This window comes from uncultured Nisaea sp. (assembly GCF_963974195.1).
GTDB lineage: Bacteria > Pseudomonadota > Alphaproteobacteria > Thalassobaculales > Thalassobaculaceae > Nisaea.
This window is the reverse complement of record NZ_CAXBDC010000005.1, coordinates 1-56,596: the sequence shown is the minus strand read 5'-3', so window position 1 is coordinate 56,596 and position 56,596 is coordinate 1. Positions and strand designations below refer to the sequence as shown.

The window sequence follows — 56,596 nt, the reverse complement described above, 5'->3', positions numbered from 1 at the left end:
CGTGTTTCTTCTGCGGCGGCGGGATGGCGGCGGCGTCAATGAGGCACCGGTGCCTTTGACCGACGATGAGCGTAAACGGATAGACGCATTGTTATCCGAGCAGGATCGGAAAGCCTGATGATCTTCTGGGTTTTTGCCGGGGTTCTGACATTCGGCGTTGTCTTGCTGCTGCTCTGGCCGGTTCTCTCTGCCGGAACGGACGGCGATGACGAGGAGGAAGGCCGCGAGGAAGCGCTGGCGGTTTACCGCGATCAGCTGCAGGAACTGGAGCGTGACCTGGATGCCGGGCGTCTGGGAGCCGAGGATTTCGGCGCGGCAAAACTTGAGGTCGAGCGCCGCATGCTGGCTGCCGCGGCAGAGCAGGAGACAGGCAAGGCCAGCTCTCCAAAACAGGTCCGTAAGCGCCGTCTCGCGGCGTCCGTGCTGGTGATCTTCGCGATCCCGGCGGGCGCTCTCATGACCTATGTCTCCGTTGGCAGTCCCGGCATGCGCGATCTGCCACTGGCCGCGCGCAATGACGGGGCGGGAACCCGTGCGCTTGCCGGTAATTCGGGGGCGAGCCAGGGCACTGCACCGCAACAGTCCCAGCCGGGTGTTTCCGAGATGGTTGCGGGACTGGAAGCCAAGCTGGCGAAAAATCCGGACGATGCCGACGGATGGGCCTTGCTGGGCCGGTCCTACATGGTCACGGAGCGCTACCGGGATGCGGCGGAAGCCTATGCCAAGGCGCTCGCGCTGGTGCCGGACAATATCCAGCTTGTTGCCGCGCGGGGCGAGGCCCTGGTGCTCGCGGCCGACGGTATGGTGCCGCCCGCCGCCGTGGAGGATTTCCGCGCTGTAAATCTGCGTGAGCCTATGGAGCCGCGCGCCCGCTACTATCTCGGTCTGGCGCGCAGTCAGGCGGCGGACGCGGAGGGGGCGCTGAATTGGTGGATTTCGCTGGAAGCGGATACGCCGCCCGGCGCCCCATGGGAGGCACTGGTAAGCCAGCGGATAGACGAGATCGGGACGGAAACCGGTATCGATGTGGCCGCGCTTCGGGACGCCGCGAGCAAGAGCCGTCCGGAAAATTCGGTTCCGGCTCCCGGGCCGACTGCCGATGATGTGGCCGCCGCGCAGGACATGAGTGCCGAAGACCGCTCGGCAATGATCCAGTCGATGGTCGAGCGTCTGGCGGACCGTCTTGCAGAAGACCCGGGCAATCTCGACGGCTGGCTGCGCCTTGCCCGTGCCTATGGTGTTCTCGGCAAGACCGAGGAAGCCAGGAATGCGCAGGCCAATGCCGCCCGTCTGGCGCCGGATGATCTGAATATCCAGCTTGCCTATGCCCGTGCCCTGTTCCCGCCGGGCACGCCGGAGACGGGTATGACGGAAGAGTTCGTCTCGCTGATTGCACATATCCGCGAACTGGCCCCGGATAATCCGGACAGCCTGTTCTATGGCGGGCTTGTTGCCTACCGGAATGGCGATGCTGCGACAGCGAAGGATCTCTGGAGCGCGCTATTGGCTCTGATGGGGCCCGACGCACCAGCTCGCGGAATGCTCGAAGCCCGGATCGAGGCTCTCGGCGGATAGATGAAAACTGCACTGCCTGGTGCAATTTTCATGGCGTTTTCGTGACATTAATCTTGCCGGTTCCGCAATGGCCATTATGCTGCCCTGTCCGTCACGATTGGGATTGCGTCAATATGGCAGTAGCGCATGCGCTGGACTCCGCGTCCGAGGCGCTGGTCGTTCAGGACCTGCACAAGAGCTTCGCCGGCCTGGAAGTTCTTAAAGGGGTTTCCCTGGAAGCCCGGCAGGGGGATGTGATCTCGATGATCGGCTCTTCCGGTTCCGGCAAGAGCACCTTTTTGCGCTGCATCAATCTGCTCGAGATTCCGGACCGGGGCATCGTTTCCGTCAATGGCGAGACCATCGCCATGAAGCCCGGATCGAACGGTACCCAGGTCCCGGCGGACAACCGTCAGGTCGACCGTATCCGTTCCCGCCTTTCCATGGTTTTCCAGAGTTTCAATCTCTGGACTCACATGACCGTGCTCGAAAATGTTATCGAGGCGCCGGTGCATGTGCTGAAGGTGCCGCGCGAAGAGGCCATTGCCCGCGCCGAAGGGCTGCTGCGCAAGGTCGGTATTGCGGACAAGCGGGACGCCTATCCGAGCCATCTGTCCGGCGGCCAGCAGCAACGCTGCGCAATTGCGCGCGCGCTGGCGATGGAGCCGCAGGTCATGCTGTTCGACGAGCCGACCTCCGCGCTCGACCCGGAACTGGTCGGCGAGGTGCTGCTGGTGATGCGCCAGCTTGCCGAGGAAGGCCGGACCATGATTATCGTTACCCATGAAATCGATTTCGCTCGCGAGGTCTCGAACGAGGTGGTCTTTCTGCACCAGGGGCGTGTGGAAGAACAGGGACCGCCTGAACAGGTGCTCGACGATCCGCGATCGGAGCGCTGCCGTCAGTTCGTCAAACGGAGCTGACCGGACAGTGACAATAACCGCAGGGAATCAAACCGGAACCAAACTGGGAGCCAAAATAATGAAACGTTTTCTGACAGCTCTGGCCCTCGCGTCCATCGCTTTTAGCGGTGCCGCGGTTGCCAAGGACTTCAAGGCGGGCAGCAAGGTCCGCATCGCCACCGAAGGCGCCTATGCACCGTGGAACTTCACGGACAGTTCCGGCAAGCTGGACGGCTATGAAGTCGATCTCTATGCCGATCTGTGCGAGCGCATGGATGTTCAGTGCGATCTGGTACAGGCCGCCTGGGAAGGCATCATTCCGGCCCTTCAGGCCGGCAAGTTCGATGCGATCATGGCCGGCATGTCGATCACCGACAAGCGCAAGGAAGTCATCACCTTCTCGCGTTCCTACATGGGCTCCCCGGCGTCCTTCGTCGTCGCCAAGTCAAGCCCGCTGACCAGCCTGAGTGCGGGTATGGACACCATCTCCCTCGCCGATGTCGATGCGAAGGAAAAGGCTGGTCTGGACGCGATGAAGGCAGCCCTCAAGGGGAAGACCGTCGGCGTGCAGATCTCCACCACGCACGAAAACTTCCTGAACGAGTATATGGGCGACACGGTCACCGTGAAGACCTATGACACCCAGGAAAACCTTGACCTCGACCTCACCGCCGGCCGGATCGATGCGGCGCTGGCGTCGCTCTCCTACTGGGTGCCGCTGCTCGCGGGTGAGAAGGGCGAGACCATGGCGATGGTCGGCCCGAAGATGGACGGTGGCCCGTTCGGTAACGGTGTTGGCGCCGGTATCCGCAAGGACGACCAGGAACTGGCCGATATGTTCACCAAAGCCATCGACGCGGCGATTGCCGACGGCACGATCTCGAAGCTCTCCACCAAGTGGTTCGGCTTCGACGGTGCGCCGAAGGACTGATCGTCCTCTGATTTGAAAAACGAAACGATGCGGCCGCCCCAGGGCGGCCGCGTCTGTACTGAACAGAGCCGGAGACAGCCCAGGTGACCTTGCCGGATTGGATGCTACTGCTGCAGTGGGGGGATGCCGGCTGGGGCGACGAAATGGTGCGCGGCATGTTGATGACGCTCGCGGTGGCCATGGCGGCATTTCTGCTTGGTATTGTCATCGGCACCATGGGCGCGGCGCTCAAACTTTCCCGCTACATGCTCTTGCGCTTCATCGGTGAGGCCTACACGACGCTGATCCGGGGGGTGCCCGATCTGCTGGTCATCTATCTGCTGTTCTTCGGCGGCAGCATGGCGGCCATGGCCGTGGCCCGGGTGTTCGGCTACGAGGAATATATCGAGATCGATGCCTTCGCCATCGGTACCATTGCGCTCGGCACCATCTCCGGCGCTTATGCGACCGAGGTGATCCGGGGGGCTGTCCTGGCTGTGCCGAAAGGTCAGATCGAGGCGGCGAAAGCCTGCGGCATGAGCCGGTTTCTGCTGTTTCGCCGGATCATGGTGCCGCAGGTGGCACGGTTCGCGCTGCCGGGGCTCGGCAATGTCTGGCAGCTCACGCTGAAGGACACCTCGCTGATTTCCATCGTCGGTCTGGTCGAAATCATGCGGCAGGCATCGGTCGCCAGCGGATCGACCCAGAAACCCTTCACCTTCTATCTGACAGCGGGCGTGCTTTATCTCGTCCTGACGGCCTTTTCGAACAAGGGCTTCGGCCTTGCGGAACTGTGGGCCAATCGCGGCGTCAGGAGGGCCTGAGCCATGGATTTCAAGCTCATGGCGGAAGCCTTCCCGAAAATTCTCGACGGCTTGCCTGTCACCATGGGGCTGGCCGCGTCTTCGCTTTTCATCGGCTTCTTCCTGGCCATCGTGATCGCGTTGCTGCGAGGCTCCCGGTTCCGGCCACTGGCAACCGCCGCCTATGCTTTTGTCTATGTGTTCCGGGGCACGCCGCTGCTGGTGCAGATTTTCCTGATCTATTACGGCTCCGGCCAGTTCGAAATTATCCGGGAAAGCTTTCTCTGGCCGTTTCTGCGGGAAGCCTGGTGGTGCGCGATCCTGGCGCTGACGCTGAATACCGGCGCCTATACCAGCGAGATCATTCGTGGCGGCATTGAAGCTGTTCCGTTCGGCCAGATCGAGGCAGCCAAGGCCTGCGGCATGAATGCTGTGATGCGGTTCCGGCGGGTCGTCTTTCCCCAGGCTATTCGCCAGGCCCTGCCGGCCTATGGCAACGAGATCATCCTGATGATCAAGTCGACCTCGCTCGCCAGCACGATCACGCTGCTGGAGATGACGGGGATCGCCCGCAAGATGATCTCGCAGACCTACAAGCCGCTGGAGATTTTCCTGATCGCGGCCGTCTTCTATCTGGCGCTTGTTTTCATCGTGACGCGCGCCGTTGCCTTCATTGAATACAGACTGAACCCGGAACGGCGCGATGCGGCCCGCGTGCCCGTGGCCAAGGACCTGCAAACGGCGCCAATTGGCGATATCGATGCCGGATTCCGGTGACACGGGAGATTTTCTTTTTCGCGAGGCAGTGCTTTCCGACGGAGAAATCATCCACAGATGGCTTTCAGCGCCTCATGTGACGCGCTGGACGCACCGGATATTCTCGACGATCTCCGGTGCATGTGACGGGGCATCGCCAAGCGCGGAATCCATGCTCTATATCGTGGAATTTGCCGGCGGAGAGATTGGCTGCGCGCATGTCTACAGCGCGCATGGCGATCCGAACTGGACTGCCATTCCGGATGTCACCGGGCAAACCCGCGCCATTGATTTTCTGATCGGCGAGGCTGATTTCCTGAACCGGAAGATCGGGCAAGCCATGCTTCGGGCCCTGGCCGGAAAGATATTCCGGGAAACAGAGACGGACCGCATCGTCGCCTGCCCGCACCCCGACAACTGGCCGGCTGTCATTGCTCTCAAGCGGGTCGGGTTCCGCGAGAAGGGCCGCCATCCAATCCCGACCATGAACGCGATGTACCTGACCGTGACGCGGCAAACCTTCAAGGGTTAGGTCTCAAGCCCTCGCTTCCGGGCATGACGACGCCTCATTCATTCTGGGTTGGAATTTGTTTTGCCGGTGGCGCAAAAGTAAGCTGCGTAAATGGCAACAGACGCACCGGATGCTGCGGCATCTCCTTCCAGCACACTGACGAACTCATACGGGACGGCTGTTCTCTTCATGCTCGGCGCGATCACGGTACTGCCCTGCATGAATGTGCTGGCGCGCTATCTTTCCGCTGACTATTCGACGACCCAGATTGTCTGGGCGCGCTATACAGGCCACCTGCTGTTCGCGCTTGTTCTTTTCATGCCGAAGTACGGGATAGGGTTGCTGCGGGCGCAGAAGCCGGGCGTGCACATCATCCGTTCCGTGCTGATGTTCTGCTGCACCTGCATGTTCTTTCTGGCGGTGCGCTATATCGAGGTGCCGACGGCGAGTGCGATCAACTTCACTTCGCCGATCATCGTGACGGCCCTTGCCGTGCCCTTTCTTGGCGAGAAGGTCGGGATACGGCGCTGGATTGCCGTGCTCATCGGCTTTTGCGGCGCCTTGATCATCATCCGGCCGGGCGGGGCGGAGAGTCATTGGGCGATGTTCCTCGTCATTGGCACCGCGTTCTTCTATGCGGTCTATCAGGTTCTGACGCGCAAATATGCCAGCAGCGATTCCGCCGAGACCTCGATCACCTATATTGCCCTGATCGGTGCCCTGATAACGAGTGTGGCCCTGCCATTCGATTACCGGATACCGGATAATGCAACCGATTGCGGCCTGTTCGTCCTGACCGGTTTTCTCGGTGGCCTCGGGCATTTCTTTGTCATCAAAGCCTTCCGGCTCGGCGAGGCCTCGCTGTTGTCGCCGATTAATTACGGCCAGCTGCTGATGGCGACATTGCTGACCTTCCTGATTTTCGGAACCTTGCCGGACGCCATGACCTGGCTCGGCGCGGGTATCATCGTGGGCAGCGGTCTCTATATCACCTACCGGGAAACGCAGAAGGCACGGTCAAGAAAGCTTGCGGCCGGAGCCGTCGCTGCCGATCACTGAGGCTGCTTCAGAGGGAGAGATCTGCCCGGAGCTGTCCGGCAAGGCGCTGCATCACCGGTTGCCAGTCCAGCCCTTCATTCCCGCGTCTGATGTCGACGGTGATTGACGGGAAAAAGGGCATGCGGCCGCTGCCGAGAGAAACCCAGTTCAGCACATGCGGCATCGAGTAGCCCGTCTTTCCGAGGGCGCCGGTAAGACTGAGCACCAGGTTTTGGGGCGAGACAACGGCATCAAGCGCGGCAATCAGCGCGCTGACCCCATCCAGATCATTTGTCAGATCCAGACCCGGCGGGCGCAGGATGCGGACAGTGTTCTCTGTTTCTATCCGGGTCAGCTCCGCCGGATCATCGTCATATTGCAAGGTCACGAAACGGGCGCCGGGAATCGTGAGAACGGGGGCAAGATTTTGGGGCCCCGGATAATAAACAGCTCCGAGATCACGATTGGCGCGTGACCGCCAGGACAGTCCGATCCAGGGGCCTGTCCCCTGCTCCGAGAGCCAGTGTTTCCAGTGCGCGACCTTGTCCGGATCCGGTATCAGTATGGTGGCGCTGTCCAGGAAACGCGTGTGATCCGGCCGGAAGAATTTTGGCAGACTGCCGGTTGCGATTTCGTGGGTGCATCCCCGCTCGCTGACAATCGCCGCGTAATCGGCCGGGTGCAGGCGTTGCTCCTGCTTCCGGATGCGATCGAAAAAGCGGAATTCGGGGAAAGACCGCTCAAACAGTGCGCGGAGCCGGTCGGTGCATTCGATCGTGACGCTTCCCAGAGCGCCCTGCGCCAGCCGCTCCTGCAACTCGGGAAAGCATGTCGCGAACATGACTTCGTCACCGAGACCCTGCTCGGTATAGACAAGCAGATGGATGTCCGGCCCGGAGACGTCCGGGGTCCAGCGCTGGGGCGGAAGATTGCGGGTCATTTTCCGGAGCGGAATCAGGCGGGCTTCATAGAGTGACCAGCCGCGGGCCAGGTCGCCGTTTGTCAGAAGATAGATCGCGAGATTGAGGGCGGCGGTCGGGTTTTGCGGATCGAACCGCATGGCTTGCGCGCCGTTCGAGATTGCCGCGTCAATCCGGCCAGAGCGATAAAACGCCTGGGCGAGATTTCCGAAAGCCTCGCTATCCGCCGGCGCGGCAATCGTCGCCATGCGTCCGTATTGTATTGCCGCCGCAACAGTATCCATTTCCAGAAGCGTGGCTGACAGCGAGGACAAGAGGCGCCCGGCTCCGGGATTGATGAGCAGCCCGTCCCGGACACAGCGCTCCGCATCGGCCCGGCGGGTCATCCGGCGTAGCAGGGTGCCCAGATGTTCCCAATGGGCGGGATCCGCCGGGGCACGCAGGCATGCCTGCTTCAGGCAGGTAAGCGCTTCGGCGTTCTGGCCAAGACGGATCGCGCAACTTGCCTGGCGCGCCCAGTAATCGGCGCGCAGGGCCTCTGTTTTCGACGCGCGGCGAAACCACAGCAACGCCCTGGGGTCGTCCGTGGCGTGAACATAAAGCGTTGCCAGGTTGCTCAAGACGCTGCCGCGTCCGGGTTCGAGCAACAGAGAGCGCCGGAAGGCGTGTACGGCTTCCGGACCGCGCCCGGGCAGGCCGGTACAGGCAACGCCGAGATAATCATAGACGGCACTCTGGCTGGCGTCGGCAGCAAGGCAATCCCTGTAATAACCGATGGCGGCCTCAAGATTACCCGCCCGGTGGGAGGCGAATGCGGCCTGAAGCAATGTCGCGCTCATGCCGGTGCCTTTGCGCTGAGTGCGGCGGTAATTTCGGAGATTGTCTGCTCCCAGCTTTCCTCAAACGGTTTGCCGAAGCTCCGGATGCTCGGGAAGCCGGGGAAGCCGTCCGTGCCGTACTGCACGAAAAGGGGCCGGGGATGAAACAGCCATGTCTCTTGTCCAAGGGCGCCGCCGATCCAGCCGAGCGTGCTGCTCGGGCAGATCAGCACGTCCACGGAGGATACGAGTGCGAGGATGTCATCGAAATTATCGGTCAGGTTTAGGTCCGGCAGGATGGTTGGGCCATGACCTGTCTCGCGCTTGAGGGTTTCGATCTCCGTGTCCCAATCCTCGCCATATTGGATCGAGAAGGTCTGGATCCCGGGCAAGGCGAATAGCGGCAGCCAGTCTTTCAGGGCGGTATAGTGCGTGTCCCTGAACGCCGTACTTTTACGTGATCTCCAGGCGAGGGCGATCTTCAGGCCACCGCCGTTTTTGCCAAGCATGTTTTGAACTTGAAATATCCGTTCCGGATCGGGCTTCAGGTAAGGCCGGGTTTTTGCGAAATCGGGAAGCGACCGGCGGAAATAAAGGGCGAGACTGCCGGCATCGATGGCGTAATCGACCGGCTTGTCCTGCGGTAGCCAGTCGTATTTCTGCACCGGCCGGAAGCCATCTCCGGCACGGGCATAAGCGTGCACCAGCGCATCAGGGAAAGAGCGCCGGAGGACCGGGAGCAGCCGTTCGTCGCACTCGATCACCAGCTCGGCGCCCAGCGCTGCGACTTCGGGGAAGATGGAGGCGTAGAGGATCTCGTCCCCGACGCCTTCCTCGGCACAAACCAACAACCGTTTGCCAGCCAGCGGTTCCCCTTTCCAGACCGGCGGCAGGCCGAGCCTGCGTACCCGGTCCGGCGCCTTGTGCCGCCATTCGCGCTCCTGCCAGCCTTCTTCCAGCCGTCCAGCCGCGAGCAGCCGGATGGCGTGGCGCAGATGGATTTGCGGCGCGTCCGGCGCGAGGCGGAGCGCGTTTTCGGAATGACGAAGGGATTGTTCCAGGTCGCCGGAGAAATAGGCCAGCTCGGCGAGACCGGTCTCGGGCGCGGCATAGCCGGGGGCCAGCAGGATCGAGCGGCGGAACCATATTCCCGACTGCCCGTAGTGACGCTGGTTGAACAGGAGAAACCCGAAACTGTTCGCCGCCTCGGCCAGGGCCGGTTTCAGGAGCAGGGCGCGCCTCACGGCGTGGTCCGCTTCCTCCAGCTTGTCCCGGTCCATCAGGGTGGTTGCCAGATTGGCGTGGCTTTCCTCGCTCAGGGGGGAAAGCGACACGGCTTGCCGGTGGGCGGTCTCGGCTTCGTCGACCCGGCCGTCCTGCCGGAAGGCATTGCCGAGATTCATATGCGCGTTGGCATGCCCGGGCGCTTTCCGGACGGCCTGCTGCAGGAAGCCGATGGCGTCGGACACCGCCCCGCGCTCCTGCAGCAACGCCCCCAAATTGGCGAGGGCATCGACAAAATCGGGCGATTTGTCGAGGGCGTTTCGGTAGGCGGTTTCCGCGTCTTCGGGCTTCCCCAGTGCTTTCAGGATCTGGCCGAGATTGCTCAGGTAATCCGGCCGTTCTGGCGCGATCTGCACGGCGGCTTCAACAAGCCGGCGCCCGGTTTCGTGCTGTCCACTCTGGTGCATCAGCACGCCGAACAGATGCAGTGCATCCGGCTCGCGCGGCGTCTGTTGCAGTACTTTCTGATAGAGCGCGGCCGCTTCCGGCAGGCGGCCCTGCTGGTGGTGTGCGAGTGCCTGTTGCAGCAGGTGCTGGGGGCCGGGAGTAGGCATTATTGCTTCGTAGACCATCCGTGCTGACGTTTCATCCGGATGCTCATAGGGCCCGGATGGATGCAGTGATCGAGTCTGTTACATGGCTCCATTGCTCTGTCGCCAGTTTGAGAAAACATTTGAGTGTCGGAAAACCCGGGCAAACTTCCGCGCCTAACTTAGGGAAATATGGCCTGAGTGAGAACTGGTAGACTGGTTTGTCGAGGCTCGCCCCGACCCAGACCAATGTGCTGCTCGGGCAAATCAGGCAATCGACCGAAACGGCAAGGGCAAAAATATCTTCGAAATCATTCGTCATATCGACGCCGTCGAGCACGTGCAGACGGGCGCCGAATGCTTGTCGTGCTTCCGCGATTTCCTGCTCCCAGCCGGTGCCGTATTGCATGGAGACGATTTGCAGATTTGGATCCGTCAGCAGATCCCGCCACTCGTTGAGCCGCGTGTTGAAGAGGTTGCGAAAGGGATCGCCCACCCTTGACCGCCAGGCAAAGCCGATCCTTGGCCCTGGCGGCAATGCGGCCAGTTTCGATTTCATCCGTGCGATCCGCTCCGGTGAAGCGGTGAGATAGGGGCGCTGGTGGTCGTAAGACGCACGATCCGGGCGCAGGCGCGCGGGCAGACTGCCGCCGTCGATGGCATAGTCGACGGGCGAGTCCTGCGGCAGCCAGCTGTAATCGTGGGTCGGCCTGAACCGGTCGCCGCTCCGTCTGTAGGCATGCACAAGACAGTCCGGGAAAGAGCGCTGAAACACGCTGACCAGACGTGGAGCGCATTCTATCACGACGGACGCGCCAGCCGTCAGCAGGTCGGGGATCAGCGACGCGTAGAGGATCTCGTCGCCGACACCTTCTTCCGCGCAAACCAGGATGCGTTTGCCTGCCAAAGGCTCGCCCTGCCAGCGGCGCGGGAGACCGATCCGCTGCACGGCGTCCGGCCGCTTCAGGCGCCATTCGAAGTTTTGCCAGCCCTCCTTGATCTGTCCGGCGGTGAGCTGGCGCATGCCATGCCGGACCCGGATTTGCGGATCGTCCGGGGTCAGGGCGAGGGCCTGTTCCGAAAAACCGAGGCTGCCCTCCACATCGCCTTCGAAGTAACAGACTTCCGCCAGACCGGAATAGGGGGCGGCATAGCGCGGTTGTGCTGCGATGGTCCGTTGGAACCACCGGCGCGCGTCGGTGAAGGTGAGGGTGGTGATGCCGAGAAACCCGTAGCTGTTTGTGGCCTCGATCAGAGCGGGTGCAACCAGCAGGCATTTTCGCAACAGATGCCGTGCGACGTCATGCTGGCCAAGGTCAATCCGGCTTTTTGCTTCGGCAAACAGGACAGCAGGATCGGCGGGACTCAAGCTGAGCAGGTAGCGGAAAAGCGGCGCTGCCGCGACGACCTGACCGCATGCGCGCCGGGCTTCGGCGAGTTCGCGCAAGGCATCGGCGTCGGAAGGATCCAGCAGCAGCGCGGACCGGAAGGCGGTGTCGGCCTCGGCGTGGTGCTCCAGACGCTGCAGAATACGGGCTTTGCTCGCGCGAAAGCTGGCTTGCCGCGGGGCAAAGGCGATGGCCGCGCCGACAAGATGAAGGCCCTCTGTGGATTTCCCCGCCTGATGCAACAGACAACCCAGAAGATGCAAGGCATCGGGATGCCGTGGCACGGCCTTGAGCACCTGCTGATAGAGTGCCGCCGCCCCGGTGAGATCGCCCGCCTGATGCTTTTGCAGGGCCTGGTGCAGCAGGCCCTGCGGGCTGTCGTCCGTCATCTTAACCCGTAAAACCCTGGATCATGTCCGATGCCAGAGGCTCGCCGCGTTTCAGGGCACGGGTTGCCGTCTTTCCGAGCACCCCCTTCAGATGGCGCGGCATCATGCCGTTGGCGGGGCGGATGGAGCGGATGTTTGCGCGGGTGAAGGTCTCTCCCTCCGCGACATCAGCGACGACATAGAGCGAGCGGCGCATCGGCAGGGTGATCAGCTCGGCTGCGGTCGGCCGGTAGTTGGGCTGGCCGATTGCGGCATGCACCGAGCGCAGATCCCTGACCAGTTGTTCCAGCTCCGCCGGCTCCAGCGAGAAGGTACTGTCCACCCCGCCATCGGCCCGGCTCAGGGTGAAGTGCTTCTCGACCAGCACGGCACCAACCGCAACGGCGGCTGCGGCAACGATATTGTCCAGCGTGTGGTCGGACAGGCCGATGGCGACATCGAGGCGTTTTGTCAGATCGGTGATGGTCGAGAGATTGGCCTGCTCGACGGGTGTCGGATAACCGCTGGTGCAGTGCAGGACGAGGATCTCCGTCGCCCCGGCGGCGCGCGCCGTGGCGACGGCTTCCTCGATTTCCTCGAAACTGGCCATGCCGGTGGAGATGATCAGCGGTTTTCCGGTCCGGGCGCACAGCTCGATCAGGTCGAGATAGACAATCTCCGGCGAGGCGATCTTGTAAGCCGGCGCGTGCAGCCGTTCCAGCAGCTCGACAGCCGTCGGATCGAACGGGGCGGAGAACATCGTGATGCCGAGATTACGGGCATGGGTAAACAGCTCCGCATGCCAGTCCCAGGGGGTATGGGCCTCCTCATAAAGCTCGTAGAGCTTGCGGCCCTTCCAGAGCCCGTCCCTGATCAGGAATTCCGGGCCATCATGATCGATGGTGATGGTGTCCGCGCGATAGGTCTGGATCTTCACCGCATCGGCGCCCGCCGCCTTGGCGGCTTCGATCAGGGCGAGGGCGCGGCCGACATCGCCATTATGGTTGCCGGACAGCTCCGCCACGACATAGGGCGGGTGATCCGGGCCGACCGGGCGTCCGTTGATCTTGAAGGTGCTGGCCATGGTTCCCGTGACTTGGCGATGTGAAGTCGCCAGAATAGCTTTTTTTACCGGGGGATAGAAGGGATGGCCGAAAGGTGAGTCCGGGGATGCTGGCAATTCGGGCCGACGCCGACGGGCGGATCGGCCTCGGCCATGCCATGCGCTGCTTTGCGCTGGCCGAAACCTGGTGCGCACAGGGCGGTGAAGCGGTGTTTTTTTCCGGTGCGGCGTTGCCTGACCCGGTGCTGGCGAGGCTCGACGGTGCAGGTATCGAGCATCGGGTGCTTTCCGCGCCGGATAACGGCCCTGACTTTGCCGGAGCGGCGGCCGGGATCGGCGCGCGCTGGCTGATCATTGACGGTTCCTTCGCGACGTCCGGCTATCTCGATCTTGTTGGCAAAGCAGGCCTGCCGATCCTGTTGCTCGACGATGCGGCATCGGCGGAGCACTATCCCTGCGATCTGTTGCTGAACCAGAATGTGCAGGCATCGCCCGATAAATATACCGGGCGCACCGGAGCAAGGGTCCTGGCCGGACCCGGATATGCCCTGATCCGTGCCGATATGCGCCAGGCTGTGCCGCCCCGGACGATCCCGGAGCGGCCGCAGCGCATTCTTGTGCTGGTGGGAGGCGCGGACCCCGGCGGGCATCTTGAAATGCTGGCGCAGGCAGCGGCGCAGGCGCTGCTGAAAGCTGGTTTGGGAGACGGCCATGTCGATGCGGTGATCGGCCCGGCGAGCACCTGGCAACCGCCGGCGGATGCAGGTCCGATGATCGCCTATCATCGCGGCGTGAAGGATATGGGCGCCTTGATCGGCAAGGCGGATCTGGCGATTTCCTCTGCCGGCTCCACTGTGTGGGAGCTGTCCTTGCAGGGCACGCCGATGATCCTCGGCGCCAGTGTTCCTGTGGAAGAGCCGGTGGGCGCGGGAATGGCGGCCCGGGGAGCGGCGCTTTATCTCGGACGCTTTTCTGACTGCTTGCCAGAGCAACTGGTGGCGGAAATTGTCAGGCTGTTGCAAGATTCAGCCATGCGTCGAAAGCTCTCCGCCACCGCATCGGCTCTTGTCGACGGGCGCGGGGCGGAACGGGTGATCGACGCCATGCTGGGAATTGAGGCGGGGACGGGAATTCCGTGAAAACTGTTGTGATCATCCAGGCGCGCATGACCTCGACGCGCCTGCCCGGCAAGGTGCTGAAGGAAGTCCTCGGGAAACCGCTTCTCGGCTATCAGCTCGAACGTGTCGGTCGTTGCCGGACGGTGGATGAGATCGTCGTCGCCACCACGGTGAACGCGACGGACGATCCGGTGGCGGAGTTTGTCGAGGGCGAAGGACTGCGCGTCTGGCGCGGCTCGGAAGCGGACGTGCTGTCACGCTATGCCGAAGCGGCGGAAATGGCGGGCGCCGATCTCGTCGTGCGCCTGACCGCCGATTGCCCGCTGATCGACCCAGCACTGGTGGATCAGGTTGTCGAAACACTGCGGGACAGCAATCCGCCGCTCGATTACGTCTCCAACACCACCCCGCGCACGCTGCCCATGGGGCTCGACGCCGAGGGTATCCGGGGCACCGCCCTGATGGCGGCGCATCGCGAGGCCGAGGCCCGGCAGGAGAGGGAGCATGTCACGCCCTTCCTCTACAACAACAAGGACCGGTTCGCCTGCCATTACCTGCTGCACGAGCCGCCGATCACAGGGCATCGCTGGACGGTGGATCACCCGGAGGATTTCGAACTGGTCCGGCGCATTCTCGAAGCGCTTTATCCGGTGAACTCGGCCTTCACCTATCAGGATGTGCTGGCGCTGCTGGAGCAGTATCCGGACTGGCCGCTGATCAATCGCGGGGTTTATGAACGTCCCCAGCCTGTGAAAAATGACAGCGGCGCCTATCCCGATCAGGCCTGAGCCGCCGCCAAACCGGAGTAACCCGATGACGGACACCTACCGCACCGAGCAGGAAGCCTTCTGGGCCGGATCGTTCGGCAATGCCTATATCGACCGGAACCGGGACGCCGCCATCCTGGCCTCCCGCACGGCGATGTTCACCCGCATCCTGTCACGGGCGGGAAAAGTGGGCTCGGTGGTCGAGTTCGGCGCCAATATCGGCCTCAACATGCTGGCCCTCCGCACCCTGCTGCCGGAAGCGAAACTGTCGGCCATCGAGATCAACCCGGAAGCGGTGAAGATCCTTGAGACGCAGGAGCGGCTGAACGTCCATCACGGCTCGATCCTGGAGCCGCAGGTGGATGCGCCGCACGACCTCTCCTTCACGTCCGGTGTGCTCATCCATATCAATCCCGACGCACTGCCGAGCGTCTATGACAATCTCTACGCGGCCAGCGGGCGCTACATCGCGCTGTCGGAATATTACAACCCGGCCCCCGTCGCGATCCCCTATCGGGGGCATGACGACCGGCTGTTCAAACGGGATTTCGCCGGCGACCTGCTGGACCGGTTCCCGGACCTCAAACTGGTCGATTACGGGTTTTGCTATCACCGGGACCCGAATTTCCCGGCGGACGACATGACCTGGTTTTTGCTGGAGAAGAGGGTTTCTTGAAATGTAGTGCAATTTGCACTACATTTGGTGCAAAGGAGACAGCCATGCTGGACTTTGAAAGCAGCGATTCCGATAGCGAAAAACAGACCCGGACGACGCAGGTTCGTCACGGCGACAATCTCGGTGACTTGATCGCACGGGCCGCGTCGGCTCTTGCCGTGGATAAATCGGTTTTCCTGCGCGCGGCGATTGCCAAGGAAGCGAAGCGTGTTCTGGAGGCGGGCTCCCGCCACACTCTCACACCGGAAGACGCGGCTTTGTTCGCGGCTGCTCTCGATGCGCCGCCCGCGCCGACTCCCCGCGCTCTTGCCGCAGCCAAGGCCTACAAGCGCCGCGTCGTGCATGCCGACTGAAATCGGTGATCTCCGTATTGAGCTTTTCGATCCGGCACGGCACGACCGTGCCGGTTTTTCATGCGGGGTGGAGCGTCTCGACAATTTTCTGAAGCTCACGGCGAAGAAGCAGCAGAAGGACGATATGACGCGGGTCTATGTCGCGGTCGAGGATGGCGAGACGCGTGTGTTCGGATATCACGCGATCAATCTGGGTATGATGAATGCGGACCAACTCGCCAAGCGGCCACGCGGCGCGCCGGAACATGGCGAGCTGCCGATCCTGTTCCTCGGACAGGTCGCCGTAAGCGAGGCGGCGCAAGGTCAGGGGATCGGCTCGATCCTCATGCATCATGTTTTCCAGAAAGCTTGCGGAGTGGCTGAACAGGCTGGCTGCTACGCTGTGGTACTAGACGTGATGTCCGATGGCGGTGAGGAGGCATTCCGGCGCCGGTGTCACTGGTACGGGGAGTTCGGCTTTCAGCCTTTTGCAATCAATCCAGCACGGATGTTCATGACCATGAAGCAGGTCCGTACTCTGGTGGCTTGAAATATGCTCCTTCAAAGAGGGAAACCTTACGCAATCCCAGTATCCGCAGTTAGGCTGTCCGCTACCTCAAAAGAGATCAAAGAATGACGATCACAAATCAGGATGAACTGGACGGGCTGAAGGAGATCGGCCGGATTGTCGCCAATACCATGCGGGACATGGCAAAGGCGATGGAGCCCGGCATGACGACGCGGGAGCTGGATGAGATCGGCCGTGCCTTGCTGGAGCGCGAAGGGGCCGTTTCAGCGCCGCAATCCAGTTATGATTTTCCGGGGGCGACCTGCATCAGTGTGAATGAGGAAATCGCCCATGGCATCCCGGGCGGCAGGGTGATTGGGGCAGGCGATCTGGTTAATATCGATGTCTCGGCTTCGAAGAACGGCTATTTCGCCGATACGGGCGCGACATATCGCGTTGCTCCTGTTCTTCCTTCGCTGGATCGCCTTTGCCGTGATGGAAAGCGTGCCACGCAGATCGGGATTGCCCAAGTTTCTAGCAACAAGCCTCTGGCGGGTATCGGAAATGCAATTGGGCGTTTTGCCGAGAAGCGGGGGTATACGTTGATCCGGAATCTTGCCAGCCATGGCGTCGGCCGGTCGTTGCATGAATATCCCGGTGAAATCGCGACATGGCCCACGCGTCACGATAAGCGCCGCATCAACAAAGGGCTCGTGCTGACTGTTGAGCCGTTCTTGTCTACCGGCGGCCACTGGGCCGCCGATGGAGATGACGGCTGGACGCTTTATAGCGATCCGCGCGCACCTGTTGTTCAGTATGAACACACCGTCGTTGCGACGGACCGGGGGGCACTTGTTGTCACCTTACCTGGATAAGGCGAAATGAAAACGGCCCCTCGAAAGGGGCCGTTTCTCGCATGTTATGATGCGAAATTATTCCGCCGCCTCAATCCGAACCTCGGAACTCGGTGCTGACGCCTGACCGTTGATGATCAGCTTGCCGTCTTCCGCTGTCACCTTCACATGGCTGCCATCGAGGATGGAGCCTTCCAGGATCTGGTTGGCCAGCGGATTCTGCAGCGAGCGCTGGATTACTCTTTTCAGCGGCCGGGCGCCATAGACCGGGTCGTAACCCGTGTCGGCGAGCCAGCGCAGGGCTGCCTCGTCAAGGTCGATGGTGATCTTGCGGTCTTCCAGCAGCTTGCGCAGCCGCTCCAGCTGGATATCGACGATATGCGTCATGTTCGCGCGGTCGAGCCGTGAGAACAGCAGCGTTTCGTCCAGCCGGTTCAGGAATTCCGGCCGGAACGCCCGGCGCACGACTTCCATCACCTGCTCCCGCACCGCGTCGACCGTCTCGCCCTCTCCCTGGGCCGAAAGGAACTCGGAGCCGAGGTTCGAGGTCAGGATGATCAGCGTGTTGCGGAAATCGACCGTGCGGCCCTGACCGTCCGTCAGGCGGCCATCGTCGAGTACCTGAAGCAGCACGTTGAAGACATCCGGGTGCGCTTTCTCGATCTCGTCGAACAGCACGACCTGATAGGGCCGGCGCCGCACGGCTTCGGTCAGCACACCGCCTTCGTCATAGCCGACATAGCCCGGAGGCGCCCCGATCAGACGGCTGACCGAGTGTTTCTCCATGAATTCGGACATGTCGAGCCGGACCATGGCCTGCTCGTCATCGAACAGGAATTCCGCAAGCGCCTTGGTCAGTTCCGTCTTGCCGACACCGGTCGGGCCGAGGAACAGGAAGGAGCCGATCGGACGGTTCGGGTCCTGCAATCCGGCACGTGCCCGGCGCACGGCGTTGGAGACAGCGGAGACCGCTTCGTCCTGGCCGATCACCCGCGCATGCAGGTTTGCTTCCATCTGCAGCAGCTTCTCGCGCTCGCCTTCCAGCATCTTGTCGACGGGAATACCGGTCCAGCGGGAGACCACGGAAGCGATGTCGCGGTCCGTCACCTCTTCCATGACCATCTTTTCAGCGGATGCATTCTCGGCCTGGCCGATGGTGGCTTCCAGATCCGGGATCACGCCATACATCAGCTCGCCGGCTTTCTCGAAATTGCCCTGCCGCTTCGCGTTCTCGAGTTCGACTCGGGCCTTGTCCAGCTTCTCCTGCATCTTCTGGACGCCGACCACGACTTCCTTCTCGGACTGCCAGCGTTCGGTCAGCTCGGAGGAAGTTTTCTCAAGCGCCGCCAGCTCGCCCTCGAGTTTCGAGAGGCGATCCTTGGAGGCCTTGTCGGCTTCCTTTTTCAGGGCTTCCTGCTCGATCTTGAGCTGGATGATCTTGCGGTCGAGCTCGTCGATCTTCTCCGGCTTGGAATCCACTTCCATCCGCCGACGGGATGCCGCCTCGTCCATCAGGTCTATGGCCTTGTCCGGCAGGAACCGGTCGGTGATGTAGCGGTTGGAGAGGTTCGCGGCAGAGACCAGCGCGCTGTCGGTGATCCGCACGCCGTGGTGCAGCTCATACTTCTCCTTCAGGCCGCGCAGGATCGAGATGGCGTCGATCACGTTCGGCTCTTCCACGAAGACCGGCTGGAAGCGCCGGGCCAGCGCCGCGTCCTTTTCGATATGCTTGCGATACTCATCCAGCGTGGTGGCGCCGACACAATGCAGCTCACCCCGGGCGAGGGCCGGTTTCAGCATGTTGGAGGCATCCATCGCGCCTTCCGCCGCACCGGCACCGACCAGCGTGTGCAACTCGTCGATAAAGAGAACGATGTCGCCTTCCGAGTGGGAGACCTCCTGCAGCACGGCTTTCAGCCGCTCCTCGAACTCGCCACGAAACTTGGCGCCGGCGATCAGCGCACCGAGGTCGAGCGTCAGCAGGCGTTTTTGCTTCAGCGGCTCCGGCACGTCGCCATTCACGATGCGCTGGGCCAGACCCTCGATGATGGCGGTCTTGCCGACACCGGGCTCGCCGATCAGCACCGGGTTGTTCTTGGTTCGGCGGGACAGCACCTGGATGGTCCGGCGGATTTCCTCGTCCCGGCCGATCACAGGATCGAGTTTTCCGGAGCGAGCCGCCTCGGTCATGTCCTGGGTGTATTTGTCCAGTGCCTCATAGGAGTTTTCGGCCGTTGCGCTGTCGGCCTTGCGGCCCTTGCGGACGTCATTGATGGTCTGGTTCAGGGCCTGCGCCGTGAGGCCCGCATCCTTCAGAATGCGCGCAGCCGCCGTGCCTTCCGCCATGGTGATGGCGAGCAGCAGCCGCTCCACCGTGATGAAGCTGTCACCGGCCTTTTCGGCGACTTCCTGCGCCTGTGTCAGCAGCCGGGCTGTTTCGGGGGCGAGATAAACCTGCCCCGCGCCGCTGCCCTCGACCGTCGGCAGCTTGCCGAGTTCGGCCTCGACCGCGAGGCGGGCCGCTTTGGCATCGCCGCCCGACGCGTCGATAAGCTTGGCGCACATGCCTTCCTTATCGTCGAGCAGGACTTTCAGCAGATGTTCCGGGGTCAGGCGTTGATGGCCTGCGCCGGTTGCGTAAGTCTGCGCCGATTGAATAAAGCCGCGCAGGCGCTCCGAGAGTTTTTCGAAATCCACGGTCGTCTCCTTCGTACCGCAAGGTTGCCGATACAGCTCCGTGTGCCCCAATATGGCGGCACGTGAGCCTCTTTCCGGAATGCACGGACGATCATTACAGCATCGCCGATTGCGTTCCGTCTTGGAAGGGGCCCGGACCCGATTGTGGCATCCGGAACCCACATCCCAGATATGGGGAGTGGGCGGGGTATCGCAAGTGGTTGGAATGCAAGTTGACAGGCTTTCGAAGCCATTTATTGTGCGGTGCAGTATGGGAAAAATCAGTGCGATATACAGGTTCCCGGTCAAGGGTATGACCGGAGAATCCTTGGAGAGCGTTCCGCTGGAAGCGGGGCGCATGCTCCCGAGCGACCGTCGTTTCGGCATTCTGCACGGCGCGGCAGCGCGGCGTGCGGAGGCCGGAGACCGGGATTGGAAGGCGAAAGCCAATTTCCTGCAGCTGGCCCAGGCCGAAAAGCTTGCTCAACTGGAAGCGCGGTTTGACGATGAGAGCGAGATTCTGCAGATCTGGCGCAAGGGCCGGAACGTCGCCAGCGGCAAGCTGACCGACGTCAATGGACGGACGGTGCTGGAGCAGTTCTTCGCCGCCTTCATGACGAAGGAAAGCCGGGGCCAGCCGCGCATTGTCGAAAGTGGCGATCAGCCCTATTCCGACGTGAAGGTTCCCTTCGTCTCGATCATCAATCTGGAAAGTGTCCGCGATCTCGAACGCGTTGTCGGCCAGCCGGTCGATCCGCTGCGGTTCCGGGGCAATCTCCTGATTGAGGGCGTGCCGGCCTGGGAAGAATTCACCTGGGTTGGAAAGACGGTGAAAATCGGCGCGGCCGAAATCCGCGTTGCCGAAAGGATCGGCCGTTGCCCGGCGACCAATGTCGATCCGGCCACGGCCCAGCGCGATCTGACGATCCCGAGGGACCTGCAGAACGGGTTCGGCCATACCGATTGCGGCATCTATGTCGATGTGACCGGCAGCGGCACGATCAGTGTCGGTGACGGGATCACGGTTCTCTAGACCACCTGACTGACCAAGAAAGCGGTGTATTCTGGTGGTGGATCACCTGAGTTTGCGGAATTTGACAACCGGGGATGCGGTGAAAGTCGCCGACCTCACGGTGCAGCTCGGATATGAGCTGGAGCCGGAAGAGGCCGTCACCCGTATTGCGGCGGTTCTCGGCACACCCGGCCACCGCGCTTTCGGTGCATTCGCCGGAGATGTCCTGCTCGGATATCTGCATTGCTATCGGGCGGTCACGATCGACAGGGGCGTGATGTTGCGTGTGCAGGCGCTTGTCGTGGATGAGCAGGCGCGGGGCAGCGGGGCCGGGCGGCAGCTCATGGCCGAGGCGGAAAAGCTGGCCCGTGAGCTTGGCTGTTCCAGCATTACCCTGTCATCGAATGAGCGCCGGACCGGTGCCCATGCCTTTTACGAGCGCATCGGGTATGAGCGCTCGTCACGCTCCTATCTCTTCACAAAGCAGATCCAGGGGCAGACCTGACGTCTCTGCATTAAAAAACCGGCCGTCATTTCTGACGACCGGTTTTCAATAGCGATTGATGGTCCGCCGGCCAATGTTGCGGGATCAGTCCTCACCGGCGAGCGGAAGGGCCTGCTCCACCGGCTCCACGACCTTGCGCGGACGGCCACGGCGCCGAACCGGCTTTGCTTCCGGCTCTTCACTGCTGGCGGCAGTTTGCTCGGGCGCGGCTTTCGGCGCACCACTTTCGCTGGCGCCAAGCATTGCCCTGAGTGCGACATCGTTATCCGCTGCCGGGGCGGCGGCCTCCTGCGACGCTGCCGGGCGGCGGCGGCGCGGTTGACGGGGAGGACGATCCTGCTGGGGCTGCTCGGCAGACGGTTCGGTCTGCTCGGCCGCTTCCGCATCCTGTCGACGCTCGCTGCGCGTTTTTCGGGATGGAGCATCGCCTTCGTCTGATTGCGATTGCGCCTGGGGGGCAGAGGGCTGGGTTGACTGACTGTCCCTGGAACCATGACTGCCCGATTCAAAATCATCGTCGCCGCGCGACGGTTGATCCTGATTCTGGCCGTTGTCCTGCTGGGAGGTATTCCGGCGCGCCTCGTTCTCTTCGTTATAGGCGCTGTAGATGCGGAAATAGTGATCCGCGTGCTGGAATAAGCTCTCGGCATGAACCCGGTCACCGGCAGTCGAGGCATCACGCGCGAGGGTCAGGTATTTTTCATACACCTGATGCGCATTGCCACGGATCCGGATATCGGGGCCGTTGCTGTCAAAGGTTTGGTTCCTGTTGGGGACATTCGGGCGACGATTATTATTGTTACCGCCGCGGCCCCGCCCACGCTTCTGATGTGGACCCTGTCTCATGGTTGATTACTTTGCCGTTTTTAAAGGGCGCCACGTATGGCCCCGTGCCAAAACACCGATCCACACCGCGTGTGTGATCGAAACATCCGGAGCAATCGGTCGAGCTCTGCCCAAGCCGATGCTTACGTCTCATAACCAGGATGGTTTCCTGCAACAGACATGCCCCCTCCGGCATCCATTGCATACAGGGGAGAATACCGGTTTGGGCGCGGCATTCCAAGTTCTAATTCCCCCGCCGCTGCGTGCCGCCAGGAGGGGGATAGGCTATGTCCGGCGCACCATGATGCAGCGCTCGATGCCCGCCAGATCCTTTCGAAAGCCTTCCACGATAAGGCCCGATTTTTCCATGATATGGAAAATATCCGGTCCCTGGCCTTCTCCAAATTCGAGCACTGCGAGACCGTCTTCACCGAGTAGGGAAGGCAGGCATTCCGCGATGTTACGATAGGCGTCAAGCCCATCCGGACCACCGTCCAGCGCTTGCATCGGGTCGTGTGACTTTACTTCTGGTTGCAGGGCCGCAATGTCGGTTGTGGGAATATATGGCGGGTTGGAAAGCACGATATCGAATGGTCCGTTCACATTGTCCGCCCACCGGGAAAGGATCATTCGTGCGCGAGAGGAAAGACATAGTTTCTCTGCGTTTTGGCGGGCAACTTCGATGCAATCCGGATTGATGTCCACGCCGATGCCTTCCGCATGCGGGAATTCGGAGAGGGCGGCCAGCAGGAGGCAGCCGGTTCCGGTACCCAGATCGAGGATGCGATAGGCCCTGTTACGGTCCTGACGCAGCTCCAGGAGGGTGTCGATCACGGTCTCGCTGTCCGGACGCGGGTCGAGGGTCGCGGGGGACAGTGCGAATTCAAGACTCCAGAACTCGCGGGTTCCAAGAATGCGGGATACCGGCTCCCCGCCGATCCGGCGTGCCAGGAATGCGGCATAGCGGCTGCGTTCCTCCGGCGTAACCGGCTCCTCTTCCCGGCCATGCAGCCGCCCTTCCGCACCGAGCGCGTGCGCGAGCAGAAGTCTGGCATCAAGCCGGGGATTGTCGTTGCCCTCCGCCGTCAGGCGGCGCGTTGCGGCCTGCAGTAAATCACCGACCGTTGCCGCTTCTTCGGGTTGCTCCGGTGTCATCAGCTCATCGAGGCGAGGCGGGCGGCCTCGTCTTCAGCCGTCAGGGCGTCGACCAACTCGTCCAGGGCTTCTCCGGCAATCACCTTCTCGATCTTGTAGAGCGTCAGGTTGATGCGGTGATCGGACACCCGGCCTTGCGGGAAGTTATAGGTCCGGATGCGCTCCGAACGGTCCCCGCTGCCGATCTGGTCCTTGCGGTCCGCTGCCCGCTCGCTGGCGAGACGTTGGCGCTCATGGTCGTAAAGTCGGGCGCGCAGGATTTTCATCGCCTTGGCCCGGTTCTTGTGCTGCGATTTCTCGTCCTGCTGGGAGACTACGATACCGGAAGGCAGGTGAGTGATGCGCACCGCGCTTTCAGTGGTGTTGACGTGCTGGCCGCCGGCGCCGCTAGCCCGGAACACATCGACCCGGAGATCTTTGTCCTCAATGTTCAGATCGACATCCTCTGCTTCCGGCAGCACGGCGACGGTGGCGGCGGAGGTATGAATGCGTCCGCCTGATTCCGTCACCGGCACCCGCTGGACCCGATGCACGCCGGACTCGAACTTGAGCCGGGCAAAGACCGAACGGCCGGTGATCTCGGCGGTCGCTTCCTTGTAGCCGCCGATATCGTTTTCGGAGACTTCCATGACCTCGAACTTCCAGCCCTTCAGAGCGGCATAGCGCTGATACATGCCGAACAGGTCGCTGGCGAACAGCGCCGCTTCGTCTCCGCCGGTGCCGGCCCGGACTTCGAGAATGGCGTTCTTCTCGTCCGCTTCGTCCTTTGGCAGCAGCAGGATCTGGACTTCGTGCTCAAGCGCCGGCAGTGCCTTTTCCAGCCGCTGTATTTCCTCACCGGCCATGTCCGCCATGTCGGGATCTTCCAGCAACTCGCGGGCCTCGGACAGCTCGCGGCGCATGTCGTTCAGCTCCACCACCTTCTGGGCGATCGGTGCCAGTTCCGACAGTTCTTTTGACAGCCTGGCTATGTCCGAGCTGTCCCCGGAGGCCAGAATGGCTTCCAGTTCCTTGTGACGGGCCAGCACGCGTTCCAGATTTGCCTGCAAGCTCACAGGTCGTCTCCTTGTTCTTGGTCGAGACCGAACAGTTCCTCCAGTGTGGAGAGTGTCCGGTCGTCCAGATTGTCCGTTGCCGCCAGGCGCCGGAGATGTTCCGACGGGCCATGCATGATGCGCTTCAGCAGCAAGCGGGTCGCGTCTTCAGCGGAAAGGTTCGGCTGCTCCGCATGCAGAATGTCGCGCATGCCTTCGAGATGCGCCCGCAGCCGCGCGATGGAGGGAGCGGCGATGCGTCCGCTCTGATCCGAAAGGAACCGGGCGACGGCGGCATCGACCATCTCGCGGGCTGCTTCCGCTTCGGCGCGCCGGGCGTTTTTTCCTTCCGTCGCCGACCGTTCGAGATCTTCCAGGTCGAACAGGAAAGCCTCGTCGACCCTGTTGACCGCCGGATCGATATCGCAGGGTATCGAGAGGTCGACCAGAAAGATCGGCCGGTAGCGGCGCTTCACCAGTGCCCGTCCGATCATGTCCTCGGTCAGCTGGGTACGGCCTTCTCCGACGGCGGAGATGACGATATCGGCATCGACGAGCGCATCCGCAAGTGTGTCCATGGTGCCATGGTGAGCCCCGATGGATTTGGCCGTTGCTTCGGCGCGCCGGCCAATGCGGTCAAGCACCGTGACCGGTGTGCCGTGAGTGTTGTGGAGCTGTTCCGCCAGAATGAGGCCAAGCTCGCCGGTGCCGAGCAGCACCGCGCGGGTCCGTTCCAGCGCGCCATGCACGTCCCGGGCGACGGAAAGAGCGGCGGCGGCAATGGAAACCGGCCCCTCTGCGATACGGGTTTCCCGGCGCACCTGGCGGGCGGCTTCGAAGGCGGCGCTCATGGTCGCATCGAGCAATGGACCCGAGGATTTCCGGTTGCGGGCCAGCCGGTGTCCCGCCCGCATCTGGCCGAGGATCTGCGGCTCGCCGATGACCTGGCTGTCGAGCGAGGCGGCGACACGGAACAGATGGCTCACCGCATCCCCGCCGACATGGCGGTACAGCAACGGCTCCAGCAGGGCCGGGTCGAGATCGACCGGGGCGCAGAGAATCTTCGCGATGATGCTGCGGGCTTCTTCCGGGTTCGGGAAAATACCGGCGACTTCCACCCGGTCGCAGGTCGAGAGCGGCATGGCTTCCTCGACACCGAACACCCGGAGAGAGCGGAGCACGACCGGCAACTCCTCGTCGGCGACAAAAAGCTGCTCGCGGATCGCGTCGGGACAGGTCCGGTGGTTGACGCCGACGACGGCGAAACGGTGCAGGTCCTGAAAAAGCGGGGAAGCGGAGCGGTCCGCCAACGCGCGCCTCGCTAGGCCTCGGCGCCGAGATGGTCCCCGATCTTGTCCAGAGCGACTTCGACTTGTGCGCCTGTATCCAGGTCGCGGATCGTCGCTACGCCCTTTTCGAGTTCCGTCTCGCCGATAATGACGGCGTGGCTGGCATTGAGTTTGTTGGCCCGTTTCATGCGCTTTCCGAGATTGCCCGAATAGCCCATTTCGACAGAGTGGCCCGCCTTGCGCAAGTCGTGCGCGAGCTTGATCGCCGCGATGGTGGCATCCTCGCCGACCGGGATCAGGGAAAGCGGCCGTGCCGGGATGGCGGGGGCGTCGATCATCATGGCGATGCGCTCGATCCCGGCGGCCCAGCCGACGCCCGGCGTGGACGGACCACCCATGGTCTCGACCAGTCCGTCATAGCGTCCGCCGCCCATGACGGTGCCTTGCGCGCCGAGCCGGTCGGTGACGAATTCATAGGCGGTGTGGCAGTAGTAATCGAGGCCGCGCACCAGCCGGTCGTTCTGCTGATAGGGAATGCCGACCGCGTCGAGCCCGGCCTTGACCGTGCCGTAGAAATCTTCCGAGGCCGCATTGAGATAATCGCCGAAGGAAGGGGCGTCCGCGACGATCTTGCGGTCGCCTTCGTCCTTGCTGTCGAGGATGCGCAGCGGGTTGCTGTCCAGCCGGCGCAGGCTGTCTTCGGACAGACCGTCCTTGTACCCCATCAGATACTCGACCAGCGCGCCGCGATAGGCCTGGCGGCTTTCCGTGTCGCCGAGGGTGTTCAGTTGCAGCACGATGCCATCGAAGATGCCGAGCGCGTCGAGTATATCGGCGCCGACCGTGATCACTTCGATATCGGCCTGCGGCGTCGGTACGCCGATCAGCTCGACGCCGATCTGGTGGAACTGACGCTGGCGGCCCTTCTGCGGGCGCTCATAGCGGAACATCGGGCCCTGATAGAACAGCTTCAGCGGCAGATCCTGGGTCAGGCCGCCGGAAATGAAGGCGCGCGCCACGCCCGCCGTGCCTTCCGGACGCAGGGTGATGCTTTCATCGCCCCGGTCGGTGAAGCTGTACATCTCTTTCGACACCACGTCCGAGGTCTCGCCGAGAGTCCGGGCGAAGACTTCGGTGAATTCGAAGATCGGGGTCTGGATTTCGCTGAAACCGTAGCGCCCGGCGGTGGCAAGGGCCGTCTCGATTACATGGCGATGCCGTCGCGCGTCCTCGCCGAGGAGGTCGTGGGTGCCGCGAACGGGCTGCAACTTTGCCATGACTGGGTCCTTTCAAACGTCCCCGAAGCCGACAGAATGCCGGGGAGGTTCGGTTTATGCCGCGTTTCCGTCCCGGATTCAAACGGATGCGGTGATTTTGCGGTGGTTGGAAAATCTACAGGGGTCAGGAAGCCGCCGGAGACACCATGCGGGCCGGGTTTTCGTCCGCTTCGGCCAGCTCCTTCTCGATCTCCGCCGCCTTTTCCTCGACGAGAGAGACCAGATGGTCAACGACATTGCCGTCCTTCAGGCGATGGTGCGGCAGGCCGGCCATATAGACCTGATGGGTGCCCTTGCCGCCGCCGGTGAAACCGATATCGGTCTCGCGCGCTTCGCCCGGGCCGTTCACGATGCAGCCGATCACCGAAAGGGTCATCGGTGTGGTGATATGGGCCAGCCGCTCTTCCAGAACCTCGACGGTCTTGATCACGTCGAACTGCTGGCGGGCGCAGGACGGGCAGGAAATCACGTTCACGCCGCGATGACGCAGGTTGAGCGATTTCAGGATGTCGAAACCGACCTTCACCTCGTCCACCGGATCGGAAGAGAGGGAGACCCGGATGGTGTCGCCGATGCCGCTCCAGAGCAGCATGCCCATGCCGATGGAGGATTTCACCGAGCCGATGCGGAATCCGCCAGCCTCCGTGATGCCGAGATGCAGCGGATAATCGCAGGCGTCGGCCAGCCCCTGATAGGCGGCGACGGCAAGGAAGACGTCCGACGCCTTCACGCTGATCTTGGTCTCGTGGAAGTCGTTATCCTCGAGAATTTTCAGATGATCGAGTGCCGACTCGACCATCGCTTCCGGGCAGGGCTCGCCATATTTTTCCAGCAGATGCTTCTCGAGGCTGCCCGCATTGACGCCGACCCGGATGGAGCAGCCGTAATCCTTGGCGGCCTTGACCACCTCGCGAACCCGTTCGGCATTGCCGATATTGCCGGGATTGATCCGCAGGCAGGCGGCCCCGGCCTTGGCGGCCTCGATCGCGCGTTTGTAGTGAAAATGGATATCCGCGACGATCGGCACCGGGCTGGCCTTGCAGATTTCCGGCATGGCCGCCGTCGAGGCCTCATCCGGGCAGGAGACGCGCACAATATCGGCCCCGGCATCGGCGCAAGCCTGGATCTGGGCGATGGTCGACTTCGCGTCCGCCGTCAGGGTGTTCGTCATGGTCTGCACCGTGATCGGTGCATCGCCGCCGACCGGCACATTGCCGACGAAGATTTGACGGGACTTGCGTCTGAAGATGTCGCGGTAGGGCCGCACGCTCATGGGATTGATCCGCTCGCTGTACTCGCCACTGCGAGATGGCGTTTCGGGTCTTATAAAGCAAGCAGGCGCCGCGGGTAAACGGCGCCTTTGTGAAGAATCCTGCCGGCAGGGTTGCGTCAGTGGTCAGTCGGCGACCGTATAGGTCAGCAGACTTTCGTCCAGCGGGATGTTCCGGGCGATTTTGCCGAACGGTCCAAGACTTGGTGCCTGGGCGCCATTCACCGAAATTTTCAGGGCGCCGGCATTCCCGGTAAAGAGCTTCAGGCCGGTACGAACAGGCACTTTATATTCCTCACCCTTGCGCAGAATGCGGGTCAAAAGTGGCGTTGCATCGGTGCCCCGGACCTGGACCCAGCTATCGTCTGTCGCGCTGATCACGATCAGAGGTCCGGTGCTGGAGGCGGTAGAAACGGATTGCGGCCTGGTATCGAGTGCAGCCGCTTCCGCCTCGGCCACGGACCGTCCGGTCGATGCGGCTTCCGGGCGGGGCATATCGGGTACGTCCGGAATATCGGCCGCTTCCGGTGCGGGCGCAGGAGCGGATGCCGGTACGCTGGCGATCTGTTCTGCCGCCGGGGGCGCTTCGGACACGGCCGCTTCGGGCGCGGTCACGGGCGCTGGCGTCGTCTCGGTGCTGCTCGCCACGACTGCGTTGCTGCCTGACGGGGCTGCCGGAATCTCGGTCGCGGCGCTTGTCGCTACAGCCGTTTCGGCTGCGGCAACCACCGTTTCCGGGGCGCTTGCCGTGTCGGGTGTGTTGGCCTGAAGAGCCGGGTCGGCTGCCGGTTTCGGCGCCGTGTCATCACTTGTGGTCTGCGCGGCCTGACCGGTGGAGGAAGCCTCCGTGCTGGAGGCCGGTGCCCGGAGTGTGGGGGCGGGTGTGGCGGCACTTGCCATCGGCTGCAGTGTGGCCGGTGCGGTTTCCGCCGCCGCGGGCGAGTCAATTGCCGGCTCTTCCAGCAGGAAGGCCAGGCGATCCGGGATTTTCGGCGTCAGATCGGAGACCGATGTTTCCGAGGTCGAGAAATAATACCAGCCGCCATAGCTGAGCGCCGCGAGAAGGACGCCGACGAATACCAGGGCGCCGCCGGGCACTTTTCCCTCGGGCGCGGGTGACGGGAATGAAAGCTGTGTCGGTTCCTGCAGCTTCTTGGCTTCGGCCTTGAAGTCTGTGATCAGCGTGGCTGCGTCAAGCTCCAGGAGCTGCGCATAGCTGCGGACATACCCGATGGCATAGGTCAGGCCGGGAAGTTTGTCGAAGTCCCCGTTTTCCAGCGCATCAAGGTAGCTGCGCTGAATGCGCAGTTGCTGGGCGATGTCCTGAAGAGTGAGATCTCTTTCGATACGATGCCGCTGCAGCATCTCGCCCACGGTCGAGCCGTATTCAGCCTGCGAGAGCTGGATCTGTTCGGCAGGTGCCGGAGGGGCCGTTTTGACGGCGATACTGGGCGATGCAACAGCTTTCACCGCCGCTACGCGGGGTGTAGTGGTTGCCGTCTTTGACTGTGCGGCATCTTCGATATGCCGGAGTCTTAACTTCGCTTTTGCGCTCATATCATCCACGACCTAATTGCCCGCGAATATTGCGTCTGTTTGGCTACACAATTTTTGCAGTAATTATTCCGAAAAATCTGACTGCGACACCATGGGGTAACCAAGCTTCAAAGCCAAGGTAGATTAAATTCTCTAATGAATCAATGATCTATTCGGATTTTTCGATCCGGAGACTCAGGTCGGGATCTGATGGTCGCGTGCGAATGCCTTCAAATGATCGGCGAGGCGGCCTTCCCGCGTTTCCAATAAATTAGTCATCAATACTTGCAAGTCATTGTAATTCAACGCTCTTATAGTTTCCTTGATTGGCCCGATCGAGGCGGCCGCCATGGACAGGCGATGGTAGCCGATCCCGACGAGCGCCATGGCTCCGATTCTGGAGCCAGCCATCTCTCCACATAAAGTCAATGGCTTATCGTGCTTTTTACAAGCATTGGATATATCTTTTAGCAATCGAAGGAACGGGACCGAGACGGCATCGTACCGATTGGTCACGCGCTGGTCTCCACGGTCGGCGGCAAAGAAGAACTGCTGTAGATCGTTGCTACCAACTGAAAGAAAGTCGACCCGGGACAAGATTTCGGGAAGTTGCCAGGCAAGAGACGGCACTTCAAGCATGCTGCCGAGACGTAATTTCGCGGGGAGTATTTCGCCAAGACGCACGGCGCGCTCGAGTTCCCGGTCGAGGATCGACCGGGCCACGTCGAACTCCGATACTGTGGAGACCATCGGGAACATCAGATCGACCGGAGCGCCGACCGAGGCTCTCAGAATCGCGCGGATCTGGTTGCGCAGGATGCTGGGGTGGTCGACGGATATCCGGATCGAGCGCCAGCCAAGGGCCGGGTTGTCCCCGGGATCATGGTCGAAGGCCTGGATATGCTTGTCGCCACCCGCATCCAGGGTGCGGAAGGTGACGGGACGGCCGTCAGCCGCATCGAGGACACGGCGATAGACATCCGTCTGTTGCGATACGTCGGGTATATCCCGCCGGACCATGAAGGGGATCTCGGTGCGGTAAAGCCCGATCCCCTCGGCGCCGGTGGCGTCGAGCTGCTGCAGGTCGAACATCAGGCCGACATTCAGCAACAGGCTTATATCGACGCCGTCCAGGGTCCGTGCCGGCAGGTCGCGCAGTGCCTGATAGCGTGCCTTGGTCTCGGCCCGGGCGCGCAGACCGGCATGGAAATATTCCTGCACGTCTTCGGTCGGCCGTAACAGGACCTGGCTGTTGTCCGCATCGATGATCAGGCGGTCGCCCGGATTGACCTCGCTCAGCAGGCCCGGAATGTTGCCGAGCACCGGGATATCCAGAGCGCGCGCGACGATGGCGACGTGCGCGGTGGCGGAGCCTTCCTCAAGAACGAGGCCGGCAAGGTTCGTCCGGTCATAATCGAGCAGTTCCGCCGGTCCCATGGAGCGGGCGACGACAATATAGGGCTGATCGTCGTCGATCGTTCCGGCGGCATCGCCATTGTCTTCTTCATCGGCAAGCTGGGCGAGCAGGCGGTTCGTCAGATCCTCGAAATCGGCGAGGCGTTCGCGCAGATAGGGGTTCTGGACCGAGCCAAGCCGGGCGCGCATGTCGGCGCGGGCGCGCTGGACCGAGGCCTCAGCGGTCAGACCGTTATCGATCGCGTCATTCATCCGTGTCAGCCAGCCACGGTCATGGGCGATCATCCGGAAGGTTTCGAGCACGTCGCGATGCTCTCCGGCTTCGGCAAGATCGGGGGCTGAAAGCAGTGTGTCGATGCGCGACCGCACATTCTGCATGGCGGTGTCGAGCCGTTCCTTTTCGATCGCCGGATTGTCGGCGACGACGCGGCGGATCGCGGTGCTCGGTCTGTGGAAATGCGCGGCGCCGATGCCGACGCCGGGCGCGACGGCCTGCCCGGCGAGACGGACGGGAGCATCATGCCTGTTTTCCTGCCCGTCGAGAACGCCGTTGGCGAGCAGCTCCGCCAGCACCATGGCGAAGGTTTCGAGTGTCTCGATCTCCTCGTCGGAATATTGCCGGCGGGAGCGGTTCTGCACCACCAGGACCCCGAGCACGCGGTCTGCGCGCATCACCGGCACACCGGCAAGGGACTGGTAGATCTCTTCGCCGGTTTCCGGGAAATAGGCGAACTTGGGATGGGACTGGGCGTCCGACAGGGCGAGCGACTGGGCCCGGGCGGCAATGTCTCCGACAAGACCCTCGCCAAAATGCATCAGCGTGCGGTGGACGGCGTCCTTGTTCAGGCCCTCGGTGGAGCACAGCTCCAGCAGGTTATCGGCGCGGCGGACATAGATCGAGCACACCTCGGCCGCCATATCCGCGCCGATGATCGAGGTGATACTGTCGAGACGTTCCTGCGGTGCACGCGTATCCGCCATCACATCGCGCAATCTGCGCAACATGGTGCGGGAGTTGCGGCCGAAGCCGTTTTGCTCGACCGCCGCCGTCATGCCTCAGCTCGCCGGCGGCCCGTCGAGGCCGTATGCGGTGTGCAGGGCTCGAACGGCCAGTTCGGTATACTCGGCCGCGATCAGCACGCTGACCTTGATCTCCGAGGTCGAGATGACCTGGATATTGATGCCCTTGTCGGCCAGGGTATGGAACATCGTCTTGGCGACGCCCGGCTGGGAGCGCATGCCGACACCGACGACCGAGACCTTGGCGACGTTCGGGTCCGCGTTGATTTCCTTGAAACCGAGTTCGTCCTTCAGCTTTTCCAGCACCTGGCGGGCGCGGTCGAGATCGGTCTTGCCGACGGTGAAGGTCATGTCGGTGGTGTTGCCGTCCTCGGTCACGTTCTGGACGATCATGTCCACATTGACGGCCGCATCGGCGAGGCTGCCGAAGATCGATCCGGCAACGCCCGGACGGTCCGGAACGTGGCGCACGGTAACCTTGGCTTCTTCCGGGCTGTAGGCAATGCCGCTGACGATTTGCTGTTCCACGATCTCATCCTCATCACAGACCAGGGTGCCGGGGGCTTCGATGAAGCTGGAGAGCACCTGGAGTCTGACATTGTGCTGCATGGCGAGCGCGACGGAGCGCGTCTCCAGCACCTTGGCCCCTTGCGAGGCCAGTTCCAACATTTCCTCGTAGGTAATCCGGTCGATCTTCCGGGCCGCCGGTACGATCCTCGGATTGGTAGTATAGACGCCATCGACGTCCGTGTAGATATCGCAGCGATCCGCGTTGAGCGCCGCTGCGAGGGCGACGGCCGATGTGTCGGAGCCGCCGCGGCCGAGCGTTGTGATCCTGTTGTCCGGGCCAATGCCCTGGAAGCCCGCGAGGACGGCAACCTGACCTTGCTTGAAGCGGTTGACGATCTCATCGGTCTCGATGTTCTGGATCCGGGCCTTGCTATGCACGCCATCGGTCCGGAACGGCAGCTGCCAGGCGAGCCAGGAGCGGGCGTTGATCCCGATATTCTGCAGGGCCATGGCCAGCAAGCCGCTCGTCACCTGCTCGCCTGTCGAGACGATGGTGTCGTATTCGCGGGCGTCATGCAGCACGCTCATCTCGCGCGCATAGCCGACCAGCTGATTGGTGACCCCGGCCATGGCAGAGACGATGACGGCCACTTCATTGCCGGCATCGACTTCTTTCTTGACCCGTTGAGCCACATTCTTGATGCGTTCAATATCGGCGACGGACGTGCCGCCGAACTTTTGCACGATACGCGCCATTTCGTTCCGCTTTTCAGGAGTGTATCCCCAATGCCCAAATCCGGAACGCGAGCGTTCCTAATGGCCCCAGGCGGGGCTATACATAGCGACACGTCGCTGTCCCGGCAAGACCGGGCTCGGTGTTGAATGGAGCGCCCATGAACCAGAAGAACGCAGCCGCAAGCACGATCGATCCGGAGGATGTCGCAAGGTTCTCTGCCGTGGCGGCGGAATGGTGGGATATGCAGGGGCCTTTTGCCCCGTTGCACAAGTTCACACCGGTCCGCCTGAAATTAATCCGGGAGTGGTTGAGCGACCATTTTGGTCTGCCCGATTCGGCGGGGATTCCGTTCGACGGTCTGAAACTGCTCGACATCGGATGCGGCGGCGGCCTGATCTCGGAGCCACTTACCCGGCTGGGTGCGTCGGTGACCGGGATCGATGCGGACGCGCGGACCATCGGGACGGCCCGGCTGCATGCCGAACAGACGGGTCTCGATATCAACTACCGGGCCTGTCTGGCGGAAGAGCTCGCGGCGGAGATGCCGGGTGCGTTCGATGTCGTGATTGCTTCCGAAGTGATCGAACATGTTGCCGATCCCGCGCTTTTTGCGGCCTCCCTTGCGAAGCTTGTTCGTCCTGGCGGTGCGGTCTTCGTCACCACGCTTAACAGGACCATGAAGTCGCTTCTGTTCGGAAAATTCGCAGCCGAATATGTCCTGCGCTGGGTACCGGCGGGCACCCATGACTGGAGTCAGTTCCTGACACCGGAAGAGTTGGGCGGACTGTTGTCGGAAGCAGGGCTGGTGCCGGCGGAGAAGACCGGCATCCGGTTTGACCCGCTGGGTGATAGCTTCGAGCGTTCGTCGGATCTCGGGATCAATTACGCAATGCTTGCTGTTCGTCCGGAAACGGCCTGATCAGGCGTCGCTTTTAGGCAGCCAGGGAATGGCGGCGAAACCGATCCCCTCTTCACGCAGGGCTTCGGCTTCCGTCGCGCTGGTCTCGCCGTAAATCCCGTGCGGATCGGTTTCGCCGTAATGGATCTTCCGGGCTTCCTCGGCGAAATCCTTGCCGACATAGTCAAAATTGCTCTCAACTTCGGAGCGGAGCGCCGCGAGCTTCTGCCGAAGCTCGATCATTTCAGGCGGCATCTCCTTGATCGCGGAGACGGCCTGCGCGGGCTCGCTGTCACCCTTTTTCTTGGAGGAGGAGACATTCGGCGCCATCAGGGCCTTGGAGACAGAGGACGAGCCACAGCTCGGACAGACCAGCAGACCAGCGTCTGCCTGTTTGTCGTAGGCGGCACTATCGCGAAACCAGGCATCGAAGCTATGCTCTTTGTCGCACAGTAATCTGTATTTGATCATCCAACTGACCCACTGTCGTCCTGTCAGCTATCAGGTAGCCTTGGCAGCTATCGGGTAGCATGCTGTCGAAATAGTGTAATAATTACTAATTAGCCAGTGTGTCGTTGCGCGGGGGACAGAGTGTGAGCGATCCGGACGGCAAAACCCTGGGGCAGCGGGATGCCGCCCATCATTTGCATCCCTTCACCGATAACCGGGGGCTCGTGGATATCGGCGGGCCTACCGTGATCGAGCGGGGAGAGGGGTGTTACCTCTGGGACGATCAGGGGCATCGCTATCTTGATGCGCTCGCCGGTCTGTGGTGCGTCAATGTCGGTTATGGCCGCAAGGAGCTGGCTGACGTGGCTGCCCGTCAGATGCAGCAGCTTGCCTACTACAACACCTTTTTCAACACGACGACGGCACCGGCGGCGGAGCTGGCGGAGATGCTGGCGGCACTTATGCCGGGCCATCTCAATACCGCCTTGTTCGCGAATTCCGGCTCCGAGGTCTGCGACAGTGCAATCCGCCTCGGGCGCTATTACTGGCAGCAGGTCGGCAAACCCTCGAAACGGGTCGTTATCGGCCGGGAGGAGGGATATCACGGCTCCACCCTGGCGACGATCAGCGCCGGTGGCGTCGGCGCGATGCATGAGCAGGGCGGCTCCGGCATGCCGGATTTCGCCCATATCGAGGCACCGTATAAATTCCTGCACGGCCCGAACATGTCCGAGGCGGCATTTTCGCAACAGGCGGCGCATGCCCTCGAGATCAAGATCAGGGAACTCGGTGCCGAAAATGTCGCCCTCTTTATCTGCGAGCCGATCCAGGGGGCGGGCGGTCTGATCTTTCCGCCGGAAGGATATTTGCAGGAGGTGCAGAGAATTTGCCAACAGCACGACGTGCTGTTCGTGCTGGATGAGGTGATCAGCGCTTTCGGCAGGCTTGGTGCCTGGTCGGCTGCCGAACTGTTCGGCCTCAGCCCCGATTTCATCACTCTGGCGAAAGGGCTGTCTTCCGGCTACCAGCCGATTTCGGCACTGATGATCTCCGATCCGATCGCGGACAAGCTGCGGGATGCGGAAGGCGGGCTTGCGCACGGTTTTACCTATTCGGGACACCCTGTTGCCGCCGCCGTGGCGCTGGAGAACCTGAAGATCCTGCAGCGTGAAAAACTGGTGGAGCGCGTGGCCCAGGATATCGGCCCTTACTTTCAACGCGCGCTTTCCCGCCTTGCCGGCCATCCGCTGGTGGGCGAAGTTCGCAGCCTCGGTCTGCTGGGGGCTGTGGAGCTGATCCAGGACAAGGCCCGGCATATCCTGTTCGATCCGCCCGGCGTGGTCGCTGCCGTCTGCCGCGAGAATCTCAGGGCGCGGGGCATCATCGTGCGCGCGGTGCGGGATACGTTGCTGATCGCGCCGCCCTTCGTGGTCACGCATGACCAGGTCGACGATATTGTCGACACGCTCGAAGCAGCTTTTGAGGACATCCGTAAAGAGCTTGGAATTATTGCCGAGGAACAGATGGTCGCCCGGGTTGTCGAGCATACGGAGCAACCGCTTGCCGGCAAGGCCGCCCTTGTTACCGGTGCGTCCCGGGGGATCGGCGCCGAGGTTGCGCGGGTGTTCGCGCGTGCGGGTGCCACGGTTTACCTGCTTGCGCGCGATGCCGGCGAACTCGAAGCCCGCCGGGCCGAGATAGAAGCGGAGGGCGGGGCGGCCATATCCGTCCCGGCCGACCTCAGCCGTCCGGAAGGCATGGCGGCGCTGCAGGAGGCGATCGTGAATGGCGGTGGGCGGCTTGACGTGCTCGTTCTCAATGCGGCGTTGCTTGGCGACCTGAAACCTCTTCCGGACCTGGAGGATGCTGTCTGGGATACGGTCATCGACCTCAATCTCAATGCGGCCTTCAGGCTTTTGACGGCGCTGCATCCGCTGCTGTCCGCGTCCGGTGCCGGGCGGTGTATCTTTGTTACCTCCGGTGCGGCGCGCGGCGCGCATGCGGACTGGAGCGGCTATGCGGCAAGCAAGGCCGGACTTGAGGCGATGATGCGGCTCTATGCGGCGGAAAACCACAAGCTCGGGGTCCGGGCCAATGCGGTCGATCCCGGCGCGATGCGCACAGACATGCGGGCGGCGGCTTTCCCGGACGAGGATCCCCGGTCCGTGGTGCCGGTTGAGGCAGCGGGGCCGGTTTTCCTCCGGCTTGCGGTTCCTGATTGCTCCTTCTCCGGAGCCGTCATACCCGTGCTTGACACGGCCGAGGCCGCGGAATGAGAGAGGCGCGCGCCGAAACGGGGCCGGTCCCGGCGGTATCGGGCTGGGTCGAACGGTTTGCCGAGCTGGTGCCGAAAGACGTGGAAGTCCTTGATGTCGCATGCGGTGCGGGACGTCACGGCCGGTTCTTTCGCCGCCGAGGAAACCCGGTTGTCATGCTGGACCGGAACATCGCGCCCGTCGCCGATATGGCCGCCGACCCGGAGGTTCAGCTTGTCGCGTTCGATCTGGAAGCGGGACGGCCGTGGCCGCTTGCCGACCGGCGGTTCGGCTGTGTCGTCGTGACGAACTATCTGCACCGGCCGATCATACGGGACATTGTTGCCGCCGTTGCCCCGGGCGGCATGCTGATCTACGAGACCTTCGCCAGGGGCAACGAGGCTTTTGGCAAGCCAAGCAACCCTGACTTCCTGCTGCACAGTGAAGAGCTTCTGATTTTATGCAGGCCTGAACTCAGGGTTATTGCATTTGAAGATCTGACGGTGACCATCCCGAGGCCGGCTTGTGTCCAGCGGATCGCAGCCGTCAGAAACATGCCCGAGATCGCCGAGATCTAGCCTGAGCGCTGTCAGGCATGGCTGGGCGGCAATGGAAATGCATGATTGAAAAACGCGCAAAAGCCTTACGAGGCGTTGCGGGAGGCTATCTTGTCACATACGCTCTGGTGCTGCGTTGTATAAAGGAATCAGCGTCTAAAATAGCGCTGACGAAACGCGGCGGTACCGGGTCCGGGTGGCGGCTGGAACCGGAACGAAAGGAAACAGGGGTTGGCTTGGAATTATGTCGGACGATGAAAAATCATCGTCGACCGTCCATAGCCAAGGCGCATGGCAACGCCGAGGGAGGGGAACATGATATTGAATTTTCAACCGGACAGACGTTTCGCGCAAATGGAACCGCTGTCTTCCGTGTTGCGGGATCTGAGAGTCTATTGGGATTTCTCCCGGGCGCAGCTCACGCTTCCGCTGTCCGAGAACCTGTTTATCTCCGATCTTGTCGACGAAATGCCTCATGTCCTGCTCGTCTATGGAGAAAAATCCAGATTCCAGGTTGAATTCGCGGGAGATACCGCGGCCGACTTGCTGGGCGGAACGCCGATTGGCGCGACCACAGAGGCCGGCGGCGGGTTGCCTGACGAATTGACGCGCTGCATCCTTGCGGCGGCAAAGAGCGGGGAGCCGGCTCCGGGGGGCATGGACGGCATGCAGATTCTCTGCCTGCCGTTCTGCGGAGAATTCGACGATGTCAATGTCGTTCTCGTCGGGCTGGTTGCCGCCGCCAACCTGGAATCCCGTACCGGCGGAACGGTCGTCTCACTCGTTCGCTAAGGCGCCGGTCACCCGGCCCTGATTTTCAGGGTTGCTGGAACGGGATCAGATCTTCCCGTGGCATTGTTTGAATTTCTTTCCCGATCCACAGGGGCAGATCGAATTCCTGGGGACCTTGCCCCAGGTTGACGGATCTTGCGGATCGATACTGACTGCGCTCTGCCGGGAGCGGACCATGGTTTCCCCGTCCGCCATGCCATCCCCGGCACCATCATCCGAAGAAAGTGCCGGATCTTCCCGGCCTTCATGCATTTCCCGTGCTGCCCGCTCCGCCGCCATGCGGGCTTCCATCTCCTCGGGCGTTGCCTGGACCCGGATCTCGAGATGGGAGAGCACGCCGCAAACGGTCTCGCGCAGGCCGGTCAGCATGCCGTCGAACAGGTTGAAGGCTTCGCGCTTGTATTCGTTCAGCGGGTCCTTCTGGGCATAGGCACGCAGATTGATGCCCTGACGCAGGTGATCCAGTGACAGAAGATGTTCTTTCCACTGCTGATCCAGGATCTGCAACAGCAGGCTCTTTTCCGCCATGCGCAGGACTTCGGGGCCGTAATTCGCGGCTTTTTCAGCCATCGCACGGTCCGACGCCTTGGTGATCCGCTCCAGGATCTCCTGATCCGCGATACCTTCCTCGGCCGCCCATTCCGCGACCGGCAGGTCAAGGGCGAGCAGACGCAGGCATTCCTCATGCAGGGCGGGGATGTCCCACTGCTCGGAATAAGCGCCTTCCGGGATGCAGCGGGAGACCACGTTCTCGATCACCTCGTGCCGCATGTCCGCGACCGTTGCGGCGATTTCCGACGCGCGCATGATGTCCTTGCGCTGCTCGAAGATCACCTTGCGCTGATCGTTCATGACATCGTCGTATTTCAGCAGCTGCTTACGAATGTCGAAGTTACGGGCCTCGACCTTCTGCTGTGCTTTTTCGAGCGCCTTGTTGATCCAGCTATGGACGATGGCCTCGCCCTTCTCCAGACCGAGACGTTGCAGCATGCCGTCCATGCGCTCGGAGCCGAAGATCCGCATCAGATCGTCTTCGAGCGACAGGAAGAATTTGGACGCCCCCGGGTCACCCTGGCGGCCGGACCGGCCACGGAGCTGATTGTCGATACGGCGGCTTTCATGCCGCTCGGTGCCGATGACGTAAAGGCCGCCGGCTTCCAGCACCTGTTTCTTCGCTACCTCGATCTCGGCACGCAGGGCCTCGATCTTGGCCGGATCGGCGTCCTCGCCGAGTTCCAGGGCGATGCGCATGTCGGCATTGCCGCCGAGCTGGATGTCGGTACCGCGGCCCGCCATGTTCGTGGCGATGGTGATCGCGCCGGGCTGACCGGCCTGGGCGACGATCGTCGCTTCCTGCTCATGGAAGCGCGCGTTCAGGACCTTGTGCTCGATCCGGCGCTTGTTCATCAGGCCGGAGAGCAGTTCGGACTTCTCGATGGAAACCGTGCCGACCAGCACCGGCTGACCTTTTTCGCGGCATTCCGCGATGGTGTCGATGATGGCGTCCCACTTCTCCTCGGCCGTGCGATAGACCTCGTCGTCATGATCCTTACGCGCGATCGGAACGTTGGTCGGCATCTCGACGACTTCGAGATTGTAAATTTCGGCGAACTCGGCCGCTTCGGTCATGGCCGTGCCGGTCATGCCGCCCAGCTTCGGATAGAGCCGGAAATAATTCTGGAAGGTGATCGAGGCCAGGGTCTGGTTCTCGTTCTGGATGGTGACGCCTTCCTTGGCTTCGAGCGCCTGGTGCAGGCCCTCGGAATAACGCCGTCCTTCCATCGCCCGTCCGGTGAACTCGTCAATGATGACAACCTTGTCGTCCTTGACGATGTAATCCGTATCCTTGGCGAAGAGATGGTGCGCGCGGAGCGCCTGGTTGGCGTGGTGCACCAGCGAGATGTTGTTGATGTCGTAGAGACCGCCTTCTTCCAGCATGCCGGCTTCGCTCAGCAGCGCTTCGATATGCTCCTGACCGGCTTCGGTGAAGGCCACCGTGCGCTGCTTTTCGTCCTTTTCGTAATCTTCCGGAACCAGCCCGGGGATCACGGCATTCATGGCGGTGTATGTCGCGGAGCTGTCCTCGGCCGGGCCGGAGATGATCAGCGGGGTCCGCGCCTCATCGACCAGGATCGAGTCGACTTCATCGACGATGGCGAAATTGAAGTCGCGCTGGACCATGTCTTCCAGCCGGAACTTCATGTTGTCGCGCAGATAGTCGAAGCCGAATTCGTTGTTGGTGCCGTAGGTCACATCGGACGCGTAGGCGGCCTTGCGCTCGGCATCGGTCAGTCCATGTACGATGCAGCCGGTCGACAGACCGAGGAAATTGTAGACCTGGCTCATCCAGCCGGCGTCGCGTTTGGCCAGATAGTCGTTCACGGTGACAACGTGGACGCCCTTGCCCTCGATGGCGTTCAGATAGACGGCGAGAGTGGCGACAAGGGTCTTGCCCTCACCGGTCTTCATCTCCGCGATCCGGCCCTGATGCAGCACCAGGCCGCCGAGCAGCTGAACATCGAAATGCCTCTGGCCGAGCGCCCGCTTTGCCGCTTCGCGCACGGTTGCGAAAGCCTCGGGCAGAATGTCGTCGAGACTTTCCCCGTCTTTCAGGCGCTGCCGGAATGCGTCGGTCTTGCCTGCAAGGGCCGTATCGTCGAGCGCCGAAATTTCGGGCTCCAGCGCGTTGATCGCATCGACGGTTTTTTGCAGGCGTTTGAGTATCCGCTCGTTTTCCGAGCCGAAGATGGCCTTGGCGAGTGCGCCGAACATGCCGACCTCTGATATGGAAACGGGTGCCCGGCTATAGACCGGGTAGCTGACAGATAGGCGGATGCGGGAACGCTGTCAACGCAGGCGGCTTGGTGAGCTTGCTGACATGTCGTGCTTCGTCATGGACCTGACGGCTGCCGATAGTGAGAGGGCAGATTCCGATTACAAGATTCCCGGTCATGTACTAGCACTGTTCTAAAGCGTTTTAGAGCGATGGGGAGCGGGACCGATGAGACTTACGGATTGCCACAATTTTCATGATTTCCGGGAGCTGGCGCGCCGGCGTCTGCCCGGTCCGATCTTCAACTATATCGACGGCGCGGCCGACGACGAGGTGACCTACCGGCGTAATACGGAAAGTTTCGAGGCCTGCGATCTGGTGCCGAACATCCTGCGCGGGGTGGAGGATGTCGATATGTCGGTGACGGTCATGGGGCAGAAGCTCGCCATGCCGATCTATTGCTCGCCGACGGCCCTGCAGCGGCTTTTCCATCATGACGGCGAGCGGGCCGTGGCTGCTGCGGCGGCGAAGTTCGGGACCATGTTCGGGGTTTCCTCCCTCGGTACGGTCAGCCTTGAGGAGCTGCGGCGCAAGCACGACAACCCGCAATGCTACCAGTTCTACTTCCACAAGGACCGGGGCCTGAACAAGGCGATGATGGAGCGGGCCAAGGAAGCCGGGGTCAATGTCATGATGCTGACTGTGGACAGCATCACCGGCGGCAACCGGGAGCGCGATCTCAGGACCGGTTTCTCAATCCCGTTCCGCCTGACCCCCGGCGGCATGCTGCAATTCGCGCTGAAGCCGCTGTGGGGCATCAACTATCTGACCCATGAGGGCTTCAAATTGCCGCAGCTCGACGAGCATGTCGATATGGGCGGCGGGGCGATGTCCATCGGGCGCTATTTCACGGAGATGCTCGATCCCTCGATGACCTGGGACGATGTCGCCAAGATGGTCGAGCTCTGGGACGGACAGTTCTGCCTGAAGGGCGTGATGTCGGTCGAGGATGCCAAGCGCGCGGTCGATATCGGCTGTACCGGTATCGTGATCTCGAACCATGGCGGTCGGCAGCTTGACGGCTCGCGCTCTTCCTTCGACCAGCTCGACGCCATCGTGCAGGCGGTCGGTGACCGGATCGATGTCATCATGGATAGCGGCGTGCAGCGTGGCACCCATGTCCTGAAGGCACTTTCGCTCGGCGCCAAGGCGGTGGGCGGCGGACGCTTCTATCTCTATCCGCTTGCGGCAGCCGGACAACCTGGTGTCGAGCGGGCTCTCACCCTGATGAAGGCGGAAATAGAGCGTGGCATGCGGCTGATGGGCTGCAGCAGCGTCAAGGATCTGACACGGAATTCCGTGGCGTTTCGCTGATATCCCCCGGTCGCGCCGTGTTTCCTGTTCTGGTCCGGCGAAGGCGCTCCGCTGCCATGAATCGCGAGGCGCCGCCGAGTGTTCGCGGTATGGGTGTGAATTAAGCTGCAATACGTGATATATTAGGTCTTCATTTTAATGAAAACGGATGTCTGGAGATAATTCGAAATTACAATTAATTTACATTAAAATTCGTTAATGCACGCGATGCATTGCCTAGAAAGGGTGAGCGCATGATTGATCGGATCACCGGGTACACGTCCGGGGTGATCGCGCCGACAGCAGCGCGGAGAAGCCGCCAGGTTGCTGGAGAGGCGCTTAATCAGAGAGTTGTGCAGCGCCGTGAAGAACGGCGTGACGAGAATGGTGCGGGTAATCAATCCTCTCATCACGATCAAAAACAGTCCCAGAATGATGACGATAGCGTTGATGTGCGCCTCTCCAATGCGCCGGCCAATACGCCGGTACGGCCGCCGTCCCGCTCGCCCTATGGGGCAAATGCCTATGCGAATGCAACGCTCCCATCCTCTTCGTCCAGCTCTGACGATGTGCTGATTTCCCGGTCCACGGCGGTCCTGTTGACGGAAGATCTCAGCAGCCTGATCCGCCGCGCTGTCAGCAATGTCGGGTTGCTTGTGCATGGCCTGATGCAGGTTCCGGACAATGCCGCCCATGACGTCGAGCGGCGCTTTCATATCGCCGCGCTGAGTGCGGTGCGGCTCGGACGGGAACGCTATCTCCGGAAAACAGGCAGTGCGAACAACAACCCGCTCGGTCTCGCGTTCGAGAATATTTCCGTGCGCTATGACGGGTTGCGCGGCACGGCGGCGATCGAGATCGGGGCGGCCGATTTTCTGGACCGTATAGACATGCAGGCAACCGGTGTCGTGTTCGACGTGCGCGGTAACGGGGCTGTGTATGATGCGCGGCCGGGAATTTTCGTCGATACCGGCAATCACGGCGCGGCCATCGCCAACAGGATTATCGAGACCGTCCGGCGGGATCTGCCGCATTTCGGCGGCAGCGAGGACACCGAAGGCGCCATCGTGCTGATCCGGGCGGATAACAGCGATTTCTCCGACCATCGCGCGCCGGCGGAATGGTTGCGTTTCGATCTTATCCTGCCGTTCCGCAAGCCCTGATATCCAGCCACGCTCCCCGCGAATTTGTCATACTGCAGGCCGCAAACGCGTCTTGCCGCTCTCTAGTCGATCTGATAGGGCTGCTCGTCGCGCGGAAGCCGGGCTCCCGTGTCATTCTTCAGAACAAATCGCGGGCCGAAGGTCCGGTGAAAGGCGCTTCCATGAAACATTCCCGCTTCCGGCCTGAACTGTGCGTCCCGGCCTTGCGCGTCTCGCTGACGGCGATGCTTCCCGTACTGGCCCTGGGGATGACTCTGGCCCTTCCGGCGGCTGCGCAGACCACAAGCGCCACGCCCGAGACCAAGCCGGCCGCGCAGGCCGCGATCGATCCGGCAACCACCGTCGTCGCCACCGTCGACGGGGAGAAGATCTACCTTTCGGAAATTCTTCTGCAGATCCAGCAGCTCCCGCAGCAATATCAGCAGGCGCCGATGGAGCAGATCTATCCGCCGATGCTGGATCGGGTCATCGATTCCCGGCTGATCGCCAAGGCGGCGCGCGAAGCTGGCATTCAGGACCGCGCGGACGTCAAGGAACGGGTCGAGCAGGCTGAATCCGGCATCATCTCAGAGGTCTACATGACCGAAAAGGTGAAGGAGACGGTGGGCGAAGACGCACTGCGCAAGCGCTATGAAGAGAGCATCAAGGACAGCGCGGAGCAGGGTGAGGAAGTCAAGGCCCGGCACATTCTGGTTGCCAGCGAAGAAGACGCGAAAGCGATTATCGAAGAGCTGAAGAAGGGCGCCGATTTCGCCAAGCTCGCAGCGGAAAAATCCACGGGGCCGTCCGGCACCAGCGGCGGCGATCTCGGTTACTTCACCGCCGATGCCATGGTCCCCGAATTCTCCGAGGCCGCCTTTGCCCTGAAGCCGGGTGAAATCACCGAGGCGCCGGTACAGACCCAGTTCGGCTGGCATGTCATCAAGGTCGAGGACCGGCGCGCCGTGCAGCCGCCGAGCTTCGAGCAGATGCAGCCGCAGCTGGCGCAGGAAATGACCCGTGAAATCCTGACGAAGGCTATCGAGGAACTCCGGGCCGGCGTTGACATCAAGCGCTATGGGCCGGATGGCTCCGCGCTTCAGACAAAGTAGTTTTCATCGACATCGTTTCCTTGGGATTCCGATCATGACCGACCAGGTTTCGCCGCTCGCTCCGGACAGCTTTCCAACCCTTCCGGCGATTGCCGGCGTGCGTACAGCCACGGTTTCGTCCGGGATCAAATACAAGAACCGTGACGACGTGCTGGTGGCCGAGCTTGCGCCGGGCACCACCGTCGCCGGTACGTTGACGCGCTCGACCACACCGGGCGCGCCCGTGACCTGGTGCCGGGAAATCCTGGCCCGGGGCAGCGGCCGCGGGCTCGTCGTCAATGCCGGGAATGCGAATGTTTTCACCGGCGCCATCGGCGATGCCTCGGTGCGGGAAACCGCATCGGCGGCGGCGGGTGTTCTCGGCTGCGCACCGGACGAGGTTTTCATCGCCTCGACGGGTGTGATCGGCGAGATCCTGCCGCACGACAAGATCATCGCCAAACTGCCGGACGCAAAAGCAAAGCTGACGGAAAATGGCTGGGATGCGGCGGCGGGCGCGATCCGGACGACGGATACCTTCGCGAAGGGCGCCAGTGCCACGGCCCAGATAGGCGGCAAGACCGTGACCATAGCCGGTATCGCGAAGGGTTCCGGCATGGTGCAGCCGAACATGGCGACGATGCTGAGCTTCGTGTTCACCGATGCGGCGATCCCGGCGGCGATCCTGCAGGAAGTGCTTTCCCCGGCGATCGACCGGACCTTCAACTCCATCACCGTCGATAGCGATACCTCGACCAGCGACACCCTGTTGCTGTTCGCGACCGGGGCCGCCGGCAACGCGGCTCCTGCTTCGGTGTCGGATCCGGCTCTCGACGGTTTCAAGCAGGCTTTGGAAACAGTCCTGCGGGAGCTTGCCCTTCTCGTTGTGCGTGACGGCGAGGGCGCGCAGAAGCTGATCGAGGTCCGGGTGACCGGCGCCGTGTCAGATGACTCCGCCCGCAAGATCGCTCTTTCGATTGCCAATTCACCGCTTGTGAAAACAGCGATCGCGGGTGAAGACGCGAACTGGGGGCGGGTGGTCATGGCGGTCGGCAAGTCCGAGCAGCCGATCGATGTCTCCCGGATCAGCATCGGCTTCGGCGGGGTGGATATTGCCGTCGATGGTAAGCGGAACCCGGATTATGACGAAGCGCCGGTGGCTGCCCATCTGAAGGGGCAGGAAATCGGCATCGACGTTAATGTCGGTACCGGAGACGGAAAAGCCACCGTCTGGACCTGCGATCTGACCCACGGCTATATCAGCATCAACGCGGATTATCGCAGCTAGGGTTCCCCGCGATGGAACGTGTGACGACGGAACGGCTGGCCTTCCGGGCACCGGAGCTGGCGGATGGCGATGCGCTTTATACGCTGATGAACGATTTCGGCATCGTCAAATATCTGACGTCGGTGCCGTGGCCCTATACGCGGCCGGATGCGGATACCTATATCGAACGGGCGCGGACCGGACGTGCGGAGGAGAAGGGGCTTTACTACCTGATCCTCGACCGGGTGACGAAGGAGCCTGTCGGCACCATCGACCTGCGCTTCGATCCGGATGAGGCCGCTCATTTCGGCTATTGGCTTGCCACTCCGGTCTGGGGGCGGGGCTATGCCAGCGAAGCGCTTGCGGCCCTGCTTGATTTCGGCTTCGGGGTGCTCGGGCTGAGGCGGATCTGGGGGGCGGCGATGCCGGAAAACCCTGCCTCGATCCGGGTGATGGAGAAATGCGGGCTTGCCCATGCCGGCACGATGCGTGTGAAGCGCCCGAATTTCGGTGATGAGGTTGATATGATGCAACTCGACATGCTGCGTTCCGACTGGCAGGCGCGCGGCGGGAAGGTTGTGCCGGTATGAGTGACGCCACAGCGAAACCGATTGTCATGGTGGTTGCCGTCGGCCTGATCGATGCGGACGGGCGTGTGCTTCTGGCGCAGCGGCCGGAAGGCAAGTCCATGGCCGGGCTCTGGGAGTTCCCCGGAGGCAAGGTCGATCCGGGGGAAAGCCCGGAGGACGCGCTGATCAGGGAGCTGCAGGAAGAACTCGGCATCGACACGAAGGAGAGCTGCCTTGCGCCCTTCACCTTCGCGTCGCACGCCTATGAGGATTTCCACCTGCTGATGCCGCTTTATCTCTGCCGCCGCTGGTGGGGAGATATCGTGCCGCAGGAAGGGCAGGCGGTCAAATGGGTGCGCCCGATGCGTCTGAAGGACTACCCGATGCCGCCCGCCGATGTGCCCCTGGTGGCGATGCTGCAGGATTATCTCTGAGCCAAATCAGCCGCGCCCGACGAAAGGCATCTTGGTCGCCATCACGGTCATGAACTGGACGTTCGCGTCGAGCGGCATGCGGGCGATATGCACCGCCGAGCTGGCCACATGTTCCACATCCATGCGCGGCTCGATCATCATCGAGCCGTTTGCCTGCGGCACGCCCTCGCCCTTGACCATGCGCTCGGTCATCGGCGTCACCGCGTTGCCGATATCGATCTGGCTGCAGACGATGTCGAAGGCGCGGCCGTCGAGGGAGATCGATTTCGTCAGCCCGGTGATGGCATGCTTGGTTGAGGTGTAGGGCGCGGAATTCGGCCGTGGCGTATGCGCCGAGATCGAGCCGTTATTGATGATCCGCCCGCCCTGGGGCTTCTGCGCCTTCATCATCGCCATGGCGCGCTGGGCGCATAGGAACGAGCCGGTCAGATTGACATCGACCACGGCCTGCCACTGCTCGGCCGTCAGCTCATCCATCGGGATCGCCGGTGTGCCCATGCCGGCATTGTTGAACAGCAGGTCGAGCCTGCCGAATGTCTTCTTCAGCGCATCGAACAATGCGTCGACCTGGGCAACCTTGCCGATATCGGTGGGCACCGCGAGCATGGCGCCGCCGCCTGAATGGGCCATGGCGGCTGTTTCCTCAAGCGGTTCCAGCCGGCGTCCGGCCAGGACGACATTGTAGCCTTCTTTCTGGAATGCCAGCGCGACCGCGCGTCCGACCCCTGTTCCGGCCCCGGTTACGAGTGCGGTTTTTCCGTTCCCCGACATGACTTCCTCCCGTCATTTTCGTTTGAGAGCGGGAGTGTGTCGCGCGCGCGACGGCTTGGCACGCGGAAAAATGCAAAGGCTGTCGTGTCAGCCGGGATCGGGTTTCCGTTCGTCGGCGGGGATCTCCGGCAGGAAGGGGCTGATCAGGAGGCCTGGATCCTGTGTCTCTGTGCCGGTCGCATTTACGTTTGCGTCCCGGTAGAGCCGGTTGCGGGTGTCGTTCAGCTTCATGGCGAGATAGTTTCCGTCCGCCCGGGTCATCTCCAGCTGCCGGTTTTTCAGCGCGACCTCGATATTGTGAACTTCCTCGATAGAAGCCTTCGTTGCTGGCAGTTTCTCGAGTTTTTCGACCGTCTCCTTGATCCAGTCGATGGATTTCTGCCTTGTCTGCTGCGCTTCGAGCACAAGAACCGAAAGGCGGTCGAGGATATACTCGACCTGTTCCGTCTTCTGGTCGCCGCAGTAGGGGATCAGTTTTTTCAGATAGTCGAAATCCTCCTGCTTCAGCTCGTAGAGTTTTTTCCTGAAGTAGGTGAATTCCAGATTCTCGACCGCCATGCCGCCTTTCAGACGGGCCAGGATGTTGATCGGCGCATTACCGCCCGGAATCTTTGAGCAGTCAGCGTCATTGACGTCTTTCGGGGGCTCTGCCGGCGGCGTTTGCTGCGCCTCTGCCGGCGGCAGCACGAAAAGCTGGAGCGCCAGCGCGCCCAGAATCGCGAGGACCGTCATCCGGGCCGATTTCCCGTAGCTGGTCATTGGAACATCACCCTTTCTGACGTCCGAATTGCTTTTTGCATGCCATCGATACCACACTCAGGGTGTCGCAGCTTCTCGCGGCAATGCAACCTTCATGCCCGGAGTATCCCCGATGAGCGTTCCCGCTTCCGTCACCGCATTCGAGCGGACCTATGAGACATGGCATTCGGAAAAGCCTGCGGCAACCGGCCCGCGCGGTGCCGTGGCCTCCCAGAATGTCGAAGCGGCCGCCGTCGGACAGGCAATTCTCAAGGATGGCGGCAATGCCATGGACGCGGCCATCGGCACGGCTTTCGCCCTGACCGTGGCCGAGCCCTGGATGAGCGGCCTTGGCGGCGGCGGTTACATCACGCTTTATTCGGCGAAGGAAAAGGCGGTCCGCGTCGTCGATTTCGCCATGAAGTCCGCCAAGGGGCTGAACCCGGCGGACTATCCGCTGGCGGAAGGCACGGGCGCGGACCTGTTTGGCTGGCCTGCCGTGGTGGACGACCGGAACGTGAACGGTCCGTACTCGATCGCCGTGCCGGGCACGGTTGCCGGTTATGCGCTGGCGATGGAGAAATACGGCACGAAAAGTCTCGCCGATGTCATCGCGCCTGCCGCCGCCCTGGCGCGGCGCGGCCATCGCGTCACCTGGTGGACCATGCTGATGTGCGGCGCCGACATGCCGGCGCTGCAGAAAAGCCCGGCGACGGCGGAAACCTGGCTGCCGGGCGGTTTTCCTCCGGCAATGGGTGCGGACCCGGAGCCGAAATTCCTGAAACTCGGCAAGCTCGCCGACACGCTGGATGAGCTTGCCCGGGACGGGGCGGAGAGCTTTTATCGCGGTGCCATCGGGGAACGGATCGCGAAGGATGCCGAGCGTCTGGGCTCTTCCGTCCGGATGGCGGATCTGGAGGCCTATGAGGCGGAAATCCAGGAGCCGCTGTCGATGACGCGCGGCGAGGCGACCTATCATGTGCCGGGCGGCCTGACCGCCGGGCCGAGCTTTGCCGATGCGCTGAAGGATCTGCCGGCCTTCTCCGGCGCGGCGCCGGACGCGCAGACTTACGCCGCCTATGCCCGCACCCTGAAGGCCGCCTACGAATACCGGATGGCAAATCTGGGGCATGCCGGCGACCATGGCGACCGGAGCTGCACCAGCCACATCGCCGCCGCCGATGCCGAAGGCAATATTGTCATGATCACGACGACCTTGCTGTCCCGCTTCGGCAGCCGGGTGCTGTTCCCGGAAACCGGCATCATGATGAATAACGGGATCAACTGGTTCGATCCGCGCCCGGGCCGTCCGAATTCGCTGAAGCCGGACACCAAGCCGCTCTGCAACATGGTTCCCGCGGTGGTGACGAAGGACGGCAAGCCCTGGTTCGGTTTCGGTGCTTCCGGCGGCCGCAAGATCATGCCGGCCGTCTACCAGCTCTGCTCCTTCATGAACGATTTCGGCATGGATATGCAGACCGCCCTGAACATGCCGCGTGTTGATCTGAGCGCAATCGACACAATCTATGCCGATGCCCGCTTCGATGCGGAGATCATGGCTGCCCTGAAGGCAGTGGCCCCGACCGAGAGCTGGCCGGCGACCACCTACCCGATCATGTATGCCTGCCCGCTCGGGGCGATGGTTTCCGAAAGCGGGGTAACGGCGTCGGCGCATCCGACGACGCCGCTGTCGGCAGCACTCGCGGTCTAGCCTAAAGCGCCGCGATCAGGCTGAATGCAATGATTGCGGCGCGGATTTCTGTGCCCGCGTGAGCCGGGGATAGAACATGGCTGGACGGGTGGCGAGGCAACGTCTGCTGGTAGCGGAACGGCAGGGGCTGAAACTGGCGGTACTCTGCCGGACTGCGGCTGTGGCGTTCGGCATGCTCTGGCTGACGGTCGGTTGGAACCTCGCTGGGTTCTCACCCAGCCCGCTGGCTATGACGGCGCTCGCCCTGTTCGGTGTGATCGGCATTGCCAGCTATACGGTGATCGGCACACGGTACGAGCGGTGGTGGCTGAAATATGCCCTGTACGCGATCGACATCCTTGCGGTCTGTGCCGTCTTCGTCGTCATCCCGGTCAGCCGGTTTGCGCCGGAACTGCCGCAGGTGCTCGCCTTCCGGGCCTTCGGCGTCCATTACCTGTTCCCGCTGGTCGCCATGGCGTGCCTGACCCTGTCCTGGCGTCTGGTCGCCTGGTCCGGGCTGGCTGCCGTTGCCGGCTGGTGGGCCGCCTTCGGTCTTGCCATTGCCGACATGCAGCAGCGGCTTTCCTGGCGCGACCTGCCGCCCGAGCCGACGGCAGAGGAATATCTGAAAGTGTTCCTCTCCCCGGATTTTGTCGGCTACGGCACCCGGCTCCAGGAAACCATCCTGTTGATGATCGCCGCTCTTGTCCTTGCCCTTGCGGTCTACCGTGCGCGCTGCGTGTTCGTGGCCCAGGTGGAAGCCGAGCAGGCACGGGAGCGGGCGGTCCGGACCTTCGGCCGGTTCGTGCCGGAAACCATCGCCGACCGGCTTGCCTCGGACCGGGATGCGCTGGCGCCGCAGGTCCGGCATGGTGTCGCGCTGGTGCTCGATATCGAGAATTTCACGGCCTATGCGGACGGCCGCGCGCCGGAGGAGGTGATCGCCACCCTTGGTGCCTTCCTCGCCCGCTCCGCCGAGGCGATCTCGAACCGTGAAGGGGTGGTGATCAGCTTCACTGGAGACGGTCTGCTCGCCGCCTTCAACACACCGCTGGAAATCCGCCAGCCCGAACGGGCCGCACTGGATGCCGCCTCGGATCTCCTGAAATGCGCCCGCGAGTCTGGCTTTCAGGTCCGCGTCGGCCTCGCGGCAGGCCAGATCGCCTCGGGCCGTGTCGGCTCCGAACGGCGGCAGGCTTTCACGATCTACGGCGACACGGTGAACCGGGCGGCCCGGCTGGAAGTGCTGGCAAAGGATGTCGGCGCGTCGGTGCTCGCGGATGCCGGGGTGGCGGGGAAAGCAAAACCGGACGATCTGCTGAAGCCGCTCGGCGAGCAAAAGATCCGCGGGTTTGAAGCGCCGCTGGCGGTCTGGTCGAAAGAGATGACAGCTTTGCCGGGAGTATAAGCATCTCCCCCACACGTGTTTCCCGGACGTGATCCGGGACCTTTCGACGTAGGGAGCGCCTTATGATCACAAAGGTCCCGGATCAAGTCCGGGAAAACAGTTTCTGTTGAGGATGGTCCGGAAGAACGGGCGCGGTTTAGCCGTTCCTGCAAACGTCATTCTTTAGCACTCATCCCCTCCACCTTAGACGTCATCCCCATGCAAATGGGGACCCAGGGATGGCGGGCGGTGCTTTACGATCTCTGGGTCCCTGCGTGCGCAGGGATGACGGTTTTCTAGGTTGGGCTTCTCTGGAGGCACCCGTTACCCCAGCCCCGGTCCCACGAACGGCGCCCCGAAACTCTCCGTCGTATAGCGGAACACCCGCAGGCTGTCGGACCAGTGATCCATCGGCAGCCCGGCCTTGCGCTTCAGGTTGCGGATGAAATCCTCCGCTTTCGGCAGGCCCTCCCAGACGCTCGGCAGGAACAGGCCGCGTTTGTTGCCTTCCTGCATGATCAACCCGTCCACATCCGGCCGGGCCTTGGACACCAGATCCTTCTCGCTGTTGAAGGGCAGGGCGTGCGGGGTGGAGAGGATGGAGATGTGCAGGTCTGCCGTTGCCAGCTCCTCTGCCGTCAGCGGCGGGAAGCGGGGATCGCCGAAACCGGCCTTGTAGGCATTGGTGATGACGTCGAGCAGCAGTGGCTGATGCGCGATCACGCTGCCGATGCAGCCGCGCAGCTTGCCCTTGATATTCACCGTGACGAAGCTGGCCCGCATGGCCGTCAGGCAGGGCGACAGGTTCGTGCCCAGTTGCGCGTCCGGCGGGCGGCCATGCTCGGCGCCGAAGCGCAGGGCGAAGCGGGCGGCCTCGATCATCTGCTCCCGGTCCGCGTCAGGAATGCGCGCGCTCCCGGCATATTCCATCGCCGCCGCGCCATAGCCGACCACCCGGTCCTTCGCCCCGTGCGTGTCGCCTGAATTGCGGGTGTCGAGCGCCGTCACCCGCATGTCCCGCCGCCGGGCGAGGCTGAGCGCGCCTGCAATGGCCCGGTGCCCGCAGGCGCCTTTGCCGTCGAGCGCTTCCAGCTTCATCAGCTCAATACGCTGCATGGTGGCGCGGTCGAGCGTGCGTGCGCTGTCGTAATCGAGGAAATGGGAGAGATCGGAGGAGACGGAAATCAGCGTTTCCGGCCCGCCCCAGACCGCGTCGAGCGCCTGCGCCACCTGCCCCGCCCCGGCATCGCCGACAAGGATCGGTACGATCTCGAAATCACCCAGCACCTGCTGCAGGAAGGGCACATGCACCTCAAGGCTGTGCTCGCCCTCGAACACCCGGTTGGCAACCTGAAAACCGGGCAGGGCCAGAAGCGTGCGCAACGCATCCCAGGCAACCGGCACGGTGCCGAACGGTGTCGCCCAGGCATCGGCACTGGTCGTCGCCAGCCCCTTGAAGCCGACCCGGTGCGCCGGGCCGACGATTACCACGCGCTTGATGGTCTCGCGGCGTCTGGCGAGCGGCTTGAAGGCAGTCCCGGCGATGGGACCGGAAAAGACATAGCCAGCATGGGGCGCAATGATGATCTTCGCCTCCTGCACCGGCGTCTCCGCTGCGCCGGTGAGGCACTGCGTGACGATGTTTTCCAGCGCGCCCGGCTCGGCGGGGTAGAAGGCGCCAGCGACGTGGGGGGCGCGGAGAGCGGTGGTTTCAGTCGATCCCTGTTCCATAGGTCGAATATAGGGAGGGACCGGCACGAACGGGAGAGGTTATTACCGTTCAGGTATTGGGCGAGCACCCCGGCCTTCCGCGCCCTGCTTGAAGCGCATCGCATCATCCAAAACTGTGACCAACAAACCGCCACCCTAGAAAGGCGGCTCACGACCGTGCGCAATGCTGCAGGGGGATGTAATGAAGAGGGCTAGATCAGTTAATCCTCAATTCATCATCAGTTTTGTAATTGCTGATAGTAATGATGTTGTGTTTTATTTTAATTTCTTCTGTGTAAAATCCAAATTCTCTGCAGTGATTTCGAAAATTACTTTCTCTAGGGGAGAATTTTACTATTTCTTTTAATGTATAAAAAGAAGTGATTGAGTGTTCAGGTTTTTCATCAATGTGATTGTTGTGGTGGTTGAATATTTGGTTGGATGTGTGCAAATGCATAATTTGCTGATCGAGTATTTTATAAAATTCAGGATTAAATATTTGAATTTTATTTCTCATATTTTCTATGTTTATTATGGCTTGAGAGTTGTTAATGATTTTTGTTGTGTTTTTGTGCATAATTATAAAATTATCGACGGTTTTTTTGTCGAAATGAATAAGCATATCATCAAGATTGTTATCGTTATGATTGTTTGTTTTGTTTTCTTCATTTATATGTATGCTAAGTTTTTTGTTCGTTAGGTCATCAAAAACGTTAAAACAATAATTCATTTGATTTCTGATAGTGCAAAAATCTCTTATATAAGAGTGAATAAATCTTTGTTGTTCTTCGGTGTCTCTATCTCTTTTTCCTTTGGTAGATATCCAGTATGCACCAAATACACCGATCATAGCCCCAATTATTGTCGCAAAGGTCTTAACGTACCCAGCAATGCCGGTTCGAGCACTTTCGATCATCAATACCGCGATAAGAAAGGCGATAAAGACGGCGATAAAAATAGAAATAATATCTTCAGTGCGCATGATTTTCATCGCCCTATAGTTGCCGGTTTCGCGACTATCAGGCAAGTGTCGTTGGCGTGGCGATGTAATGCTCCGCTCCAGACAGGCAGATCTCAAGCATGCGCAACGGGATTTCGATCTCGTCGGCTATATCAACGGCCTGCCGGAAGGTGTCGATCTGCGATAAGTGATCAGCGGCGAGTTCGCGTGGTGCTGCCCGTTCCATGGCGGGCGCTCCTTGGCTCTCCAGCGCGCAAGGTTAGTTCCCGGCCGCTATCCAAGTATTTCGAAAGAGCTATCCCCCAACCAGATACTGCGCCAACAGCAGCGTCGCAGGCATGGTCACAAAGGACAGTGCCGTCTGGATTGTCACGATCCCGGCCATGGCCGGGGCGTCTCCGCCCATGGCGCGGGCGAGGGTGTAGGCACTTGCGGCGGCGGGGGAGGCGCCGAACAGCATGGCGGCCATGAACAGCTCCGGCTCCAGCCCGATGGCGAGACCGGTGAAGGCCATTGCCGCCGGGAACACCACCATCTTGCCGAAAACGCAGAGCATGGTTGCCTTGACGTCGGCGCTCATGGCCTGGATCCGGATATTGGCACCGACACAGAGCAGGACGATGGGCAGGGCGGCGGCGCCGAGAATCGCCGTCATGTCGGTGATGATAGGCACGGCGGACCAGCCGAGGAGATTGAACACCAGCCCGAGCCCGACCGCGAGCAGCAGCGGGTTGCGCGCCAGATCCCGGAACACCGAGATGAGCAGGTTGCCGTCATCCTTTTTCGCCAGTGCGGTTGCCATCAGGCAGACCACCACGACATTGGTGACCGGGATCAGCAGGGCGGTGACAAGCGCGGCGGTGCCGAGGATTTCGTGGCCGAAAACCTGCTCGCCCACCGCCAGTGCGATGAAGGTATTGTGCCGGGAACAGCCCTGCATGACGGAGGTCCAGAGCGGTTTTTCCGCCCGGAACAGGAAGAACAGCAGCAGCGAGAACAGCACCGCCGCGCCAAACCCGGCATAGACCGCGACCGCCAGCCCGCCCAGATGCACGCCGGAAAAATCGATGGAGGTGATCTTGTTGAACAGCAGGCACGGGAACAGCACCCAGTAGACCAGCTTGTCGTTCAGGTTCCAGAATTCCAGGCTCGGGATACCGCCCCGGCGCAGCAGGTGGCCGAGCACGATGAGCAGGAAGATCGGGGCGATGGGCAGGATCAGACTGGTGAACAAGAAACGGTCCCGGGTTTGGGGAAGCGGTTAAAATCGGGGCGGAGTACCTTTTTTATGGAGGGGGGTATTGTATATGATGTTTTTTGATTTCTTTTAATAGGAGAGGGTTTTTTTCTTTTATTTTTTTTGTTATTTTTGAAGATTCATTGCAATAAATTTCAAGAGATTTCATCATTATGAAGTATTGCTCAATGTATTCTGCTATTTCATGTTTTGAAAAAATTATTGAAAATTCAATGTAATCATTATGATTCATTATTCCAATATCTTTGTGTGAATCGTTAATGCTTTTTTGTCTGTCAAAATAATTAATTATATTATTCAAAACGCAATCATTAAAAATAGATATTTCTTTTCTGTAAGTAGAATTTATATCAGTGCAAAAAATATTATTGTGTAGTTTTATTATTTTATCTTTAACATTTTCTTCTTTGTTTTTGAATTTTTCTACTAAGTTGATGTAAATTTCAAAATGATCTATAATTTCTTTTGTGTGGTTGGTTGCTTCATAACATAAAATTTTAGCAATGTTTCTTTTTTTTTCTTCAATTTCCGCTTCGTGCTTCCACGCGGCGACGAGGTACGCAGCAAATGCTGCAAGACCACCTCCAAACAGCGCTGCTATCCAGGGAGGGATATGCTCAAGGTTATCGCTTAGAGCCGGATCCCGAAAAGCTGCCACTCCGACGGCGGCGCATAACGTAACGATCAATGTTATCGCACTGAAATACCATTTCATGATCGTCTTGATTTTCATCATATGATAGTTGCCGATTTTCTGGTTAAGCCACAAGCCCTGTCCCTAGAGGCCGTTGATCAGTGCTGTCGGGCGCCGTGACAGCCAACAGTATACCATCTGTAAGCACGCGGCCCGTTTGGTGGGAGGCGAGCAGTTGCCGGGGTCCCGGGTTTGGTGAAGCGGTTAAAATCGGGGCAGAGTATAGTGCCTTAAGAGTCCGGGAGCGAACCCGGCGAACGAGCAATGCTGGTGAGCGATATGGTCATGCAGGAAGCACCGGGTCTTGCCGAAAGCGCGCCTCCCGCGCTGAAGGGCAAGGGGCCGATTGTCGGGACGGAATACTGGAGCCTGCTGGATGACGGGCGGGTGCAGTGCGAGCTGTGCCCGCGGTATTGCAAGCTGAAGGAAGGCGCGCGCGGGCTGT

52 protein-coding genes (1 of these 52 cut by a window edge) are annotated in these 56,596 nt (G+C 61.5%); 29 read left to right on the top strand and 23 right to left on the bottom strand.

Features of this window, described 5'->3' with window-relative positions; all coding sequences use genetic code 11:
* The 8 genes from AAC126_RS02315 to AAC126_RS02280 form a co-directional block, all read left to right on the top strand.
* Positions 1-118, top strand: partial view of a cytochrome c-type biogenesis protein gene (locus AAC126_RS02315; protein ID WP_339849602.1) — the end only. 365 nt of this gene lie to the left of the window's left edge; 118 of the gene's 483 nt are visible here — the last part of the coding sequence; its start codon lies off the left edge, out of view; its stop codon occupies positions 116-118.
* Positions 118-1,575: a c-type cytochrome biogenesis protein CcmI gene (gene ccmI, locus AAC126_RS02310; RefSeq protein ID WP_339849600.1), complete on the top strand. Its 1,458-nt coding sequence runs from the start codon at positions 118-120 to the stop codon at positions 1,573-1,575. Before AAC126_RS02315 ends, ccmI begins: the two co-directional genes overlap by 1 nt.
* A gap of 113 nt (positions 1,576-1,688) precedes the next feature.
* The gene (locus tag AAC126_RS02305) at positions 1,689-2,477 is read left to right on the top strand and encodes an ABC transporter ATP-binding protein (RefSeq protein ID WP_339849599.1); all 789 of its coding nucleotides are present in this window, start codon (positions 1,689-1,691) and stop codon (positions 2,475-2,477) included.
* A 58-nt stretch (positions 2,478-2,535) separates the two neighbouring features.
* Entirely contained in the window at positions 2,536-3,387 is an 852-nt protein-coding gene (locus AAC126_RS02300; RefSeq protein WP_339849598.1) for a transporter substrate-binding domain-containing protein, read from the top strand.
* A gap of 83 nt (positions 3,388-3,470) precedes the next feature.
* Positions 3,471-4,190, top strand: a complete 720-nt coding sequence (locus tag AAC126_RS02295) for an ABC transporter permease (RefSeq protein ID WP_339849596.1) — start codon at positions 3,471-3,473, stop codon at positions 4,188-4,190.
* 3 nt (positions 4,191-4,193) lie between these two features.
* On the top strand, positions 4,194-4,946 hold the full coding sequence (locus tag AAC126_RS02290; RefSeq protein WP_339849595.1) for an ABC transporter permease: 753 nt from the start codon (positions 4,194-4,196) through the stop codon (positions 4,944-4,946).
* Positions 4,930-5,457 carry a GNAT family N-acetyltransferase gene (locus tag AAC126_RS02285; protein WP_339849593.1) on the top strand — a complete coding sequence of 176 codons (528 nt, stop codon included), beginning with the start codon at positions 4,930-4,932 and terminating at the stop codon, positions 5,455-5,457. The genes AAC126_RS02290 and AAC126_RS02285 overlap by 17 nt, the downstream gene beginning before the upstream one ends.
* 90 nt (positions 5,458-5,547) lie before the next feature.
* Positions 5,548-6,495, top strand: a complete 948-nt coding sequence (locus AAC126_RS02280; RefSeq protein ID WP_339849590.1) for a DMT family transporter — start codon at positions 5,548-5,550, stop codon at positions 6,493-6,495.
* A 7-nt stretch (positions 6,496-6,502) separates the two neighbouring features.
* Here the strand turns inward: AAC126_RS02280 and AAC126_RS02275 are convergent, their stop codons facing one another.
* From AAC126_RS02275 to pseI, 4 genes are read right to left on the bottom strand one after another with little or no spacing between them, the layout of a single operon-like run.
* Complete coding sequence (locus tag AAC126_RS02275) at positions 6,503-8,233, bottom strand: tetratricopeptide repeat protein (RefSeq protein ID WP_339849588.1); 1,731 nt, start codon at positions 8,231-8,233, stop codon at positions 6,503-6,505.
* Positions 8,230-10,050 carry a tetratricopeptide repeat protein gene (locus AAC126_RS02270; protein WP_339849585.1) on the bottom strand — a complete coding sequence of 607 codons (1,821 nt, stop codon included), beginning with the start codon at positions 10,048-10,050 and terminating at the stop codon, positions 8,230-8,232. The genes AAC126_RS02275 and AAC126_RS02270 overlap by 4 nt, the downstream gene beginning before the upstream one ends.
* Before the next feature lie 43 nt (positions 10,051-10,093).
* Positions 10,094-11,803: a tetratricopeptide repeat protein gene (locus tag AAC126_RS02265; RefSeq protein WP_339849583.1), complete on the bottom strand. Its 1,710-nt coding sequence runs from the start codon at positions 11,801-11,803 to the stop codon at positions 10,094-10,096.
* Position 11,804: 1 nt separating this feature from the next.
* Positions 11,805-12,866 (bottom strand): pseudaminic acid synthase, encoded by a 1,062-nt coding sequence (gene pseI, locus AAC126_RS02260; RefSeq protein ID WP_339849580.1) that lies wholly within the window; start codon positions 12,864-12,866, stop codon positions 11,805-11,807.
* 86 nt (positions 12,867-12,952) lie between these two features.
* Between pseI and AAC126_RS02255 the strand changes: the two genes are divergently transcribed.
* The 6 genes from AAC126_RS02255 (at position 12,953) to map (ending at position 17,121) form a co-directional block, all read left to right on the top strand.
* A complete protein-coding gene (locus AAC126_RS02255) occupies positions 12,953-13,984 on the top strand; it encodes a hypothetical protein (protein ID WP_339849578.1) in 1,032 nt (343 codons plus the stop codon).
* A complete protein-coding gene (locus tag AAC126_RS02250) occupies positions 13,981-14,751 on the top strand; it encodes a glycosyltransferase family protein (RefSeq protein WP_339849575.1) in 771 nt (256 codons plus the stop codon). The genes AAC126_RS02255 and AAC126_RS02250 overlap by 4 nt, the downstream gene beginning before the upstream one ends.
* 25 nt (positions 14,752-14,776) lie before the next feature.
* Positions 14,777-15,406, top strand: coding sequence for a pseudaminic acid biosynthesis-associated methylase (locus AAC126_RS02245; RefSeq protein ID WP_339849573.1), 630 nt, complete (start codon positions 14,777-14,779; stop codon positions 15,404-15,406).
* A 44-nt stretch (positions 15,407-15,450) separates the two neighbouring features.
* Complete coding sequence (locus AAC126_RS02240; RefSeq protein ID WP_339849571.1) at positions 15,451-15,759, top strand: DUF1778 domain-containing protein; 309 nt, start codon at positions 15,451-15,453, stop codon at positions 15,757-15,759.
* Positions 15,749-16,288: a GNAT family N-acetyltransferase gene (locus AAC126_RS02235; protein ID WP_339849568.1), complete on the top strand. Its 540-nt coding sequence runs from the start codon at positions 15,749-15,751 to the stop codon at positions 16,286-16,288. Before AAC126_RS02240 ends, AAC126_RS02235 begins: the two co-directional genes overlap by 11 nt.
* A gap of 83 nt (positions 16,289-16,371) precedes the next feature.
* A complete protein-coding gene (map, locus tag AAC126_RS02230; protein ID WP_339849565.1) occupies positions 16,372-17,121 on the top strand; it encodes a type I methionyl aminopeptidase in 750 nt (249 codons plus the stop codon).
* Between the two features lie 57 nt (positions 17,122-17,178).
* Here map and clpB read toward each other — a convergent pair whose 3' ends face one another.
* Complete coding sequence (gene clpB, locus AAC126_RS02225) at positions 17,179-19,797, bottom strand: ATP-dependent chaperone ClpB (protein ID WP_339849562.1); 2,619 nt, start codon at positions 19,795-19,797, stop codon at positions 17,179-17,181.
* Positions 19,798-19,849: 52 nt separating this feature from the next.
* Here clpB and AAC126_RS02220 point away from each other — a divergent pair, with 52 nt between their 5' ends.
* Positions 19,850-20,809 (top strand): MOSC domain-containing protein, encoded by a 960-nt coding sequence (locus AAC126_RS02220; protein ID WP_339849559.1) that lies wholly within the window; start codon positions 19,850-19,852, stop codon positions 20,807-20,809.
* A 52-nt stretch (positions 20,810-20,861) separates the two neighbouring features.
* Positions 20,862-21,293, top strand: a complete 432-nt coding sequence (locus AAC126_RS02215) for a GNAT family N-acetyltransferase (protein ID WP_339849556.1) — start codon at positions 20,862-20,864, stop codon at positions 21,291-21,293.
* Between the two features lie 84 nt (positions 21,294-21,377).
* Here AAC126_RS02215 and AAC126_RS02210 read toward each other — a convergent pair whose 3' ends face one another.
* The 9 genes from AAC126_RS02210 to AAC126_RS02170 form a co-directional block, all read right to left on the bottom strand.
* Positions 21,378-22,139 (bottom strand): DUF4167 domain-containing protein, encoded by a 762-nt coding sequence (locus AAC126_RS02210; protein ID WP_339849553.1) that lies wholly within the window; start codon positions 22,137-22,139, stop codon positions 21,378-21,380.
* 264 nt (positions 22,140-22,403) lie between these two features.
* Positions 22,404-23,273, bottom strand: a complete 870-nt coding sequence (gene prmC / locus AAC126_RS02205) for a peptide chain release factor N(5)-glutamine methyltransferase (protein ID WP_339849551.1) — start codon at positions 23,271-23,273, stop codon at positions 22,404-22,406.
* A complete protein-coding gene (gene prfA, locus AAC126_RS02200) occupies positions 23,273-24,328 on the bottom strand; it encodes a peptide chain release factor 1 (RefSeq protein WP_339849549.1) in 1,056 nt (351 codons plus the stop codon). Before prfA ends, prmC begins: the two co-directional genes overlap by 1 nt.
* Positions 24,325-25,617, bottom strand: a complete 1,293-nt coding sequence (gene hemA, locus AAC126_RS02195; protein WP_339849547.1) for a glutamyl-tRNA reductase — start codon at positions 25,615-25,617, stop codon at positions 24,325-24,327. The genes prfA and hemA overlap by 4 nt, the downstream gene beginning before the upstream one ends.
* 11 nt (positions 25,618-25,628) lie before the next feature.
* Complete coding sequence (hisS, locus tag AAC126_RS02190; RefSeq protein WP_339849545.1) at positions 25,629-26,873, bottom strand: histidine--tRNA ligase; 1,245 nt, start codon at positions 26,871-26,873, stop codon at positions 25,629-25,631.
* 124 nt (positions 26,874-26,997) lie between these two features.
* The gene (gene ispG, locus AAC126_RS02185; RefSeq protein WP_339849543.1) at positions 26,998-28,146 is read right to left on the bottom strand and encodes a flavodoxin-dependent (E)-4-hydroxy-3-methylbut-2-enyl-diphosphate synthase; all 1,149 of its coding nucleotides are present in this window, start codon (positions 28,144-28,146) and stop codon (positions 26,998-27,000) included.
* A 123-nt stretch (positions 28,147-28,269) separates the two neighbouring features.
* Positions 28,270-29,700, bottom strand: a complete 1,431-nt coding sequence (locus AAC126_RS02180; protein ID WP_339849541.1) for a RodZ domain-containing protein — start codon at positions 29,698-29,700, stop codon at positions 28,270-28,272.
* Between the two features lie 174 nt (positions 29,701-29,874).
* Entirely contained in the window at positions 29,875-32,148 is a 2,274-nt protein-coding gene (gene ptsP / locus AAC126_RS02175) for a phosphoenolpyruvate--protein phosphotransferase (RefSeq protein WP_339849539.1), read from the bottom strand.
* Positions 32,149-32,151: 3 nt separating this feature from the next.
* Positions 32,152-33,381: an aspartate kinase gene (locus AAC126_RS02170; RefSeq protein ID WP_339849537.1), complete on the bottom strand. Its 1,230-nt coding sequence runs from the start codon at positions 33,379-33,381 to the stop codon at positions 32,152-32,154.
* A 137-nt stretch (positions 33,382-33,518) separates the two neighbouring features.
* On the opposite strand from AAC126_RS02170, the gene ubiG reads away from it, so the two are divergent.
* A complete protein-coding gene (gene ubiG / locus AAC126_RS02165; protein ID WP_339849535.1) occupies positions 33,519-34,280 on the top strand; it encodes a bifunctional 2-polyprenyl-6-hydroxyphenol methylase/3-demethylubiquinol 3-O-methyltransferase UbiG in 762 nt (253 codons plus the stop codon).
* On the opposite strand, the gene AAC126_RS02160 is transcribed toward ubiG, so the two are convergent.
* Positions 34,281-34,730 carry a DUF1178 family protein gene (locus AAC126_RS02160; protein ID WP_339849534.1) on the bottom strand — a complete coding sequence of 150 codons (450 nt, stop codon included), beginning with the start codon at positions 34,728-34,730 and terminating at the stop codon, positions 34,281-34,283.
* 122 nt (positions 34,731-34,852) lie between these two features.
* Between AAC126_RS02160 and AAC126_RS02155 the strand changes: the two genes are divergently transcribed.
* The 3 genes from AAC126_RS02155 (at position 34,853) to AAC126_RS02145 (ending at position 38,313) form a co-directional block, all read left to right on the top strand.
* Positions 34,853-36,985: an aminotransferase gene (locus AAC126_RS02155; protein ID WP_339849532.1), complete on the top strand. Its 2,133-nt coding sequence runs from the start codon at positions 34,853-34,855 to the stop codon at positions 36,983-36,985.
* The gene (locus tag AAC126_RS02150; protein WP_339849529.1) at positions 36,982-37,542 is read left to right on the top strand and encodes a methyltransferase domain-containing protein; all 561 of its coding nucleotides are present in this window, start codon (positions 36,982-36,984) and stop codon (positions 37,540-37,542) included. The genes AAC126_RS02155 and AAC126_RS02150 overlap by 4 nt, the downstream gene beginning before the upstream one ends.
* 294 nt (positions 37,543-37,836) lie before the next feature.
* Complete coding sequence (locus AAC126_RS02145) at positions 37,837-38,313, top strand: hypothetical protein (protein ID WP_339849527.1); 477 nt, start codon at positions 37,837-37,839, stop codon at positions 38,311-38,313.
* Positions 38,314-38,358: 45 nt separating this feature from the next.
* Here the strand turns inward: AAC126_RS02145 and secA are convergent, their stop codons facing one another.
* Positions 38,359-41,085 carry a preprotein translocase subunit SecA gene (gene secA, locus AAC126_RS02140; protein WP_339849526.1) on the bottom strand — a complete coding sequence of 909 codons (2,727 nt, stop codon included), beginning with the start codon at positions 41,083-41,085 and terminating at the stop codon, positions 38,359-38,361.
* A 229-nt stretch (positions 41,086-41,314) separates the two neighbouring features.
* Between secA and AAC126_RS02135 the strand changes: the two genes are divergently transcribed.
* From AAC126_RS02135 to mutT, 6 genes are all read left to right on the top strand, one after another.
* Positions 41,315-42,460 carry an alpha-hydroxy acid oxidase gene (locus tag AAC126_RS02135; RefSeq protein WP_339849523.1) on the top strand — a complete coding sequence of 382 codons (1,146 nt, stop codon included), beginning with the start codon at positions 41,315-41,317 and terminating at the stop codon, positions 42,458-42,460.
* Positions 42,461-42,693: 233 nt separating this feature from the next.
* Complete coding sequence (locus tag AAC126_RS02130; RefSeq protein ID WP_339849521.1) at positions 42,694-43,602, top strand: hypothetical protein; 909 nt, start codon at positions 42,694-42,696, stop codon at positions 43,600-43,602.
* Positions 43,603-43,763: 161 nt separating this feature from the next.
* Positions 43,764-44,693 (top strand): peptidylprolyl isomerase, encoded by a 930-nt coding sequence (locus tag AAC126_RS02125; RefSeq protein ID WP_339849519.1) that lies wholly within the window; start codon positions 43,764-43,766, stop codon positions 44,691-44,693.
* 34 nt (positions 44,694-44,727) lie between these two features.
* A complete protein-coding gene (gene argJ, locus AAC126_RS02120; RefSeq protein ID WP_339849517.1) occupies positions 44,728-45,960 on the top strand; it encodes a bifunctional glutamate N-acetyltransferase/amino-acid acetyltransferase ArgJ in 1,233 nt (410 codons plus the stop codon).
* An 11-nt stretch (positions 45,961-45,971) separates the two neighbouring features.
* Positions 45,972-46,529, top strand: coding sequence for a GNAT family N-acetyltransferase (locus AAC126_RS02115; protein ID WP_339849515.1), 558 nt, complete (start codon positions 45,972-45,974; stop codon positions 46,527-46,529).
* Entirely contained in the window at positions 46,526-46,942 is a 417-nt protein-coding gene (mutT, locus tag AAC126_RS02110) for an 8-oxo-dGTP diphosphatase MutT (protein WP_339849513.1), read from the top strand. The genes AAC126_RS02115 and mutT overlap by 4 nt, the downstream gene beginning before the upstream one ends.
* A 6-nt stretch (positions 46,943-46,948) precedes the next feature.
* Here mutT and AAC126_RS02105 read toward each other — a convergent pair whose 3' ends face one another.
* Together AAC126_RS02105 and AAC126_RS02100 are read right to left on the bottom strand one after the other, a co-directional pair.
* Complete coding sequence (locus AAC126_RS02105; protein WP_339849511.1) at positions 46,949-47,713, bottom strand: SDR family oxidoreductase; 765 nt, start codon at positions 47,711-47,713, stop codon at positions 46,949-46,951.
* Between the two features lie 87 nt (positions 47,714-47,800).
* Entirely contained in the window at positions 47,801-48,472 is a 672-nt protein-coding gene (locus AAC126_RS02100; RefSeq protein ID WP_339849509.1) for a hypothetical protein, read from the bottom strand.
* A 112-nt stretch (positions 48,473-48,584) separates the two neighbouring features.
* Here AAC126_RS02100 and AAC126_RS02095 point away from each other — a divergent pair, with 112 nt between their 5' ends.
* Both AAC126_RS02095 and AAC126_RS02090 read left to right on the top strand, forming a co-directional pair.
* Entirely contained in the window at positions 48,585-50,162 is a 1,578-nt protein-coding gene (locus AAC126_RS02095; RefSeq protein WP_339849507.1) for a gamma-glutamyltransferase, read from the top strand.
* Between the two features lie 76 nt (positions 50,163-50,238).
* Complete coding sequence (locus AAC126_RS02090) at positions 50,239-51,549, top strand: adenylate/guanylate cyclase domain-containing protein (protein ID WP_339849505.1); 1,311 nt, start codon at positions 50,239-50,241, stop codon at positions 51,547-51,549.
* A gap of 303 nt (positions 51,550-51,852) precedes the next feature.
* Here the strand turns inward: AAC126_RS02090 and amrB are convergent, their stop codons facing one another.
* The 5 genes from amrB to AAC126_RS02065 all read right to left on the bottom strand — a co-directional run bounded on the left by amrB (position 51,853) and on the right by AAC126_RS02065 (position 56,172).
* Positions 51,853-53,259 carry an AmmeMemoRadiSam system protein B gene (gene amrB, locus AAC126_RS02085; RefSeq protein WP_339849503.1) on the bottom strand — a complete coding sequence of 469 codons (1,407 nt, stop codon included), beginning with the start codon at positions 53,257-53,259 and terminating at the stop codon, positions 51,853-51,855.
* A 196-nt stretch (positions 53,260-53,455) separates the two neighbouring features.
* Positions 53,456-54,220, bottom strand: a complete 765-nt coding sequence (locus AAC126_RS02080; RefSeq protein ID WP_339849501.1) for a hypothetical protein — start codon at positions 54,218-54,220, stop codon at positions 53,456-53,458.
* Between the two features lie 37 nt (positions 54,221-54,257).
* Positions 54,258-54,425: a hypothetical protein gene (locus AAC126_RS02075; RefSeq protein ID WP_339849499.1), complete on the bottom strand. Its 168-nt coding sequence runs from the start codon at positions 54,423-54,425 to the stop codon at positions 54,258-54,260.
* Between the two features lie 69 nt (positions 54,426-54,494).
* Positions 54,495-55,433 (bottom strand): AEC family transporter, encoded by a 939-nt coding sequence (locus AAC126_RS02070; RefSeq protein WP_339849497.1) that lies wholly within the window; start codon positions 55,431-55,433, stop codon positions 54,495-54,497.
* Positions 55,434-55,485: 52 nt separating this feature from the next.
* On the bottom strand, positions 55,486-56,172 hold the full coding sequence (locus AAC126_RS02065) for a hypothetical protein (protein WP_339849494.1): 687 nt from the start codon (positions 56,170-56,172) through the stop codon (positions 55,486-55,488).
* 243 nt (positions 56,173-56,415) lie between these two features.
* On the opposite strand from AAC126_RS02065, the gene AAC126_RS02060 reads away from it, so the two are divergent.
* On the top strand, positions 56,416-56,596 hold a 181-nt coding region (locus tag AAC126_RS02060), incomplete at its 3' end, for a hypothetical protein (protein WP_339849491.1).

What these genes read in the sequence shown, in the direction of transcription:
- ccmI (WP_339849600.1), top strand. Translation starts at nt 118, where the DNA reads ATGATCTTCTGGGTTTTTGCCGGGGTTCTGACATTCGGCGTTGTCTTG.
- AAC126_RS02305 (WP_339849599.1), top strand. Translation starts at nt 1,689, where the DNA reads ATGGCAGTAGCGCATGCGCTGGACTCCGCGTCCGAGGCGCTGGTCGTT.
- AAC126_RS02300 (WP_339849598.1), top strand. Translation starts at nt 2,536, where the DNA reads ATGAAACGTTTTCTGACAGCTCTGGCCCTCGCGTCCATCGCTTTTAGC.
- AAC126_RS02290 (WP_339849595.1), top strand. Translation starts at nt 4,194, where the DNA reads ATGGATTTCAAGCTCATGGCGGAAGCCTTCCCGAAAATTCTCGACGGC.
- AAC126_RS02285 (WP_339849593.1), top strand. Translation starts at nt 4,930, where the DNA reads ATGCCGGATTCCGGTGACACGGGAGATTTTCTTTTTCGCGAGGCAGTG.
- AAC126_RS02280 (WP_339849590.1), top strand. Translation starts at nt 5,548, where the DNA reads ATGGCAACAGACGCACCGGATGCTGCGGCATCTCCTTCCAGCACACTG.
- AAC126_RS02275 (WP_339849588.1), bottom strand. Translation starts at nt 8,233, where the DNA reads ATGAGCGCGACATTGCTTCAGGCCGCATTCGCCTCCCACCGGGCGGGT.
- AAC126_RS02270 (WP_339849585.1), bottom strand. Translation starts at nt 10,050, where the DNA reads ATGCCTACTCCCGGCCCCCAGCACCTGCTGCAACAGGCACTCGCACAC.
- AAC126_RS02265 (WP_339849583.1), bottom strand. Translation starts at nt 11,803, where the DNA reads ATGACGGACGACAGCCCGCAGGGCCTGCTGCACCAGGCCCTGCAAAAG.
- pseI (WP_339849580.1), bottom strand. Translation starts at nt 12,866, where the DNA reads ATGGCCAGCACCTTCAAGATCAACGGACGCCCGGTCGGCCCGGATCAC.
- AAC126_RS02255 (WP_339849578.1), top strand. Translation starts at nt 12,953, where the DNA reads ATGCTGGCAATTCGGGCCGACGCCGACGGGCGGATCGGCCTCGGCCAT.
- AAC126_RS02245 (WP_339849573.1), top strand. Translation starts at nt 14,777, where the DNA reads ATGACGGACACCTACCGCACCGAGCAGGAAGCCTTCTGGGCCGGATCG.
- AAC126_RS02240 (WP_339849571.1), top strand. Translation starts at nt 15,451, where the DNA reads ATGCTGGACTTTGAAAGCAGCGATTCCGATAGCGAAAAACAGACCCGG.
- AAC126_RS02235 (WP_339849568.1), top strand. Translation starts at nt 15,749, where the DNA reads ATGCCGACTGAAATCGGTGATCTCCGTATTGAGCTTTTCGATCCGGCA.
- map (WP_339849565.1), top strand. Translation starts at nt 16,372, where the DNA reads ATGACGATCACAAATCAGGATGAACTGGACGGGCTGAAGGAGATCGGC.
- AAC126_RS02220 (WP_339849559.1), top strand. Translation starts at nt 19,850, where the DNA reads ATGGCGGCACGTGAGCCTCTTTCCGGAATGCACGGACGATCATTACAG.
- AAC126_RS02210 (WP_339849553.1), bottom strand. Translation starts at nt 22,139, where the DNA reads ATGAGACAGGGTCCACATCAGAAGCGTGGGCGGGGCCGCGGCGGTAAC.
- prmC (WP_339849551.1), bottom strand. Translation starts at nt 23,273, where the DNA reads ATGACACCGGAGCAACCCGAAGAAGCGGCAACGGTCGGTGATTTACTG.
- hisS (WP_339849545.1), bottom strand. Translation starts at nt 26,873, where the DNA reads ATGGCAAAGTTGCAGCCCGTTCGCGGCACCCACGACCTCCTCGGCGAG.
- ispG (WP_339849543.1), bottom strand. Translation starts at nt 28,146, where the DNA reads ATGAGCGTGCGGCCCTACCGCGACATCTTCAGACGCAAGTCCCGTCAA.
- AAC126_RS02180 (WP_339849541.1), bottom strand. Translation starts at nt 29,700, where the DNA reads ATGAGCGCAAAAGCGAAGTTAAGACTCCGGCATATCGAAGATGCCGCA.
- ptsP (WP_339849539.1), bottom strand. Translation starts at nt 32,148, where the DNA reads ATGACGGCGGCGGTCGAGCAAAACGGCTTCGGCCGCAACTCCCGCACC.
- AAC126_RS02170 (WP_339849537.1), bottom strand. Translation starts at nt 33,381, where the DNA reads ATGGCGCGTATCGTGCAAAAGTTCGGCGGCACGTCCGTCGCCGATATT.
- ubiG (WP_339849535.1), top strand. Translation starts at nt 33,519, where the DNA reads ATGAACCAGAAGAACGCAGCCGCAAGCACGATCGATCCGGAGGATGTC.
- AAC126_RS02160 (WP_339849534.1), bottom strand. Translation starts at nt 34,730, where the DNA reads ATGATCAAATACAGATTACTGTGCGACAAAGAGCATAGCTTCGATGCC.
- AAC126_RS02150 (WP_339849529.1), top strand. Translation starts at nt 36,982, where the DNA reads ATGAGAGAGGCGCGCGCCGAAACGGGGCCGGTCCCGGCGGTATCGGGC.
- AAC126_RS02145 (WP_339849527.1), top strand. Translation starts at nt 37,837, where the DNA reads ATGATATTGAATTTTCAACCGGACAGACGTTTCGCGCAAATGGAACCG.
- secA (WP_339849526.1), bottom strand. Translation starts at nt 41,085, where the DNA reads ATGTTCGGCGCACTCGCCAAGGCCATCTTCGGCTCGGAAAACGAGCGG.
- AAC126_RS02135 (WP_339849523.1), top strand. Translation starts at nt 41,315, where the DNA reads ATGAGACTTACGGATTGCCACAATTTTCATGATTTCCGGGAGCTGGCG.
- AAC126_RS02130 (WP_339849521.1), top strand. Translation starts at nt 42,694, where the DNA reads ATGATTGATCGGATCACCGGGTACACGTCCGGGGTGATCGCGCCGACA.
- AAC126_RS02125 (WP_339849519.1), top strand. Translation starts at nt 43,764, where the DNA reads ATGAAACATTCCCGCTTCCGGCCTGAACTGTGCGTCCCGGCCTTGCGC.
- argJ (WP_339849517.1), top strand. Translation starts at nt 44,728, where the DNA reads ATGACCGACCAGGTTTCGCCGCTCGCTCCGGACAGCTTTCCAACCCTT.
- AAC126_RS02115 (WP_339849515.1), top strand. Translation starts at nt 45,972, where the DNA reads ATGGAACGTGTGACGACGGAACGGCTGGCCTTCCGGGCACCGGAGCTG.
- mutT (WP_339849513.1), top strand. Translation starts at nt 46,526, where the DNA reads ATGAGTGACGCCACAGCGAAACCGATTGTCATGGTGGTTGCCGTCGGC.
- AAC126_RS02105 (WP_339849511.1), bottom strand. Translation starts at nt 47,713, where the DNA reads ATGTCGGGGAACGGAAAAACCGCACTCGTAACCGGGGCCGGAACAGGG.
- AAC126_RS02100 (WP_339849509.1), bottom strand. Translation starts at nt 48,472, where the DNA reads ATGACCAGCTACGGGAAATCGGCCCGGATGACGGTCCTCGCGATTCTG.
- AAC126_RS02095 (WP_339849507.1), top strand. Translation starts at nt 48,585, where the DNA reads ATGAGCGTTCCCGCTTCCGTCACCGCATTCGAGCGGACCTATGAGACA.
- AAC126_RS02090 (WP_339849505.1), top strand. Translation starts at nt 50,239, where the DNA reads ATGGCTGGACGGGTGGCGAGGCAACGTCTGCTGGTAGCGGAACGGCAG.
- amrB (WP_339849503.1), bottom strand. Translation starts at nt 53,259, where the DNA reads ATGGAACAGGGATCGACTGAAACCACCGCTCTCCGCGCCCCCCACGTC.
- AAC126_RS02080 (WP_339849501.1), bottom strand. Translation starts at nt 54,220, where the DNA reads ATGCGCACTGAAGATATTATTTCTATTTTTATCGCCGTCTTTATCGCC.
- AAC126_RS02075 (WP_339849499.1), bottom strand. Translation starts at nt 54,425, where the DNA reads ATGGAACGGGCAGCACCACGCGAACTCGCCGCTGATCACTTATCGCAG.
- AAC126_RS02065 (WP_339849494.1), bottom strand. Translation starts at nt 56,172, where the DNA reads ATGAAATGGTATTTCAGTGCGATAACATTGATCGTTACGTTATGCGCC.